This is a genomic window from Burkholderia sp. Bp9004, from assembly GCF_003858025.1.
GTDB lineage: Bacteria > Pseudomonadota > Gammaproteobacteria > Burkholderiales > Burkholderiaceae > Burkholderia > Burkholderia diffusa.
The window spans coordinates 1-57,332 of the sequence record NZ_QTQD01000030.1; the positions used below are offsets into that span (position 1 = coordinate 1).

Here is a 57,332-nt window from a genome sequence, read left to right on the forward strand (position 1 = left end):
TCGAGCACGCACACGCCGATCTCGGTGCCTTTCTCGGCGGCCAGCTGCTTGAGCCGGATCGCCGCCGACAGCCCGGCGGGGCCGCCGCCGACGATCACGACGTCGTATTCCATCGATTCGCGCGGGCCGTATTGCTCGATGAGGCTTGCGGGGGTCATTGGCGTTCCTCTAACCGTTAGAATGCTTTTATTCGGGAGCGTATTGTCTGCGAAACGAAACGCTTGCCGCAACAGCATGCGCGTAGATTAGCACGATCGTTCTATTTTTTGTGCTAGGGTTATGCTGCGTGGGACAGGGCGCCCGCGGCGGCGAAACGACATCGAAAGGGGATGTGCAATGGGTCGATCGATCAATCTGGAAGGCAAGGTCGCACTGGTCACGGGCGCATCGAGCGGCCTCGGGCAACGCTTTGCACAGGTGCTGTCGCAGGCCGGCGCGAAGGTCGTGCTCGCGAGCCGCCGCGTCGAGCGCCTGAAGGAGCTGCGCGCGGAAATCGAGGCGGCGGGCGGTGCCGCGCACGTCGTGTCGCTCGACGTCACCGACGTGCAGAGCATCAAGGCGGCCATCGCGCACGCGGAAACGGAAGCCGGCACGATCGACATCCTCGTGAACAATTCGGGCGTCTCGACGATGCAGAAGCTCGTCGACGTGACGCCCGCCGATTTCGAGTTCGTGTTCGACACCAACACGCGCGGCGCGTTTTTCGTCGCGCAGGAAGTCGCGAAGCGGATGATCATGCGCGCGAACGGCAACGGCAAGCCGCCCTACCGGATCATCAACATCGCTTCGGTGGCCGGGCTGCGCGTGTTTCCGCAGATCGGGCTGTATGCGATGAGCAAGGCGGCGGTCGTGCAGATGACGCGTGCGATGGCGCTCGAATGGGGTCGCCACGGAATCAACGTCAACGCGATCTGTCCGGGTTACATCGATACCGAAATCAATCATTACCTGTGGGAAACCGAGCAGGGCCAGAAGCTGCAGTCGATGCTGCCGCGCCGGCGCGTCGGCAAGCCGCAGGATCTCGACGGGCTGTTGTTGCTGCTCGCGGCCGACGAGTCGCAGTTCATCAACGGCTCGATTATCTCCGCCGATGATGGCTTCGGCCTCGCCTGAGTGGATGACATTCAGCAACAAAGAAGACTGCAATGAGCGAATATTCCCCCGTATTTGAAATGTCGATGCCGATCCGCTGGGGCGACATGGATGCATTCGGCCATGTGAACAACACGGTCTATTTCCGCTACATGGAGCAGGCCCGGATCTCGTGGTTCGAGGAACTCGGCATCGCGGGCGGCAACGGCGAGGGGCAGGGGCCCGTGATCGTCACGGCGTCGATGGAGTTCCTGAAGCAACTGCACTATCCGGGTGACGTGATCGCGAGGATGTCGGCCGCGAAGCCCGGCCGCAGCAGCTTCGACACCGGTTTCGAGCTGACGCGCGCGGACGATCCGGAGCATGTCTATGCGCGCGGCAACGCGCGATGCGTGTGGGTCGACTACGCGCTCGGCAAGTCGGTGCCGCTGCCGCAACTGTTGCGCGATACGATCGAGCGCGCGCTCGCGGCGAAGGTCGGCTGAGCGCGGCGGCACCGAAGCCGGCACTCGGGCGCCGGTGTGTCGCCATTTCCCGTTGATTTCCCGAATCGGCCGCTTCATGCGGCCGATTGCCATTCCCGGGTGCGTTTTACTGGCCGAGCAGGCGCTGCAGCAGTTCCGGCGTATTGTTCGTGCCGTACTTGCGCATCAATCGCGCCCGATAGATGTCGACCGTGCGCGAACTGATGTCGAGCACGCGCCCGATCTGCTTGCTGGTCTTGCCGGTCGCGAGCTGCGCGGCGATCTCGCGCTCGCGCGGCGTCAGCTCGACAGCGACGCGGCGCGTCGCGCTCAGGTCCTCGAACGTCCAGACGCCGGCCGCGAGCGGTGCGGTGCGGTCGAGTGCGCGTCCCGTCACATGGCACCAGAACAGTTCGCCGTCGGCTCGTTTCATGATTCTGTCATCGGCGTAGGTGCCGTTCGCGATCATCACGCGCGAGATGCGCTCGCCGATGCGCTGGAATTCGTCCGGCGACGGATAGAGCACCTCGTACGACTTCCCGATCAGATCGGCCCGCGCACAGCGGAAGATCGACGCGAGCGCGTCGTTGCAGTCCTCGATCACGCGGTCGCGCGACATCACGAGGCCGAGCGGCGCGAGGTGAAAGGCAGTCTGGTAATCGAGAGCGGGCATGGCGCAGGCAAGCGGAGGCAAACGCTTATGTATTTTTGCGTATTGTGCCGCATCCGCGCCGCATCGTACCCTTTCAGGCATCTCGCGGCGCCTTGTCGCGATATAAAAACAGCGCGCTTCGACGCAGGTATCGCCGTGCATGCATAGAATGATGCGGCGGGCTTGCGGCCCAGTGGGCGCGTGAACCGGTTTTGCTGGTTTCCATAGAGGAAGGGACATACAGATGAACAAAGTCTATCCAAGCGCGGCGGCCGCGCTGGAAGGGATCGTCCGCGACGGACAGACCTTCGCGGTGGGCGGCTTCGGCCTGTGCGGGATTCCGGAGGCGTTGATCGCGGCGCTGCGCGATTCCGCCGTCAAGGGCATCACCTGCATCAGCAACAACGCGGGTGTCGACGGGTTCGGTCTCGGCCTGCTGCTGGAAACGCGCCAGATCAAGAAGATGATCTCGTCGTACGTCGGCGAGAACAAGGAGTTCGAGCGGCAGTACCTGGCCGGCGAACTCGAGCTTGAATTCACGCCGCAGGGCACGCTCGCCGAGAAGCTGCGCGCGGGCGGTGCCGGCATCCCGGCGTTTTTCACGAACACCGGCTACGGCACCGTGATCGCGGAAGGCAAGGAAACACGCCAGTTCGGCGATCGCCACTACGTGCTCGAGCCGTCGCTGACGGCCGACGTCGCGCTTGTGAAGGCGTGGAAGGCCGACAAGTCCGGCAACCTGATCTATCGCCGCACCGCGCGCAACTTCAACCCGATGTGCGCGATGGCGGGCAAGATCACCGTGGCGGAAGTCGAGGAGATCGTCGAGAACGGCACGCTGGATCCGGACCAGGTCCATACGCCGGGGATCTTCGTGCAGCGCATCGTGCTGAACGCGACGCCCGAAAAACGCATCGAACAACGCGTCGTACGCGCAAAAGGAGACTGACATGGCCTGGAATCGTGACCAGATGGCCGCGCGCGCGGCGAAGGAACTGCAGGACGGCTTCTATGTGAACCTCGGCATCGGGCTGCCGACGCTCGTCGCGAACCACGTGCCGCCGGGCGTCGAGGTGTGGCTGCAGTCGGAAAACGGCCTGCTCGGCATCGGCCCGTCGCCGACCGAGGACGAAGTCGACGCCGACCTGATCAACGCCGGCAAGCAGACCGTCACGACGCTGCCGGGTTCGTCCATCTTCTCGTCGGCCGATTCGTTCGCGATGATCCGCGGCGGCCACATCAACCTCGCGATCCTCGGCGCGATGCAGGTCAGCAAGACGGGCGACCTCGCGAACTGGATGATCCCGGGCAAGATGATCAAGGGGATGGGCGGCGCGATGGACCTCGTCGCGGGTGTGAAGCGCGTCGTCGTGCTGATGGAGCACGTCGCGAAGGGCGATCAGCACAAGATCCTCGACGAATGCAACCTGCCGCTGACGGGTGTTGGCGTGGTCGACCTGATCATCACCGATCTCGGCGTGATCGAAGTGACGCCGAATGGCCTGAAAGTGCTCGAGCTCGCCGACGGCGTGAGCGCGGAAGAGATCCAGGCGAAGACGGGCGCGCCGCTCGATGTGAGCGCGGTCGTGTAAGCGCCGGCTTTCCGGCACGATGCTCGACGCCCCGCGTTCCCCTATGGAACGCGGGGCGTTTTGTCATCGCCGCATACGTTACGCGATCGCACCGCCGCCGTCGATCAGCACCGTCGAGCCAGTCGCATAAGGCGTTGCCGCCAGATATACGATCGCATTCGCGACATCCTCCGGCTGGCCCACGCGGCGTGCCGGAAGGCGCTGCGCGGCGCCCGCGTACATCGCGTCGCGCGCATCGGGTGCGAGCTTGTCCCACAGCGGCGTCGCGATCAGGCCGGGTGACACGGCATTCACTCTCACGGGTGCCAGCTCGAGTGCAAGGCCGCGGGCGAGCGCCTCGAGCGCCGCGTTGATCGCGCCCTGCAGTACCGACGATGCGCTCGGCCGTACGCTGAGGTACCCCGACACGAACGTCAGCGAACCGCCGGGCGCGATATCGATCGAGCGTGCGACGCGGTATGCGCCCCAGAATTTGCTGTCCATCGCGGCTTGCGCGTCGGCAAGTGGCAGCGCGCGGACCGGGCCCGTCGCCGTCTTCGCGGCCGAAATCACGACGTGGTCGAACTGCCCGATGCGCGCGCAGAACGCATCGACGGCCGTTGTATCGGTGATGTCGAGTGCTTCGGTGCGCACGGGCGCGCCCAGCGTGGCATCTGCATTGACCCTGGCCGGATCGCGCGATGCAATCGTGACGACAGCGCCACGTTGTGCGAATGCTTTCGCGGCGGCGGCACCGATGCCGGAGCTGCCGCCGACGACGAGTACCTTCTTTCCGTGGAGTGAATCGTTCATGGTGGTCCTTCCGAGGTGAAGAGGTGGGCGCAATCCGGTCAGATCGTTTCGGCTTCGCGCACCGTCGACGGGCTGTGCAGGGCAAAGCGGGCAATGTCATCCTTGCGCATGAAGGCTACGCCCGGATGCGATCGAGCGTAGTGCAGGAATGCGTCCCATGCGCGGACCATCTGCGGCGTGCCGCTAATCCGGTCGTGCGCGCTGATCGACATCAATCGCCGCCGCTGTCCGGCTTCCGCGTACAACTGGTCGAAATCGAGTTTGATCTGCTCGAGGAACATCGTCGGGGAATAGTTGCGGCCTTCGATCAGCAGGATGTCGTTGTTGCGCAACGTGTACGGAACGACCGCGAAATCGCGGCCGTCGACGGTTTCGATGAACGGCTCGTCGCGGCTGACGTCGTCGATGTGATACAGGTAGCCGAGTTCCTGCAGCAGCGGCAGCGTGTTCGGCCCGCGCCGCAGCCAGTTGCAGTTGTAGCCGATCGGGCGCTGTCCCGTCACTGCTTCAACCATGTCGCGAGCTTCAGTGAGGAAGCGGCGCTCGTCGTCGCGGCTCATTGCGAATTGCGATCGCCAGGTCGGGCCGTGCGCGGCCGCTTCGTGGCCGCGCGTCACGATCTCGCGTGCCAGTTCGGGATGCCGGCGTGCGGCCTCTCCGATCATGTGCGACGTGACTTTCACGCCATGCCGGTCCCACAGGTCGAGAAGGCGCGGAATTCCTTCACGGTAGCCATATGCGAACCACGTGGCCGAGGCCAGATCGATCGGCACCGACGATGGAAATTCGACGGACGGGAACGGGCTGTCCGCGCCCTTGGGCGGTTGTCCGCCGGCCTCGAACTGCATCGAGATCGAGATGACGAGGCGCGTGTCGCCCTGCCAGAACCTGCCGGTACCTGTCGATGCGGGGCCCGGTGTCGGGGCGGCCGTTGCCGACCCGGAGGCGCCCGCGGCCATCGCGATGCCGGCTGCCAGCCCGGCACCCGCTTGTGCAAGAAACGTGCGGCGAGCCGGATGCGTCGTCGAACCGTGATTGCTGTCAGTCATCGTTTCCTCCGTCAGCCGACGAGCCCGAGCTGACGCATCAGTGTCAGGTTGTCCTCGATGTGCCAGTTTTCCGCTATCCGGCCATGGTCGATCCGGTAGATGTCGGTCGCGATGAAGTCGATCGACTGTCCGCTTCCGGTCGTGCCATTGAACGTGCCGGTGAAATGTCCGCGAAAGTGCAGGTGCACGACGACACGGTCGCCCGCCACGATCATCTGTTCGATGTCGCAACGCAGATCCGGGATGGCTGCGCGCATCGTGCTGGACGCCGCGAGCGGTCCCGCTGCACCTTGCGCACGGCCGGCCGGCAATGTCCGGTCGACGAAATCGGCCGCGAGCGCGGTGCGGGCGAGGGTCGCATCACCGGTATTCCAGAACGTGCCGTAGCGACGCGCGGCGAGGATTTGCGCACGTGCCTGCGTAGCCGGCACGTCGGTCGCGACGGTCAGGCTGTGCGGATCGAGAAGGTCGGCGGCGCGGGACGCTGCAGGCAACAGTGCAACGACACAGGCCGCTGCAGCGATGACGCGGGTAATCGGGCGTGCGATCGGAGGAAAGTGAATCGACATGGTTTCGGGTGTCCTGTGGATGGCGTCGTGGGGCGACGCAATACAGGTATGGTAGGTTTCCATTTCGAGCTTAAATACGGGGAAAAGGCGAATGGATTATTCGAAAAAAGGAAATATCGAGGCTGGACAGGTGCCGCGATGCTGATCGACGATCTCCCGGCGCTCGATACCTTCGCGAGAATCGTGTCGGCCGGCAGCCTGTCCGCGGCGGCGCGCGAGCTTGACTTGTCGCTGTCCGTCGTCAGCAAGCGGCTCGCGCATCTCGAGTCGCAGCTCGGCGTGCGTCTGCTGCACCGGACGACGCGGCAGCAGACGCTGACCGACGACGGTGCGCAGTTCCATGCGCAGGTGCTGCGCATCCTGGCCGAGGTCGATCGCGCCGAAACGCTGATGAGCGATCGTCGCGGCACGGTCAGCGGCGTGCTGCGCCTGACGGCGCCCGGCGAACTCGGCCGGCTGCGGATTGCGCCGCTCGTCGCGGCGTTTCAACGGCAACATCCGGAGTTGACCGTGCAACTGATGCTGACCGACACGATCGTCGATCTGCTCGCGCAGGACATCGACGTTGCCGTGCGGATCGGCAGCCTTGCCGATTCGACGATGATCGCGCGCGAACTGGCGCCGAATCATCGCGTGCTATGCGCGTCGTCGAGCTATCTCGCCGTGCACGGGATGCCGGCTCATCCGGCCGAACTTCGCGCACATCGATGCATCGTGATGGGTGACCAGCCTCGTACGGAGTGGCGGTTCGACGGTGCAAACGGTGCAGTGGCGGTCGAAGTGACGGCCGCACTGCTGACGAACGACGGGGGTGCGGCTCGCACGTTGGCATTGGAGGGCGCCGGAATTGCGCTGAAGTCGATCTGGGACGTCGGTGCCGATCTGGAGGCCGGCCGGCTCGTCCGTGTGCTGCCGACGTTCGCGGCGCCTGCCGCACCGCTCCATGCCGTATACCCCGGCGGCCGTCACGTGCCGCTGCGCGTGCGGACCTTCGTCGATTTCCTGCGCGACCAGTTGCGCGAGACGTGGCGCCGCAGTGCGTGAGCGGTTGCGAACGATGCGTCGGATGACTGCGGCCGCGTGACGGCCCGTCGTTGCGAAGCGGTTTACAATCGTTCGCATCGGGCGGCGCGAGTGTAGCCCGCCGCACCGCCCCCGTTCGACAGGATGCCAACGATGCCATCAACTTCCGCGAATCCCCCGGTTCCCCGTCAGCGACGTGTGCAGTGTGCGAGCGCCGCCGGCCTTCACCAGGTCGCCTATACCGAATGGGGCGACCCCGCCAATCCGCGTGTGCTGGTCTGCGTGCACGGGCTGACCCGCTCGGGGCGCGACTTCGACCGGCTTGCCGCCGCGTTGTCCGATACGTATCGCGTCGTCTGCCCCGACGTGGTCGGGCGCGGGCGTTCCGACTGGCTTGCCGATCCGCGGCTTTACGCGATCCCGCAATATGTGGCCGACATGGTCACGCTGATCGCGCGGCTCGACGTCGAGTCGGTCGACTGGTTCGGCACGTCGATGGGCGGGCTGATCGGCATGGCGCTCGCGGGGCTGCCCGGTTCGCCGCTGCGCCGGATGATCGTCAACGACGTCGGCCCGCGCATCGAGCCCGATTCGCTGACGCGCATCGGCGAATACCTCGGCGTGCAGCCGTGCTTCGCGACCGAACAGGAGGGCATCGACTATCTGACGTCGCTGTCGCTGCCGTTCGGTGCGTTGACCGACGACGAATGGCGCGAGATCAATGGGCCGTTGCTGCGCGAGCTGCCCGACGGGGGCTGGACGATGCGCTACGATCCGCGCATCGCCGAACCGTTCAAGGCGACGACGCCCGAGCTGGCCGCGCTCGGCGAGGCCGCGCTGTGGCGCGCGATCGAGACCACCGATGCGTCGCTGCTCGTCGTGCGCGGCGAGCGTTCCGACCTGCTGTCGCGCGACACGGTGGCGGAGATGGTGCGTCGCGGCCGGCATGTGACGCAGGCCGAGATCCGCGGCGCGGGCCATGCACCGGCGTTCATCGGCGTCGACCAGATTGCGCTCGCCCGCCGGTTTTTCGTCGAAGGCGGCGCATAAACGCGTCATAATATGCGGTTCGGCGGCACGCGGGCCGCGTCGTCGCCGATTCTCACCCACTCACACGACCGGAACATTCCATGGCAGTCATTCGTCACCACGTCGGAGCGCGTCTCTCCGAAACCGCGATCCACAACGGTACCGTGTATCTGGCCGGCCAGATCGCCGAAGACACCACCCAGGACATCAAGGGCCAGACGCGCGAAGTGCTCGGCCACATCGACCGGCTGCTCGCCGAAGCGAACAGCGACAAGGCTCATCTGCTGTCGGTGCAGATCTACATTTCGGATCTCGCGAACTTCGAAGGCATGAACGCGGAGTGGGACGCGTGGGTCGCGCAGGGCAATACGCCGCCGCGCGCGACCGTCGAGGCGAAGCTCGCGGATCCGGCGCTGCTCGTCGAGATCGTCGTCGTCGCCGCGCAACGGAGCTGATCGAAGCGAAGCATTCCGATGACCGCGATACGCCAGGCCGTGCGATGACCGAGTCCGTTTCCGCTTCTTCCGTCACAGCGCCGTCGTTCGACGACGTGCTCGCGTTCGTGCGCGAGCGTGCCGGTAACGCGCGCCTGTCTTCGGGCGAACTGCTCGCCGATCACTCGGCGGGCACGGCGTCGATCATGCGCACGCTGAACGTCGACCCGCACGCAATGCAGGCGGCCGCGCTGTTCGTGCTCACACCGCACCTGAATGATCCCGAGCGGGAGCTGACCGAACGGTTCGGCGAAGAGGTCGCCCGGCTCGTATCCGACGTGCGCAAGCTGCTGCGGCTCGGCACCGTCAGCCTGCGCGCCGCGCAGAGCGTGATGCCCGATGCCGGGCGCGACGCCGCGCAAGAGCGGCGCACGCAGATCGAGGCGTTGCGCAAGATGCTGCTCGCGTTTGCGCAGGACATCCGCGTGGTGCTGATCCGGCTGGCGTCGCGGTTGCAGTCGCTGCGTTACTACGCGGCGGCGAAGATCGATCCGCCTCCCGACGTCGCGCGCGAGACGCTCGATATCTATGCGCCGCTCGCGAACCGTCTCGGTATCTGGCAACTGAAGTGGGAACTCGAGGACCTCGCGTTCCGCTTCGAGGATCCGGTCACCTACAAGCGCATCGCCAAGCTGCTCGACGAAAAGCGTATCGAACGCGAGGCGTACGTCGCGCAGGCGATCGAGCGGCTTCAGCACGAACTGGCGGAAGCGCACATCCCGGCCGATGTGAGCGGGCGGCCGAAGCACATCTACAGCATCTGGCGCAAGATGCGCGGTAAGGAGCTCGACTTCTCCGAGCTGTACGACGTGCGCGCGTTCCGCGTGATCGTGCCGGACATCAAGGATTGCTACGCGGTGCTCGGCATCGTGCATCACCTGTGGCAGCCGGTGCCGAAGGAATTCGACGATTACATCTCGCGTCCGAAGCCGAACGGCTACAAGTCGCTGCATACGGTCGTGATCGGCGACGACGGCCGCGCGTTCGAAGTGCAGATCCGCACGCAGGAAATGCACCGTTTCGCCGAGTACGGCGTCGCCGCGCACTGGCGCTACAAGGAAGCGGGAGCACGCGGCTACGGCGGCCAGTTTTCGGCGAGCGACAAGTACGACGAGAAGATCGCGTGGCTGCGCCAGCTGCTCGCGTGGAAGGACGACGTCGAGGATGGTACCGAAGTGTCGGGTGACCAGGCGTGGGCGCAGTTGCGTGAGACGTCGCTCGACGACGACCACATCTACGTGCTGACGCCGCAGGCGCGCGTGATCGCGCTGCCGCAGGGCGCGACGCCGGTCGACTTCGCGTACCACCTGCACAGCGAACTCGGCCACCGTTGCCGCGGCGCACGCGTCGACGGCGTGATGGTCCCGCTGAATACGTCGCTCGCGAACGGGCAGACGGTCGAGATCGTCGCGGTGAAGGAGGGCGGGCCGTCACGCGACTGGCTGAACCTGCAGCTCGGCTACCTGAAGAGTCCGCGTGCGCGGCAGAAGGTGCGCGCGTGGTTCAACTCGATCGAGCAGGAAGAGAACATCGCGCATGGTCGCGCGCTCGTCGAAAAGACGCTGCAGCGCGAGGGCAAGACGTCGGTCAATCTCGACAACCTCGCCGCGAAGCTCGGCTTCAAGTCGCCCGAGGAACTGTTCTCGGTCGTCGGCAAGGAAGAATTCAGCCTGCGCAACGTCGAGCATGCGCTGTCGGATGCGCCGCCGCCCGAGCATGCGCCCGAGGCGCCCGCCGATTTCGAGAAGCGCAGCAGCGGGGCGAGTGTCGCGCACGGCGCGTCGACCGGCGTGCTGGTGGTTGGCGTCGATGCGCTGCTGACCCAGCTTGCGCGCTGCTGCCGTCCGGCGCCGCCCGACCCGATCAGCGGTTTCGTGACGCGCGGCAAGGGGATGTCGATTCACCGCAGTGACTGCCCGACGTTCCGGCGGATGGCCGAACGGGCGCCGGAGCGCGTGCTGCAGACAACCTGGTCGGCCGACGTGCTGGGCGGCCGTGGCGTGTCCGTCTATCCGGTCGACCTGATGATCGAGGCGAGCGACCGGCAAGGCTTGCTGCGCGATATCTCCGAAGTATTCGCGCGCGAGAAGATGAACGTGGTGGGCGTGAAGACGCAGAGCCGCCGGAATGCGGCATTCATGCAGTTCACGGTCGAGGTGTCGAATTCCGCGCAGGTGCAGCGTGCGTGCACGCTGCTCGGCGAAGTGCCGGGCGTGGTGCGGGCGGGGCGCAAGGCGTGACGCCCCCGTAAGTGGGGTTGAAGCGCGATCATTTTGCTGCGACCGCATAAAAGCGCTTGCCAAGTGAACGATAGCCCCATATAATCTTAGCTTCTTTAGGCTCGTAGCTCAGCTGGTTAGAGCACCACCTTGACATGGTGGGGGTCGTTGGTTCGAGTCCAATCGAGCCTACCAACGAATTGAGAATGCCCGGTTTTCGGGTGTTCGATGCAGTAAATAACTCAACGCGAACAAGGCGAATACGGTTATGACACCGCGAACGTTGACCGAAACCTTTTCGGAGCGACGCTAGTCGAGGAACGTTTTCGCCCTTTCAGTTTGAGTGAAGTATCGAATGCGGCCCCTCGAAAGCGGGGCCGCATTTTTTTTGTCGCGAAATTTTCGCGCGTGACTTTGATATCGCGTGCTTGGTTTGCCGCCCACTGTCGGCATCACGGAGATTGCTATGGTTTCGATACGCTTGCCTGACGGCTCAGTTCGACAATACGAGCATCCGGTGACAGTTGCCGAGGTTGCGGCCTCGATCGGTCCCGGCCTTGCGAAGGCTGCGCTTGGTGGCAAGCTCGACGGCGAGCTGGTCGATACGTCCACGGTCATCGATCGCGATGCATCGCTCGCAATCGTCACGGACAAGGATGCCGACGGTCTCGACATCATCCGTCACTCGACCGCGCATTTGCTTGCCTACGCGGTGAAGGACCTGTATCCGGATGCGCAGGTGACGATCGGCCCGGTGATCGACAACGGCTTCTACTACGACTTTTCGTATAACCGCCCGTTTACGCCCGAAGATCTGGAAAAGATCGAAAAGCGCATGCAGGAGCTCGCGAAGAAGGATGAGCCGGTGACGCGCCGCGTCGTGTCGCGCGACGAGGCGGCCGGTTATTTCCGCAGCCTCGGCGAGAAGTACAAGGCCGAGATCATCGAATCGATTCCGCAAAGCGACGAAATCAAGCTGTACTCGCACGGCGGCTTCACGGACCTCTGCCGCGGTCCGCACGTGCCGTCGACCGGCAAGCTGAAGGTCTTCAAGCTGATGAAGGTCGCGGGCGCGTACTGGCGCGGCGACTCGAAGAACGAGCAGCTGCAGCGCATCTACGGCACGGCCTGGACGAAGAAGGAAGACCAGGATCAATACCTGCACATGCTCGAGGAAGCGGAAAAGCGCGACCACCGCAAGCTCGGCAAGCAGCTCGACCTGTTCCACATGCAGGAAGAGTCGCCGGGCATGGTGTTCTGGCATCCGAAGGGCTGGGCGCTGTGGCAGCAGGTCGAGCAGTACATGCGCCGCCGCGTGAACGAAGCCGGCTACCTCGAGATCAAGACGCCGATGATCATGGACCGCTCGCTGTGGGAAGCGTCGGGCCACTGGCAGAACTACCGCGAGAACATGTTCACGACGGAGTCGGAGAAGCGCGACTACGCGATCAAGCCGATGAACTGCCCGGGTCACGTCCAGGTGTTCAAGCACGGCCTGCGCTCGTACCGCGATCTGCCGCTGCGTTACGCGGAATTCGGTTCGTGCCATCGCAACGAGGCATCGGGCGCGCTGCATGGCCTGATGCGCGTGCGCGGCTTCGTGCAGGACGATGCGCACATCTTCTGTACGGAAGATCAGTTCATCTCGGAATCGATCGCGTTCAACACGCTGGCAATGAGCGTGTACAAGGACTTCGGTTTCGATCACATCGACATCAAGCTGTCGCTGCGCCCGGACCAGCGTGCGGGCACGGACGAGACGTGGGATCGCGCCGAGCAGGGCTTGCGCGACGCGCTGACGGCCTGCGGCCTTACGTGGGAAGAACTGCCGGGTGAAGGCGCGTTCTACGGCCCGAAGATCGAGTACCACATCAAGGATGCGCTCGGCCGCTCGTGGCAGTGCGGCACGCTGCAGCTCGACATGGTGCTGCCGGAGCGCCTCGGCGCCGAGTATGTCGCGGATGACAGCAGCCGCCGCCGTCCGGTGATGTTGCACCGTGCGATCGTCGGTTCGATGGAGCGTTTCCTCGGCATTTTGATCGAGCACCACGCTGGTGCGATGCCGGCCTGGCTCGCGCCGTTCCAGGCAGTTGTGCTCAATATTGCCGAAAGTCAGGCAGAATATGCGCAGTCTCTGGCCCAATCGTTGCAAAAACAAGGGGTTAGAGTGACGGCCGATTTGCGCAATGAGAAGATTAGCTATAAAATACGCGAGCACACGCTGGAAAAGGTGCCTTATCTCCTCATCGTGGGGGATAAGGAGCGTGATGCGCAAACGGTAGCCGTGCGTGCCCGTGGCGGCGTCGATCTTGGCGTAATGCCGGTCGAAGCCTTCGTTGAGCGTCTGCAGGAAGACCTGCGCTCGTTCAAGTAACCGCCCTGGCAGCGCGGCTCGTTTTTTTAATTTTTAGAGGAAACGTAACATCGCTACTGATAAGTCGTCGCATCGCATCAACGGTGAAATCACTGCGCCGGAAGTGCGTCTGGTCGGGATCGAGAACGAACCGCTCGGTATCGTAAAACTCGCTGATGCTTTCCGTAAATCGGAAGAACTGGATGTTGACCTGGTGGAAATCGCGCCGCAAGCGGTTCCCCCGGTTTGCCGTCTGATGGATTACGGCAAGTTCAAGTACCAGGAATCGAAGAAGCAGCACGAAGCGAAGCTGAAGCAGAAGGTCATCCAGGTCAAGGAAGTCAAGTTCCGCCCGGGTACCGATGACGGGGATTACAACGTCAAGCTCCGCAATCTCGTGCGCTTCCTCGAAGAAGGCGACAAGACGAAGATCACGTTGCGTTTCCGCGGCCGCGAAATGGCTCACCAGGAAATCGGTATGCGGATGCTTGAGCGTCTGCGCACGGATCTCGAGGAAGTCGGCCAGGTCGAGCAGATGCCGAAGATGGAAGGGCGCCAGATGATCATGGTGCTTTCGCCGAAGAAAAAGAAGTAACGGGCCCGCGCGCATGCCGCGCAGGTTCGAAAGTGGTTCGGTGCGTCGCCCGGTCAGGGCGGCGCGCCAACAATGACGGCAACTGTGCAAGCGGTTTGCCGTACACAAGTGGACTGGGTTTCGAAGGGCGGGTCAAGGGCGCAAGCCAACCGCACACCCATCGCCATCAAATAAACTGGAGTTGTTCGTCATGCCTAAGATGAAGACCAAGAAGAGTGCTGCAAAGCGCTTCGTGGTGCGTCCGGGCGGTACCGTCAAGCGCGGTCAAGCCTTCAAGCGTCACATCCTGACCAAGAAAACCACGAAGAACAAGCGTCACCTGCGCGGCGCAACGGCAGTTCATGATTCCGATCTGAACTCCGTCCGCGCAATGCTGCCGTTCGCGTAACCCCTCAACTGATACTCCAAGGAGAGAAACATGCCTCGAGTCAAACGTGGGGTAACCGCACGGGCCCGCCACAAGAAGATCATCAACCTGGCCAAGGGTTATCGCGGCCGTCGCAATAACGTCTACCGCATCGCCAAGCAGGCGGTGATGCGCGCTGGTCAGTACGCGTACCGCGATCGCCGCAACAAGAAGCGTGTGTTCCGCGCACTGTGGATCACGCGTATCAACGCGGCAGTTCGCCAGCACGACATGACCTACAGCGTGTTCATCAACGGCCTGAAGAAGGCGTCGATCGAACTCGACCGTAAGGTCCTGGCCGACATGGCGGTGTTCGACAAGGCTGCTTTTGCTGCGATCGTCAAGCAGGTGAAAGCCGCCGTTGCAGCCTAATTGCGAAATTAGCACTGCGTGGTTAGTTGCAGCGATGTTCCGGTAGTCTCGGCCGCTGCAGCGAAAACGGGGCTCTTCCGAGCCCCTTTTTTGTTTGGATGGGCGATTTCGCTCGCCAAGACCGAATGACGTTGGAAATGATGGGATCTATGGATCTGGACCAGATTGTCGCCGACGCGCAGCAGTCCTTCGAACAGGCTGCCGACATCACCACGCTCGAAAACGAGAAAGCACGATTTCTCGGCAAGTCGGGTGCGCTGACCGAGTTGCTCAAGGGCCTCGGCAAGCTCGATCCCGAATCACGCAAGACCGAAGGCGCACGCATCAACGTCGCGAAGCAGCAGGTGGAAGCCGCGCTGACCGCACGTCGTCAGGCGCTCGCCGATGCGCTGCTGAACCAGCGCCTCGCCGCCGAGGCGATCGACGTCACGCTGCCGGGCCGCGGCGCCGGTGCAGGTAGTCTGCACCCCGTGATGCGCACGTGGGAGCGCGTCGAACAGATTTTCCGCTCGATCGGCTTCGACGTGGCCGACGGTCCCGAAATCGAGACCGACTGGTACAACTTCACGTCGCTGAACAGCCCGGAGAACCATCCGGCGCGTTCGATGCAGGACACCTTCTACGTCGAAGGCAAGGACGCCGACGGCCGCCAGCTGCTGCTGCGCACGCACACGAGCCCGATGCAGGTGCGTTACGCGCGCATGAACCGCCCGCCGATCAAGGTGATCGCACCGGGCCGCACGTATCGCGTCGACAGCGATGCGACCCACTCGCCTATGTTCAATCAGGTCGAGGGGCTGTGGATCGACGAAAACATCAGCTTCGCCGACCTCAAGGGCGTCTATACCGACTTCCTGAAGAAATTCTTCGAGCGCGACGACATCCTCGTGCGCTTCCGTCCGTCGTATTTCCCGTTCACGGAACCGTCGGCCGAGATCGACATGATGTTCGAGCACGGCAAGAACGCCGGCAAATGGCTCGAGATCTCGGGCTCGGGGCAGGTGCATCCGACCGTGATCCGCAACATGGGCCTCGATCCCGAGCGCTACATCGGCTTTGCGTTCGGCAGCGGCCTCGAGCGCCTGACGATGCTGCGCTACGGCGTGCAGGATCTCCGGCTGTTCTTCGAGAACGACCTGCGTTTCCTGCGCCAGTTCGCATAACGCACGCGCCGCGCCGACATGTGCCCGCGCGTGCCCCGCCGGACGTTTCCGACGGGGGCCGGGCGCCGATCTAACCTGTTTCGAACGTAGACATCCATGCAATTCCCTGAATCCTGGTTGAGAACCTTTGTCGACCCGCAGCTGACGACCGACGAACTGTCGCACGCGCTGACGATGGCGGGGCTCGAAGTCGAATCGCTGAGCAAGGCTGCGCCGCCGACGTCGAAGATCGTCGTCGGCCGCGTGCTCGAAGTCGTCAAGCATCCGGATGCGGACAAGCTCAATGTCTGCCAGGTCGACGCCGGCACCGGCGCGACGCTGAATATCGTGTGCGGCGCACCGAACGTGGCGCCCGGCATCAAGGTGCCGGTCGCGCTGGTCGGCGCGGAACTGCCGCCGGCGGAAGAGGGCGGCAAGCCGTTCGCGATCAAGCTGTCGAAGCTGCGCGGCGTGGAGAGCCAGGGGATGCTGTGCTCGGCGCGTGAGCTGAAGTTGTCCGAGGACCACAGCGGCCTGCTGATCCTGCCGGAAGACACGCCGGTCGGTCAGGACATTCGCGACACGCTCAATCTCGACGACACGATCTTCGAAATCAAGCTGACGCCGAACAAGGCCGACTGCCTGTCGGTGTTCGGCATCGCGCGCGAGACGGCCGCGATCACCGGCGCGCCGCTGACGCCGGTCGACATCCGTCCGGTGCGCGTCGAGCTCGATGAAACGCTGCCCGTGCGCATCACCGCCTCCGATCTGTGCGGCCGATTCTCGGGTCGCGTGATCCGCGGCGTGAACGCGCATGCGAAGACGCCGCAATGGATGGTCGAGCGCCTCGAGCGTTCGGGCCAGCGCAGCGTGTCGGCGCTTGTCGACATCTCGAACTATGTGATGTTCGAGCTCGGCCGTCCGTCGCACGTGTTCGACCTGGACAAGATCCACGGCGGCATCGAGGTTCGCTGGGGCAAGCGCGGCGAGTCGCTGAAGCTGCTGAACGGCAACACGGTCGAACTCGACGAAACGGTCGGTGTGATTGCGGACGACCGTCAGGTCGAAAGCCTCGCGGGCATCATGGGCGGCGACAGCACTGCCGTCACGCTCGACACGACCAACATCTACCTGGAGGCCGCGTTCTGGTGGCCGGACAGCATCCGTGGCCGCGCGCGCAAGTACAACTTCTCGACCGATGCGGCCCATCGCTTCGAGCGCGGCGTCGACTACGCGACGACCGTCGAGCACGTCGAGCGCATCACGCAGCTGATTCTCGAGATCTGCGGCGGCAAGGCCGGCCCGGTCGACGACCAGGCAGTGAACCTGCCGCAGCGCGCGCCGGTGAAGATGCGTGTGTCGCGCGCGAACCGCATCATCGGCGTGAAGATCGACGCCGACGAGATCGCGAACATCTTTACGCGCCTGTGCCTGCCGTTCGAGCGTGACGACGACGCATTCCTGGTCACGCCGCCGTCGCACCGCTTCGACATCGAGATCGAGGAAGACCTGATCGAGGAAGTGGCGCGCATCTACGGCTTCGAGAAGATCCCGGCCCGTCCGCCGGTCGCGACGAGCGAGATGCGCGCGACCAACGAGACGCGACGTTCGATCCACGATATCCGTCACGCGCTCGCGGCGCGCGACTATGCCGAAACGGTCAACTTCAGCTTCGTCGATGCGGAGTGGGAGCACGACTTCGCCGGCAACGACACCCCGATCCGCCTGCTGAACCCGATCGCGAGCCAGCTGTCGGTGATGCGTACGACGCTCTTCGGCAGCCTGATCTCGGTGTTGCGCCACAACCTGAACCGTCGCGCGGATCGCGTTCGCGTGTTCGAGACGGGCCGCGTGTTTCTCGCCGATCCGTCGGTGAAGGCCGGCGAACTGACCGTCGAAGGCTACACGCAGCCGAAGCGCGTCGGCGCGCTCGCGTACGGCCCGGCGGTCGACGAACAGTGGGGTGTCGCGACCCGCGCAGCCGATTTCTTCGACGTGAAGGGCGATCTCGAGGCGCTGCTCGCGCCGGCCACCGCGCGCTTCGTGAAGGCCGAGCATCCGGCCCTCCATCCGGGCCGCAGCGCGCGCATCGAGGTCGATGGCCGCGCGGTCGGCTGGATCGGCGAGCTCCATCCGCGCCTGATGCAGAAGTACGAGCTGCCGCACGCGCCGGTGATGTTCGAAATCGACGCGGATGCGCTGATCGCACGTGCGCTGCCGGCACCGACCGACGTGTCGAAATTCCCGCCGGTGCGGCGCGATATCGCGGTCGTGGTCGATCAGGCGGTCGAGGTTCAGGCGCTTTTCGACGAAATGAAGAAGGCGTTGGCCGAAGACGCCTGCCGATTCGTTCAGAAGGTTGTACTCTTCGACGAATTTCGTGCAAAATCAAATACTTCCGGTGGCCTCGCCGCGCACGAGAAGAGCCTTGCCTTCCGCGTGACGCTGCAGGACGCGGCTGGCACGCTACAGGACGAGGTCGTCGATCAGGCGATCCAGACGCTGGTCGAGCGGATGGCTCGTGCTGGTGCCCGCCTGCGCGGCTAGGGAGACGGGCCGCCCCCTCGCGGGCGGCTCTTCCCCATCGTAAGTTTTGGTTTAACGCGCTGTATGGCAGATATGAACGACATGACCTCGAGTGAATTCGAAGCCCTCCTGACGGCGCAACGCAGTGCCATGAACCGCGACGCTTCGGCGCCGGCGTCCACCGAGACGCCGACGCTGACGAAAGCGGAACTGGCAGAGCTGCTGTTCGACAGCGTCGGGCTGAACAAGCGTGAAGCGAAGGACATGGTCGAGGCGTTTTTCGAAGTGATCCGCGACGCGCTCGAAAACGGCGAAAGCGTCAAGCTGTCGGGGTTCGGCAACTTCCAGCTGCGCGACAAGCCGCAGCGTCCGGGCCGCAATCCGAAGACGGGCGAGGCGATTCCGATCGCGGCCCGCCGGGTGGTAACCTTCCACGCGAGCCAGAAGCTGAAGGCGCTGGTCGAAAACGGCGCGGAGTAACACCCGCGCGCTGACGTCTCCGCGCGGCCGCCGCGCACCCTTTACCGACGGTTAACCGACGATGACCACTACGGTTGAGAAAGTCGTCTTGCCTCCGATTCCCGCGAAGCGCTACTTCACGATCGGTGAAGTCAGCGAATTGTGCGGGGTCAAGCCGCATGTGCTGCGTTACTGGGAACAGGAATTCACTCAGCTTAGGCCGGTGAAGCGGCGCGGCAATCGTCGGTATTACCAGCATCATGAAGTGCTGCTGATCCGGCGGATTCGCGAGTTGCTGTACGAACAGGGGTTCACGATCAACGGGGCACGCAACCGGCTCGATTCACCGAGCGGCGAGCGCGCTGCCGGCGCACCGGTCGAGCCCGACGTGCTGGCCGCCGATGCGCGTGCATCGGGCAAGCCGGGGGCGACGGTCGACGTGATCGCGCTGCGGCAGGCGCTCCTCGACGTGATCGACGGACTGAAGCACGACTGAGCACAACGCTCGGATCAATATGAAGCCCGGTGTGCGGAGCGCCACCGGGCTTTTTTCATGCACGCGGGCCCGCCCGGATCAGCGCGACGCGAGCGGATTTGGCTTGCCCATGTCGACGACCAGCGTGCCGTCCGGCAGCATCCGCACTGAGCCTTGCGCGACCTGGCTGCGGTAGCCGTAAAGGTCGAAGCGCATCGGGCCTGCCTCGGCCGAGTTCCGGATCAGCGCGCGCACGTTCAGTTCCAGCACGTTGAACATCTTCATGTCTCCGCCTTCCATCCACATGTAGCTCGGTGCGTCGATCTGCGGTCGCTTCGGCGCGGGCGTGTCGGCAACCCGCCGGAACGTCAGGCGCAATCCGTCGCGTTCGACGGTGGCCTGGCCGAGCTTGCCGTTCAGCACGGGAGGCGGAAAGACGGTGTACTGGTCGAGCACGAGCGTGTCGCCGCGCAGTTCCGCGCCGCGGCGCTGCAGCGGCGTCAGGGACGCGAGCTCGATGCCGAGCGAGCGCAGCAGCTTCGCCTGCGGGATGCCGAGCACCGACACCTGCGACGGCCGGAACGCGAGGTGCCGGTCGTCGAGCACCGAAAGCGAGCCCTTCATGTCGGTCGGAAGCCACACGCCGGGCACGTGATTCCAGAGCTTGATGCCGCCCTGGACGCGCAGGTCCTGGCCATCCGCGCTCAACTGCAGGTCGTTCAGCGAGCGCGGCGAGTAGTCGAGCAGGTAGTTGTTGAAGAGCGCCGACATCGCCTTCCACGATTCGACGACCGTCCCGCCGAGAATGCGGATGTCGTACTGGTTCGGATCGTCGAGGTCGACCGGTTCGCCTGGCCGTTTCGCGATGAGCTGGACGTCGAGATCCTCGACGTGGAAGCCGATGTCGCCGGACAGGTTGAAGTCGACATTGTGCAGATGGATCGTCGGATTGCGGTTCGACACGTGCCGTTCGTTGAACGGGATGGCCGACGAGCGCCGCATCGCAACTTTCTGCATGCCGGGCTGCGTCGTGCCGGCCGCGAGTGCAAACGCTTCCCAGTGCTGGCGCGAGTCGTGCAGCGCAGTCTGCTGCGCGGCGAGGAAGCTGTCGTTCAGGCGGGCGGCCGTGCTGCCGAGCGCAGCGCCGCTCGCGGGGCCCGCGTACGACGGCATCCGGATCGCCATCGCGCCGCTTTCGTCGAAATTGAAATAGCCGGCCGATACCTGATCGCGATAGTGATACAGGTCGAACACGAAATTCTGGTCACGCTTCGTCGGATCGACGGGGCTGATCAGGATGTCCGCGTTCATCGGCATCGAGCGCATGAACTTCACGTCGCCGCCGCGGATGTACATCGCCTGTTGCGGCGCGTTCGCGGGCAGCGCGAAGCCGGCGTGCGAGCCGTCGTCGAGCTTCAGGTCGAGGCCGGCCGGCGTCACGCGCAGCGCGGTGATCCTGATCTTCAGCCGCGGCGGCGGCATCAGCTTGTCGACCGACATCACGAGGTCGTCGCCGGCGAGCCGTGCGATCGGGGTCTCGATCTTCAGCAGATCGGCCATCTTCACGTTGGCCGCACGCATCACCGGCTGCGCGTTGATGCCCGACACGCGCACGCCGGTCGGGTGGAATACGAGCTGGCTGCCGTCGCGAATCGTGAGCGTGCCGGTCAGCGAAAACGGCACCCAGCCATCGCGCTGCATCTCGCCCTGCAGATGGATCACGCCATCGCCTGCCGATACGGCGAGGTTGCGCAGCGGCGCGTTGCGGTAACCGAAGATGTACGTGTTGAAGAGGGCGGTCAGCTTCGCGTTGTCGAGCGTGACCGTGCCTTCATGCACGTCGATCTCGAAACTCGTCGGATCGTCGAACACGATCGGTGCGCCGGCCTGCGTCGGCACGAGTGTCGCGGACAGTTGATGGATGAAGAAGCCAAGGTTGTTGACGATACGGAAATCGACATCGCGCAGGAATGTCATCGCACCGCTCTGGCCCGAGTCGCGCAGCGTGAACGGGCGCGGCTGCGTGAGGCTGAGCGACGCGAGCGACGGCACCGTGCGGGCGATCTGCTGTTCGCGGGCGAGGCGTTCGGCCTTGGTGCGCTCGATCTTCGTCGACGAGACCGACGCGGTCCCGTCGCGCTGCGCGCCCGGTTCCGCGCAGCCGGCGCAGAGCAGCGCGAGCGCAAGCGCGCCGCAGCCGAGCGCACGAGAGGTACCAAGTGAAACCGACGCGGCCGCGCGTCGCGGGCCGCTCATCCAGTCGAAAAATGCCAAAGGCGTGCGATGGCCGCGCCGGACCGCATTCCGCATCGTCTGTCTCCATGTCTTGTCGTGCTCGGCGAGGGCGCGCGGCCGATGCGCGGCGCGGACGTCGATGCCGTGCAGTGTGGCATAGCGTGCTAGAGCGGCGTAACCAAACAGCGGGCGTCCGGGCAGGACCGGCCGGCGCGCGACGGGACAATGGATTCGCGGCGGCGGGGCGGAAAAATCAAACGGTCGTTTGGTTTTGCGGTCGAAGCGGGCGGCGCGCGTTGCGCCGGATCGGCAAACCCGGCGTCGGCGTTGGCTGACGCGGGGTTACATGCCGGATGAAGGCGGTGTCCGATCCGGGGCGCAGACGGCGGGCGGGGGCGACGGACGCACCAGCGCTATCGCCGCCTGCGGACCGATCAGACCAGCATGCTCTGCCGGATTGCATTCTGCGTCGTCTGGTCCAGCTGCAGACCGTTATCGATGTACGACGCCATCGAGCCGTATGACGCGACGACCTGATCGAATGCCGCCTGGATATAGGCGGCTTGCGCACCCTGCAGCGCGGCCATCATGTCGGCAGCATCCTGCCCGCCGCTCTTGCGCGCCTGTGCGACATAGGCGGCGATTTCCGACGCGCTGTAGATGTTGGTCAGCAGATAGTCGGCGAGGATCGTCTGCCGTGGGACACCGAGAATCGTGTGCAGAATGGCCGTCACCCAGCCGGTGCGATCCTTGCCGGCCGTGCAGTGGAAGACCAGGTTGCCGCCGGACGCGGCAAAGCCGGCGAATAGCGTGTGGAAACTCGTCCGTGCCGTTTCCGACGTCACGAACGCCCGATACATGCTTTGCATGAAGGCCGTGGCAGTCGCGCCATCGGTCGGAAGCGGACCAATACTGGCGGCGCCGAGCACGTTGAGGTTCTGCCAGGTGGCGCCGGCCAATGGCACATCCGGCTGCGCGTGAATCTCCGCGGTCGTGCGCAGGTCGCACACGTGCCTGATGCCGAGCGTATCGACCGTTGCGAGGTCAGCCGCGGACAGCGCGAGCGCGGACGACCGGTAGATCACGCCTTTCTTCATCGCTGACCCACTCGCGGTGGCATAACCCGTTCCGTCCGGTCCCCCGGTGTCGCGAAAGTTCGCTGCCGAAGCGAGCCTGGGCGTCGTGACGGGGGCGAGCGCTATCGAGTCGCCGCCGCACGCGGACAGAAGATACGCGTCTCCCAGCATGATGCCGATCGTGCCGGCACTCAGCCGGAGAAAGTGTCGACGGGAAATGTCGTTTTTCTGAGTCATTCACTGGACTTTGTCTGAGACGGTGACGGGGCGTCGCGACCGCCGTTACGATCGAAACCGCCGCCGGCGTGCCGCGCAGCGCGGCAAAGCGGAGATGTGCCATATCGATCGGCATGCAGTCGGACGATGTGCCGTGCGCGTTGATCTCGCGCCGGGCAAGCGCACGGTAGCGATCCGCGACGAATCGGCCATCGTCCTTTTCGATTAAGGCGCGACACAGGTTGCCCCTGCGAATCGCGCAACTTGCCGCACGTGCGACGGCGGCGGCGCGGTAAGATCGGCATCAGTGGCTGGATGGATCACAAAGCATGGTGGCCGACACGGGGGAGGCGTCATGGATCTGAAGGAGCTCGACGTACTGGGAGCGGATGTAGGCGATCACTGGTACTACGCGTCGAAGGCGAGCGCGATCCGTCGGTTTCTGGGCACGTCGGACGCGAACCGCATACTCGACGTCGGTGCCGGCTCGGGCTTCTTTTCGAAGCATTTGCTCGAGCGCACGCAGGCGACGGAAGCATGGTGTGTCGATACGAGCTATGCCGACGATACCGACGGGGAGGCGGCCGGCAAGCCCGTCCATTTTCGCCGTGCCGTCGATCGATTCGATGCCGATCTCGTGCTGCTGATGGATGTCCTTGAGCACGTCGACGACGATGTCGGGTTGCTTGCCCGCTACGTGGCGGGGGCGCCGAAGGGCAGCCGGTTCCTGATCACGGTTCCCGCGTTTCAGTTCCTGTGGAGCGCGCATGACGATTTTCTCGAGCACAAGCGCAGGTATACGCTCGCCGGTCTCGAAGACGTCGCGCGTCGTGCGGGGCTGGAGGTCGAGCGCGGCGCGTATTATTTCGGCCTCACGTTCCCGCTCGCGGCGGCATTGCGACTGAGCGAGCGGGCGCGTCGACAACCGCGCGAACCGGCGTCGCAGTTGCGCCGGCACCATCCGGTCGTCAACGGTTTGCTCAAGCTGATCTGCCGAGCCGAGCTACCGATGTTCCGGTTCAACCGGGTGGCGGGCCTCACGGTCATCTGTGTCGCGCGTCGACGGTAAGCATGCGGCGGATCGCATGGCCGGAGCGTGACGAGCGGGATGCACGTTGCCGCCCGTATCGAAGCCGTCTTGTCCCGTTTGATCATGTCGCAAAAAATTTCACGGGAACATGCACAAAATGCATGCGACCCGTTCTAAACCGGCCAACTGTCTGTTATAATTTTTTTCTTTCGGGGCGTAGCGCAGCCTGGTAGCGTACCTGCATGGGGTGCAGGTGGTCGGAGGTTCAAATCCTCTCGCCCCGACCAGACAAAGAACCCGCGTCAGTTCAGGCTGACGCGGGTTTTTTCTTGCCGGTCGCTTTTTTGCACATCCCGGCGCGGCCCCGGTAAAATGCAAGGTTGATCCACGGAAAGCGCCGTGATTTAGCGGAAGAGGATTCCCCGAACATGACTGATCTTCGTCTTACCATGCGGTTTGCTGCAGTGCTCGCCACCGGCGCGCTCGTTGCCGGTTGCGGTACGTCGTCGCCCACGAAAGTGGACTACAAGAGCGATTCGAAATCGAAGGAAGCGTCGCTCGCAGTGCCGCCCAACATGCTCGACGAGACGGCCGATCAGCGTTCGCTGCCGCCACAGGGCGGCGCGACTTCCCTGTCCGCGCTTCAGCAGGTGCAGCACGCGGCGCCCGCGACGGACACCGTCGCGCCCGCCGTGACCGGCATGCATATTCAGCGCGATGGCACCGAGAGCTGGCTCGTGATCGACAGCAAGAAGCCCGCCGACATCTGGCCGCAAGTTCGCCGTTTCTGGCAGGAGCAGGGCTTCCTGCTCGTCGTCGACCAGCGCGACAAGGGCGTGATGGAAACCGACTGGAACGAAACCCATCCGCAGATCAACGACGGCCTGATCCGCAGCGTGATCTCGAAGGCGATGGGCAATTCGTACGTGACCGCCGAGCGCAACAAGTACCGCACGCGCCTCGATTCGGCGCCGAACGGCGGCACCTACGTGTTCATCAGCCAGAAGGGCATGCGCGAGGCGATCACCGGCGCGAACAACGATTCGAGCAAGTGGGAAGCGAAACCGAACGATCCGGCGCTCGAGACCGAATACCTGAAGCGGCTGATGGCGGTGCTCGCACAGAACGATCAGCGCGCGAAGAATGGCGAGCCGCCGATCGCGAACATCAACGACAACACGGTGCCGAAGGACAAGAAGGCGGATACTGACGCATCGAAGGCCGCCGCCGCTGCGATCGCTGCGCAGAACGTCGCGCGTACGTCGTCGCAAGCGAACGACGTCGATTCGGCCGCGGTGCCGTCCGAAGTCACGCTCGGCGAGCCGTACGACCGGTCGTGGCTGCATGTCGGCCTCGCACTCGATCGCGCGAACTTCACGGTTGACGATCGCGATCGCACGAAGGGTCTGTTTTTCGTGCGTTATGTCGATCCGAAGGATCTCAGCTCGGCCGAGCAGGGCTTCTGGAGCCAGCTGTTCCACGGCAAGAAGGAAAAGCAGGCGAAGCAGTATCGCGTCAACGTGAAGGCGCTGACACCCGACCAGACGCGTGTGGCAGTCGTCGATGACTCGGGCGCGATCGATACGTCGGGTCCGGCCCGGCAGATCATGGGGCTGCTCGTGAATCAGTTGCGCTGATCGCGGTACGCTCCCGCTCTTCGAAAAAGCCCGCCTTCCGGCGGGCTTTTTTATGGTCGCGCGCGCCTGCCGATTCTGGCGTGTGTGGGACGTTCGTGTCCCTCTATCGTGACGTTACGTAACATTCGCGCGTTACGGCGGCAGAACGGGTGTTACATCGTCGTGACCGAGAAAAATATCCTTATAGATCAATGCCATGCTTTCGAAAGTGCACCTGGCACGCAAACTGCTTTATAAGTGGGAATCGTTAGGACAGGGAGGATGGCGTCAGAGACCGGGCGGGTGTCGCGAGCGCCCGAACAACGGTTTCGACGTCTTCAGATGCCAGCGCTGCGAGCGCTGGCGTAACCGATGACGACCCGCGCCGCGCGCGGGTCTCGATGGCCCCGTCGCCTATCCTCGTAGGGCGACGGTTTCGCCCGCGCTTCTTCTGAAGCGCGGGCAATTTTTTTGGTGCGGCCGAAATGCGAGGCATGGCGATCCGGCGGGTGCTGGATTCGCTGATTCGCAATCTTTTCTGAATTGTGTGGGGGGGGGCGTTGGCGCGTGTTCGTCGAGCGCCGCGACGGCCAGGTCGCTTTGGCCGTGCATGCGCGTTCCGCGCACATTCCGGCTTGTCGCGAAGCAGCCTGGGACTGGATTGATCGGCCCGGGATCCGTGTGCTGTCGAAGCTCGCGTGAGCAGGGTGGTGCGGCCGGACGTGTTGCCGGCCGCCGCGACGCGTCAGTGCGACGTGTCGGGTACGTCGAGAATCAGGATGATCGTCCAGTCGGCGTCGCCGTCGTGGTGATACTGGCGTTCGGCGACGATGAACGGTTGCTGCTTGCCTTGCGGGCCGAGGAACAGCACGTCGCCCTCCATTGGCAGGCACTCGATCGGCGGCAGCGCGAGAAAGGCGTCTTCCGAGCCACGCGGCATCAGTTGCTTGATCTTGCGAGTGGCTGCTTCGGTCCACTCGATGTCGAGTTGAATGTTGCTCATGCTGTCCTCCGCACCGGGGTGCGCACGGGTGGAAAATTTCGGTGCGCGACTTTAGCACAGCGCGCAGGCGCCGCAACCAAAAAAGCCGAACCCGGTTGCCCGGATTCGGCCTTTCGCTTGTGCGGTGCCGCCGAACTTACTGGCTGGCAGCGTCTGCCGGAGCGGCCTTGGCGGCCTTCTTGCCAGCCTTCTTCGCTGCCTTGTGGTGAGCAGCCTTCTTGCCGTGGTGCTCTTCCTGAGCCGCCGGCTGTGCAGCCTCGGCTGCTTGCTGCTGTTGCAGTGCCTGTGCGCGCTGCTCGATCTCGGCGATCTTGGCCGGGTCGGTGATGGTCTGGATTTGCGTGCTCTCTTGCGCATACGCTGCGCCAGTCAGCGCCGACATCGCGACCAGAATAGCCAGGGACGTCTTCTTCATTGCTTTACCTCCGCTAAGTGGTGATGAACCCGAATGTTGCCGTTTTGTCTGGCGACTGCAATCGAGTGCGTGTCGAGTGTAACAAAAGTGACGGATCAATGTGCACCGGATCGCCGTGCAGCGCAAGGCCCCGTTGAAGTCGCGCAACACTTCGTGCATTCCGTCATGCGCATGCCATCCAGGCGGAGGCGCCGTCGTTTTTGCACGCGTCGCCATCAAAACCAGCCGAGCCACCGGTAGACGTGGAACTGCGCGATACCGATCAACTCGTGCAATACCAGATCCGCGTCTTCCAGGTTCTGCCAGCGGGGCAGCCAGCCCGTTTGCGCGCGCCGGTGGGTGGAATAAACGGGCTGCGGATCGATGCCGAAGCGGCGGAAATCGAGCAATGCGCGGCGCATCTGGTAGGACGACGCGACGAGAATGCGCGAGTCGTCATGTTGTGAGCGTAGTATAGAAGCGGTGAATTTCGCATTTTCATAGGTGGTGCGGCTGTTCGGCTCGAGAACGAGGTCGTCTGGAGCGACGCCTTCCGCGATCAGCCGGCGCCCGTAGACGGCCGCCTCGGTTTCGCCGTGATGTTGCGGGTCGCCGCCCGACATCACCACGGTGCAGCGGGTGGCCTGCTCGCGGCACGTGCGGTAGAGCGCCGCGGTCGTGCGGATGCGTGCTTCCCCGTCGGGCGGCGGCCGCAAGCCGGTGTCGCTGCGCCGTGTGCCGATGCCGATGATGATCAGTGTGGTGCGGCCGTGCATGTCGGGGTGCTCGACCGGCGTCACGCCTGCCTCGGTCCATGCGATGAGCGGCGCGGTGAGCCAGCCTGTCGCGAGCAGCCAGAGCAGCGCGACGCTCGCGATCGCGATGAGTCTTCGCCGCTTGCGGAAGAGCATGAAACCGATGAAGAGAAGTACAAATGAATCGAACAGAATCAATTTGATTGGGGTATGGTGTCTTTTTATGGACGGCTGACGATCCGGCCCTGACGCGACGCCGAACGTCGGCCCCCAGAATCGGTGGCGGTATCGGCGGGTGGAGCTCCCGCCCGGCGCGCCGCTTCGCATTGTCGCTGCACTTTAAGAAAGAATCGAGATGGCCACGTATTCCAACGAAGCGGTGCTCGACGCATTGAGACGAGTGCAGTACCGCCAGGTACCGTGGGCGCGCCGCCCGGGCGTGTTCGAGTATCTCCGGTCACTGGGGCTGATGGACACGGTCAGGCAGAAGACGGTTGCCCCCGCGCCGGGTTTCCATGCACCGGTCGACATCGCGGTGCTGACCGATAGTGGTCGGGCCGAATGCGCGCGACTCGAGCGCGACGAAAAATTACTTTCCTGGACCGATCGCCGTATGGACGACTACGCGTTAAGCGAAGCGAGCGCCGTGGCGATTCTCGAAAGCCGCCTGTAGCGGCGCACTCCTGACCTCGCGCCGTCGCCGGCGACACTCAAAAAAAAGCCCGTATCGCGAGGATACGGGCGTACCGGATACTTTTGCTGTTGCCACGCTGTGCTCATGGCAACGGATGTGACTTGTCGTATGTCGAGCAGTTCCCGAATTCGGGAATTTTCTTTGACGAAATCCTGTGGACTACGGATGACGCGGCATGTCCGTCGGTTGCGAGCCGATGCGCGCACGTGCGTTGCTGGCGATGTCGCCGCGCAAATCGCCGCGCGGCACGGTCGGTCGATTGAGCGGCGTGGCGGGCGGTTGCTGGCGAAGGGTGTTTCGGTGATCCTGCTGGCGGTGAGGTGGCTTCGCGCGATCGTCGGCGTGAGCGGGGGCGGTCGACGCCAGCGAAATGACAATGCCGCATGCGACGAGCAGTGACATTGGTTTCATGGCGGGGCTCCCTTCAAGCCATCGGCGCGGCTTGTTGATATGTCGCTAAGGTAAGCGAGGGAGTGCAGGCTAGCTGTAAATAATAGTAAATAGATGTATCGCGGCACGACAGCGGTAATCGACGACGCGGGCGCCGCGAAAAGCGCGTGGCGCCGAAAGAAGCCGGGCGGCCGAAGCCGCCCGATCGAGCATGCGTTACGCCATCTTCACGGGGGCGCGCCAGGATTCCGGATTGGTCCAGAAGGCGCCGCGCAATCGGTCGCGGCTCGGCGGTGCAGGCGGCTTCGCCGCGCTTGCCCCGATGCGCCCGCGCAGCGAGATCTGACGGCCGCTCGTGCCGAGGCGCTTGACGATTTCGGCGAGCGTACCGTCTGCCTGCCATTCGTCGAAGCGACGGCGGCAGGTCGGCGGCGACGGATAGCGACCCGGCAGCTTCGACCAGCCTTCACCCGTCGACAGTACCCACAGCACGGCGTTTACCACCGAGCGGGCCTCCACGCGGGGGCGGCCGCGCCGTTCACTGCGTGCGGGTTCCGAGCAAAACAGACCTTCGACCAGCGCCCACTCGTTATCTCTCAAATCGTCGAACAGCATCATGTCCTCACCTCAGCGAAGCTAACTCCGGTGCGCTGCCCTGCGCCGCGCACTCTTCAAGCACTCGAGCGTCGAGTGCCGGGTGGGGGCGTCCGGTTGACCGGCAGCGGCGTTTCTGCCTTCCGTCCGACTAAACCTGCGCCCTGTGCGTCAGGTAAAGCACGATGTGTGCCATGCCGGAGGCGATTCCCTCGAGAGCCGCTTGGCAGCGGGCTAACGGCTAAGTCAGCTAGGGGCGTATAAGACGCCAAAATAACCCGCCAGCAAATCAGGACAATCACCAATCTTGTGCAACTCGCCCGTGCCACGTGCGTTTCCGTGGATATTGCACCGCAGCGAAACATGTGTGGCCGGTGCCGGATTCGCACATCGGAGCCGATTTCGCGCATTAAAATCGTGCATCGATATCGACGATTGATGAGGTGAGGAGATGAACGTTACGCTGCGCCAGCTTCGCGTATTCATCGAGGTTGCGCGGCTGCGGAGCTTCAGTCGCGCGGGCGACGAGATCGGACTCACGCAGTCTGCGGTCAGTCGTTGCGTGCGCGAACTCGAGGCCGAGCTCGGGCTGAAGCTGATCGACCGGACGACCCGCGACGTGCAGTTGACCGACGTCGGGGTGAACCTGATCGCGAGCGTGTCCCGCCTGATCGACGATCTGGACGACACGCTGCGCGAGATTCGCGAGATCGGCGAGCAGCGGCGGGGACGCGTGATCGTCGCCGCGAGTCCGACGATTGCGTGCCGGCTGATGCCGCGCGTCGTCGCGGCCTGCGAGCGCCAGTTTCCGTTCGTCACGCTCGGCCTGCGCGACGACGTGCAGAGCGACGTGCTGCGAAAGGTGAAGTCGAGCGAGGTCGATTTCGGCGTCGTCATCGGGCCGCTCGCCGTTGCGGACCTCGTCTGCGAACCGCTGATGACCGACTCGTTCTGCCTGGTCGCGCGCGCCGATCATCCGCTCGCGGCGCGGGCCGAGGTGCCCTGGACGGCGCTCGACGGCGAGCGCCTCGTCCTGCTTGACCATGCGTCCGGAAGCCGGCCATTGATCGACGCCGCGCTGGCTGCCCATCGGGTGAACGCGACGGTCATGCAGGAGCTCGGGCATTCGGCGACGGTATTCGCGCTCGTCGAGGCTGGCGTCGGCGTGAGCGTGCAGCCGTGGCTGTCGCTGCCGCTGCCGGCGGGATCGTCGCTGGTTGCGCGGCCGCTGACGCCGCGTACCGAGCGCACCGTCGAGCTGGTGCGCCGCCGCGACCGGTCGCTGTCGCCGGCCGCGCAGGCGATCTGGGAACTCGCGCGCCAGATGCCGGCGCGGGCGGAAGACCTCGACTGAGGGTGCTGAACCGGCGCGCACACCGGTACACTGCGTGGATCGTGTTCCTCGGTGGCGGTTCTCGATGACGCATTCCGCAGATGTCGGCCCGGCGACGGGTGAGCCGACGGCACGCAGCGCGGTCCAGGCGCTGCGTCCGTCGCTGATCAGGGAAGTCGCGAACGCCGGCTTCGGCGTACCCGACGTGCTGCCGTTCTGGTTCGGCGAATCCGATCGCGTGACGCCGGCATTCATTCGCGACGCGGCTGCCGCGGCACTGCGCGACGGCGCAACCTTCTACACGCACAATCTCGGCACGATACCGTTGCGCAACGCGATTGCGGCCTATGTGAGCGCGCGTCACGGCGCGACCGAGGCCGATGCGATCGCCGTGACGAGTTCGGGCGTGAGCGCGCTGATGCTGGTCGCGCAGCTGCTGGTCGGCCCGGGCGATCGCGTCGTCGCGGTCACGCCGCTCTGGCCGAACCTCGTTGAAATCCCGAAGATACTCGGTGCACAAGTCGAGTGCATACCGCTCCGCCATGGTGATGCGGGCTGGGGGCTCGACATCGACCGGCTGCTCGCGGCGCTGACGCCAGGCACACGAATGCTGTTCGTGAACTCGCCGAACAATCCGACCGGCTGGGCGATGTCCTGCGACGACCAGCGCGCCGTGCTCGCGCATTGCCGGCGTCACGGCATCTGGGTCGTCTCCGACGAAGTGTACGAACGGCTCGCGTTCGTCGCAGACGGCGCGCCGTCGTTTCTCGACATCGCGTCGCGCGACGAGCGGGTCATCGTCGTGAATTCGTTCTCCAAGGCCTGGGCGATGACGGGCTGGCGGCTCGGATGGCTGGTCGCGCCGGCGTCGATCATGGGCGATCTGTCGAAGCTGGTCGAATACAACACGTCGTGCGCGCCGGGTTTCATCCAGGCCGCGGGGGAAGTCGCGCTGCGCGACGGCGAGCCGTTCGTGCAGTCGTTCGTTGCGGCGCTGCGTGCCGCACGTGACCACCTGGTTGCCGCGCTGCGCGCGTTGCCGGGCGTCGATGTGCCGCCTCCGCCGGGCGCGATGTACCTGTTCCTGCGTTTGCCGGGCGCGGACGACAGTCTCGCGTTTTGCAAGTCGCTGGTGCGCGAGGTCGGGCTTGGGCTGGCGCCGGGGCGCGCGTTCGGTCCGGAGGGGGAAGGGTTCGTGCGCTGGTGCTACGCGTGCGATCCGGTGCGGCTCGACGCGGGCGTCGAGCGCCTGCGGGCGTTCGTCGCGCGCGGCGCGGGCCTGCGTTGAGGCGGGACCGAGCTGCGGCGGCGGGTCGTTCGGCTCATCTTTACGCACCGGGCAATTTTGCGTAAGATGGCGCTCAGTCACGCGGTTCCGTCGTTGAGCCGTGCTGTTCCGTCCGGTTTGGGCCTGGCTTGAAGTTGGTTCGCCGCCCCCGGTTCGTGCTCCCATCAATATGACCGATCAGAATCGGGCGAGCGCGTCTTCCGTTCCTTTCGTCTGTTTGTTGATCCGGTTCGTTTGACCACAGGGTCTGGCCTAGCTGCATGAATACCCAAGAGGCGAAGATCGTCCTCGAGACTGCCTTGATCTGCGCGCAAGAACCGCTGAAACTCGGCGATTTGCGCAAGCTCTTTGCCGACGTCGTGTCGGCTGACACGGTCCGCACGTTGCTCGAAGATCTGAAACAGGATTGGTCCGGCCGCGGTGTCGAATTGGTGGCGCTGGCAACCGGATGGCGCTTTCAGAGCAAGCCGGCGATGCGCCAGTATCTGGACCGGCTGCATCCCGAGAAGCCGCCGAAATATTCGCGTGCGGTGCTCGAAACGCTCGCGATCATCGCGTATCGGCAACCCGTCACGCGCGGCGACATCGAAGAGATTCGCGGCGTCACGGTCAATACGCAGGTGGTCAAGCAGCTCGAGGATCGCGGCTGGATCGAGGTGATCGGGCATCGCGACGTGCCGGGACGTCCGGCGCTGTACGCGACGACCAAGCAGTTCCTCGACGATCTCGGACTGAAGGCGCTCGACGACCTGCCGGCGCTCGAGGAGCCGGCCGCGAACATCGAGGCTGCGTTGCTCGCGCAGCAGGCGATGGACTTCGACGGCGATGCGCCGGTAGCGGACGGGGTGCCGGAAGCCGGCGAAGCGGCGGCCGACGTGTCGCACATGCGGCCGGATGAATTGCCGGACGCCGCCGCGGCGGAAGGTACGTCGACGCAGGAAATGCCGAACCGCGATACGCTGGGAACTGATCGCGTTCAGATGGAACAGGGCGGCGCCGACGCAGCGCCGGCCGGCGGGCAGCCCGAGCCGCTGCGCGCGGAAGGGAACGAGGAAGATCGCAAGGCGACCGCCGACGCGGTTGCCGGAGACGGAGCGGAAGCGGCCGGCGACATGCCGGGCGAGGCTGGCCAGGCCGATGCCTCACGCGCCCGTCCCGCTGAGGGCGAGCTGCTGGACGATACGTCCGACAGCCTCGCCGACGCCGTACGCAGTGCGAGCGCGCCCATCGGCGCCGACGCACTGCCGGACGACGAAGCAGAACCCGAACAGCGCCGCGCCTGATTGCGGCCGACTTCTTGCCGCGCCCGAGCCGGGCGCGAGACCTGACATTTTGAGGTTGTTTTGACTGATATCCACGATATTGAATCGTCCGCGCCTGCCGTGCAGGCCGCGCGTGCTGACGATGCGCCGGAGCAGGATGCTCCGGCCACGGGTGGTGACGAGCGTCCCCGCCGCGGGCTGCGGCGCGGCCCGCGCAGCCTGATCGCGCGCCGCCGCGCGGCGGCCAAGTCGAAGGGCGATGGCGAGTCGCAGGGCGGCGAAGGCGCGGACGCGCAACCGGCCGCGGCCGCGGAAGCTCAGCCCGCACGCGCGCCGCGCAAGGAAGGCGCGGCCAAGGGCGGCCGCAAGCCGGCCGGTAAGCGTGAAGGTGCGGCCAAGGGTGCCCAGGGCGGGCAAGGCGGCCAGGGGCGGCGCGGCGGTTCGGCGAAGGCCGAGGGTGGCGCTGCGAAGGCCGAGGGTGGCGCTGCGAAGGCCGAGGGCGGCGCAGCGAAGGCCGACGGCGACGCAGCGTCGCAGGACGACCTGTTTGCCTATGTGACGTCGCCGGCGTTCGATGCCGACAATTCGGCGGGCGGCAGCGGCGTACGTGCGCCGATGCTGCGTCGCGGCCGCAACCAGCCGACGAACAAGCGCGTGCTGTCGCCGGACGACGATGCGCCGAAGCTCCACAAGGTGCTCGCAGAAGCCGGCATGGGCTCGCGCCGCGAAATGGAAGAGCTGATCGTCGCCGGCCGCGTGTCGGTGAACGGTGAACCCGCGCACATCGGCCAGCGCATCATGCCGACCGACCAGGTCCGTATCAACGGCAAGCCGGTCAAGCGCAAGCTGCCGAACAAGCCGCCGCGCGTGCTGCTGTATCACAAGCCGACGGGCGAGATCGTCAGCCACGCGGACCCGGAAGGTCGTCCGTCGGTGTTCGATCGCCTGCCCCCGATGAAGACGGCGAAATGGCTCGCGGTGGGTCGTCTCGACTTCAACACCGAAGGTCTGCTGATGCTGACGACGTCGGGCGATCTCGCAAACCGTTTCATGCATCCGCGCTACAGCGTCGAGCGCGAGTATGCGGTGCGCGTCGTCGGCGAACTGTCCGAAGGGATGCGGCAGAAGCTGCTGCACGGCGTCGAACTCGATGACGGCCCGGCGAACTTCCTGCGCATCCGCGACGGCGGCGGCGAAGGCACGAACCATTGGTATCACGTCGCGCTGGCAGAAGGCCGCAACCGCGAAGTGCGCCGGATGTTCGAGGCGGCCGGCCTGATGGTGAGTCGCCTGATCCGTACCCGTCACGGTCCGATTCCGCTTCCGCGCGGCCTGAAGCGCGGTCGTTGGGAAGAGCTCGACGAAGCGCAGGTGCGCAAGCTGATGGCGACCGTCGGCCTCAAGGCGCCGTCCGAGGAAAAGGGCAAGCGTGGTGGTGGCGGGCAGGCCGAGCGCCGCCAACCGGATCCGATGCAGACATCGATGGGCTTCATCAGCCGCGAGCCGGTGCTGACCACGCATGGTCAGCTCGATCAGCCGCGTCGCGGTGGCGGTCGACGTGGCGCCCCGGGCTTGCCCGGCCTGAGCGGCTACGGCAGCCTGCCGGTTTCGCCGTCGGGCTATGGCAACCGCTCGGGTGGCGGTCGCGATGTCGATGGCAACCGCGCGTCGTATGGCGCCGGCCCCAAGCGTGAAGGCGCGGCCGGCAAGCGCAGCGGCGGCAAGGGCGGCAATCGCAATCCCAACGGCAATCGCGCCGAAGGCGCCGGCAACGGCGGTGGTGGCGCGCGCGGCGGCCAGCGTCCGCAGCGCAGTCGCTCGCGCAGTCGCTGAGCGTTTCCGGGCGGTCGGCGGCGTGAAGCCGCCGGTGTGCCGGCAATATCGGTGCGAGTCCGGTCGGGTCGGCACTTTGCCTTGCGTGGTTTGCTTTTGACTGTATATATATCGCGCTGCCGGATTGTGCCGCCTGGTCGGACAGTCCGGTTTCGCATTTTTGGTCGGTAAAGGCGGTCTGGACGCTGCTTTTACCGGCTGGCTTGGCGTTTGCGCCAAAAATCGCTATAATCGCGGAGTCGCTGGGCGTACGGATTCAATGTGCGGCTCAGGTGCGACCACCAGTAAGAAGATGGGCGTTCCGCCCATTTTTTTTTGCTGAAACGGTTAGGCATCTCGGGTAGCGCTTCCTGCGCCGGCTAAGGCGCGCGCCCGCGGGTGAATCGCGAGCGGCGGGCGCGAACACCTGAGAGGACACTGTGCAACTGACGGAACTGATAGAAACCACGGTCACCGGGCTCGGCTACGAGCTGGTGGATCTCGAGCGCACCGGGCGCGGCATGCTTTGCATCTATATCGATCAGCCTGCCGGCATCTCGCTCGAAGATTGCGAAAAGGTCACACGTCAGCTCCAGCACGTCTTGACGGTCGAAAACATCGATTACGAACGGCTCGAAGTCTCGTCCCCGGGGCTCGACCGCCCGTTGAAGAAGCTGGCCGACTTCGAGCGCTTCGCTGGCAGCGAAGTTTCCGTGACCTTGAAAAAGCCGCTGGACGGGCGCAAGACGTACCGGGGCATTCTGCACGCGCCGAATGGCGAAACGATCGGTTTGGAATTTGAGAGGAAGAAGGGCGAGGCAGCCATGCTGGATTTCACGCTGGCCGATATCGACAAAGCCCGCCTGATTCCGCAAGTTGACTTTAGGAGCCGCAAATAATGAGTCGCGAAGTTTTGATGCTGGTGGATGCGCTGGCGCGCGAGAAAAACGTCGACAAGGATGTGGTGCTGGGCGCCCTCGAGGCTGCGCTCGCGTCCGCGTCCAAGAAGCTGTTCGACGAAGGCGCCGAAATCCGCGTCCATATCGATCGCGAAAGCGGCGAGCACGAAACCTTCCGTCGCTGGCTCGTCGTGCCCGACGAGGCAGGCTTGCAGGAGCCGGATCGCGAGATCCTGCTGTTCGAAGCGCGTGAGCAGAAGCCCGACGTCGAAGTCGGCGAATTCATCGAGGAGCCGGTGCCGTCGATCGAGTTCGGCCGTATCGGCGCGCAGGCCGCCAAGCAGGTGATCCTGCAGAAGGTGCGCGACGCCGAGCGCGAGCAGATCCTGAACGACTACCTCGAGCGCGGCGAAAAGATCATGACGGGCACGGTGAAGCGCCTCGACAAGGGCAACTTCATCGTCGAATCGGGCCGTGTCGAAGCGCTGCTGCGCCGCGACCAGCTGATCCCGAAGGAAAACCTGCGCGTGGGTGACCGCGTGCGTGCATACATCGCGAAGGTCGACCGCACCGCGCGCGGCCCGCAGATCGAACTCTCGCGCACGGCGCCCGAGTTCCTGATGAAGCTGTTCGAGATGGAAGTGCCGGAAATCGAGCAGGGCCTGCTCGAGATCAAGGCAGCCGCTCGCGATCCGGGCGTGCGCGCGAAGATCGGCGTGATCGCCTACGACAAGCGGATCGACCCGATCGGCACCTGCGTCGGCATCCGCGGTTCGCGCGTGCAGGCCGTGCGCAACGAGCTCGGTGGCGAAAACATCGACATCGTGCTATGGTCCGAGGATCCCGCCCAGTTCGTGATCGGCGCGCTCGCGCCGGCAGCCGTCCAGTCGATCGTCGTCGATGAAGAAAAGCACTCGATGGACGTCGTCGTCGACGAGAACGAGCTGGCTGTCGCGATCGGCCGCAGCGGTCAGAACGTTCGCCTTGCCGGCGAGCTGACCGGCTGGCAGATCAATATCATGACGCCGGACGAATCCGCCCTGAAGCAGGGTGAAGAGCGCGATCGACTGCGTTCGCTGTTCATGGCGCGTCTCGACGTCGACGAAGAAGTTGCCGACATCCTGATCGACGAAGGCTTCACGAGCCTCGAAGAGATCGCTTACGTGCCGCTCAACGAAATGCTCGAAATCGAGGCGTTCGACGAGGACACCGTGCACGAGTTGCGCAACCGCGCACGCGACGCACTGTTGACGATGGCGATCGCGAACGAAGAAAAGGTCGAAAACGCAGCGCTGGATTTGAAGGGCCTCGACGGCGTGACGCCGGAGTTGCTCGCGAAGCTGGCCGAACACGGCATGCAGACGCGGGACGATCTCGCCGAGCTGGCTGTGGATGAACTGGTCGACATGACCGGGATGGAAGAGGATGCCGCTAAGGCGTTGATCATGAAAGCACGTGAACACTGGTTCCAGTGAGAAATGACCATGGCGCACTGATTTGATGGCGGCCGTATGGCCTGACCCGATGCTAACCGCAAGGAATCGGTCCTTGCACTAAGAGGAATGAATGGCGAGTAACAACGTAGCCCAATTTGCCGCGGAACTGAAAATGCCTGCTGGTGTGCTGCTCGAACAGCTGCAGGCAGCGGGCGTCCAGAAAGCGAGTGAAGACGATGCGCTGTCCGAGGCGGACAAGGCGCGTCTGCTCGATCATTTGCGCAAGTCGCACGGCGCAACCGACGGCGACAAGCGCAAGATCACGCTGACCCGCAAGCATACGTCGGAGATCAAGCAGTCTGACGCGACGGGCAAGGCTCGCACCATTCAGGTCGAGGTCCGCAAGAAGCGTACGTTCGTCAAGCGCGACGACGTGGCCGAGGGTGCGGAGCAGGGTCAGGCGCAGGTCGCCGAAGCGGATGACGATGCGGATCTGAAGCGTCGCGAGGAAGAAGCGCGCCGCGAGGCCGAGCTGCTCGAAAAGCAGGCGCAGGAACTGCGCGAGCGCCAGGAACGCCTCGAGCGCGAGGAAGCCGAGCGCCGTGCCCGCGAGGAAGCGGCCGAAGCCGAGCGCCGCCGTGCCGAGGAAGAAGCAGCGGCGAAGCGCGCCGCGGCCGAAGCCGCAGCGGCACAGCAGGCTGCGGCCCAGCAGGCCGCTGAAGCCAAGCAGGAAGCAACCGGTGCGCAGTCCGCGCAGGACGAAGCACGCGCGGCCGCCGAACGTGCGGCCCAGCGTGAAGCGGCGAAGAAGGCCGAGGACGCTGCCCGCGAGGCGGCCGACAAGGCGCGGGCCGAGCAGGAAGAGATTCGCAAGCGTCGCGAGGCGGCCGAGGCCGAAGCGCGCGCGATCCGCGAAATGATGAACACGCCGCGCAAGGCCGTGGTCAAGGCAGTCGAGCCGCCGAAGCCGGTGGAACCGCCGAAGCCGGCCGAAGCGAAGGGCACGCTGCACAAGCCGGCCAAGCCGGCAGGCGCAGGCGCGCAGGCACGTCCGGCCGTGAAGAAGCCGGCCGGCGCAGCGCCGGCGACGACGCAGGCACCGGCAGGCGCGGGCGACCGCAACAAGAAGCCGGGCGGCGGCAAGGGCGGCTGGCAGGACGACGCGGCCAAGCGCCGCGGCATCAAGACGCGCGGCGATTCGAGCGGTGGCGTCGACCGCGGTTGGCGCGGCGGCCCGAAGGGTCGCGGCCGTCACCAGGACAGCGCATCGACGTTCCAGGCACCGACCGAGCCGATCGTGCGTGAAGTGCACGTGCCGGAAACCATCTCGGTTGCCGATCTTGCACACAAGATGTCGATCAAGGCCTCCGAAGTCATCAAGGTGATGATGAAGATGGGCCAGATGGTCACGATCAACCAGGTGCTGGACCAGGAAACGGCGATGATCGTCGTCGAGGAACTGGGTCACCGCGCGGTCGCCGCGAAGCTGGACGATCCGGAAGCACTGCTGGTCGAAGGCGAGACCGGTACCGATGCGGAGCAACTGCCGCGTCCGCCGGTCGTCACCGTGATGGGTCACGTCGACCACGGCAAGACCTCGCTGCTCGACCACATCCGCCGCGCGAAGGTTGCAGCGGGCGAAGCGGGCGGCATTACGCAGCACATCGGCGCATATCACGTCGAAACGCCGCGCGGTGTCATCACGTTCCTCGATACGCCGGGTCACGAGGCGTTCACGGCAATGCGTGCACGCGGCGCGAAGGCGACCGACATCGTCGTGCTGGTGGTGGCTGCCGACGACGGCGTGATGCCGCAGACGAAGGAAGCCATCGCTCACGCGAAGGCGGGTGGCGTGCCGATCGTCGTGGCGATCAACAAGATCGACAAGCCGGAAGCGAACCCGGACCGCGTCAAGCAGGAACTGGTCGCGGAAGGCGTCGTGCCGGAAGAATACGGTGGCGATTCGCCGTTCGTGCCGGTGTCGGCGAAGACGGGTGCCGGTATCGACGACCTGCTCGAGAACGTGCTGCTGCAGGCCGAAGTGCTGGAACTGAAGGCACCGATCGAGGCGCCGGCCAAGGGCATCGTGATCGAAGCGAAGCTGGATAAGGGCAAGGGCCCGGTCGCGACGATCCTGGTGCAGTCCGGTACGCTGAACCGCGGCGACATCGTGCTGGCAGGCACGGCTTATGGCCGCGTGCGTGCGATGCTCGACGAGAACGGCAAGCCGACGAAGGAAGCCGGCCCGTCGATCCCGGTCGAAATCCAGGGTCTGTCGGAAGTGCCGGGTGCAGGCGAGGAAGTGATCGTGCTGCCGGACGAGCGCAAGGCGCGCGAAATCGCGCTGTTCCGCCAGGGCAAGTTCCGCGACGTCAAGCTGGCGAAGCAGCAGGCCGCGAAGCTGGAAAGCATGCTCGAGCAGATGGGCGAAGGCGAAGTGCAGAACCTGCCGCTCATCATCAAGGCGGACGTGCAGGGCTCGCAGGAAGCACTCGTGCAGTCGCTGCTCAAGCTGTCGACCGACGAAGTGCGCGTGCAGATCGTGCACAGCGCGGTGGGCGGCATCAGCGAAAACGACGTCAACCTCGCGACGGCATCGAAGGCGGTCATCATCGGCTTCAACACGCGTGCGGATGCACAGGCGCGCAAGCTGGCCGAAGCGAACGGTATCGACATTCGCTACTACAACATCATCTACGACGCAGTGGATGAGGTGAAGGCCGCGATGTCGGGCATGCTGGCGCCGGAGAAGCGCGAAGTCGTGACGGGCATGGTCGAGGTGCGCCAGGTGTTCAAGGTGCCGAAGGTCGGTACGGTTGCCGGCTGTATGGTCACCGACGGTATCGTCAAGCGTTCGTCGTCGGTTCGCGTGCTGCGCAACAACGTCGTGATCTTCACGGGCGAACTCGAATCGCTGAAGCGCTTCAAGGACGACGTGAAGGAAGTCAAGCAAGGCTTCGAGTGCGGTATGTCGGTGAAGAACTTCAACGACGTCATCGAAGGCGACCAGTTCGAAGTCTTCGAAGTGACCGAAGTCGCACGTACGCTGTAATCATCGCGTATCGGCTCGTGGGCGGGGCAGGCTTGAGCCTGTCCCGCCCATTTTCATGGTGGCGTGCCAACAGCGCGCCGCTTTATCCTGATAAACGGATCACGGATCGATCATGTCCAGGAAACGTACTTCCCCCAATCGCAACGTTCAGATTGCAGACCAGATTCAACGCGATCTGTCCGAACTCATCATGCGCGAGGTCAAGGACCCGCGCATCGGCATCGTGACCATCCAGAGTGTGGAGCTCACGCCGGACTACGCGCACGCGAAGGTCTATTTCACGGCGCTCACCGGTGATCCGGAGAAGACGCAGGAAGCGCTGAACCACGCATCGGGTCACCTGCACAACCTGCTGTTCAAGCGCCTGCACATCCATACGGTGCCGACGCTGCATTTCCATTACGACCAGACGATCGAAAAGGCGGTGGAAATGTCGCGCCTGATCAAGGAAGCCAACTCGACGCGCGCGAAGGACGACGACGAAGCCGACGCGCCTGCGAAGGGCGAGTGAGCGCGCGTGCCCCAATGACGACTGCAGCTCCTCAGCGTCCACGCGTGCCGCGGCGCGCGCTGGACGGCGTCCTTCTGCTCGACAAGCCGGTCGGCCTGTCGAGTAACGACGCCCTGATTCGCGCGAAGCGCCTGCTTCTCGCGAAGAAAGCAGGCCATACCGGCACGCTCGATCCGCTGGCCTCGGGTCTGTTGCCGCTGTGCTTCGGCGAGGCGACGAAGTTCTCGCAGGACTTGCTGGAAGCGGACAAGACCTACGAAGCGACGATGCGCCTCGGCGTGCGCACGACCACCGGCGATGCTGAAGGCGACGTGCTCGACACGCGCGCCGTCGAATGCGACCGGACTGCGGTGGAGGCGGCACTCGCTCGCTTTACCGGCGAGATCGTGCAGGTGCCGCCGATGTATTCGGCGCTCAAGCGCGACGGCAAGCCGCTGTACGAATATGCGCGCGCGGGCCAGACCGTCGAACGGGAAGGCCGCAACGTGACGATCCATGCGCTCGACCTGCTGGCCTGCGAACTGCCGGACGTGACGTTTCGCGTGACTTGCAGCAAGGGTACGTATGTGCGCACGCTGGCGGAGGATATCGGCGAGGCGCTCGGTTGCGGCGCGCATCTGACAATGCTGCGTCGCACGGGCGTCGGCGCTCTGACGCTCGAGCACGCGGTGACGCTGGACGCGCTGTCCGACGCCACCGAAGCAGCGCGCGACGCGTGGCTTCAGCCGGTCGACGCGCTGCTGTCGACGTTTCCGCTGGTGCGTCTCGACGAAGCCTGCGCGAAGCGGTTCCTGCATGGCCAGCGTCTGCCGCTGTCGGCGCTCGATCCGATCGACGCGGCGGAAGGCGAGCGGGTGCGCGTGTACGACGCGGTGCGGCTGCTCGGCGTCGCCCGCAGGGCCAACGGCGTGCTGGCGCCTGAACGTCTCGTCGTGACGGCTCAATGATGCACGGCGCGCTGGCGCCCATCGAAACGAAAAAAAGCCCGGTCTCGACCGGGCTTTTTGCTGCGTGAGCGTATGGGGGCGCGGGCCGACTCAGTGTGCAGCCGACGCGGCCGCACCCGCATCGCCGCCGCCCGCGCGTTCGGGCTTCGTGATCCAGATCAGTCCGATCAGCAGCACGAAGATCACCGCCGAGATGTAGAAGAGATCGTTCACGCCGAGCTGCGCGGCCTGCTGCGTGGCCATGTTGTTGATGAGGCCATGCGCCTGGTCCGGCGTCAGCCCGAGGTTGCCCATCTGCGTGACGGCCTGGTTGAACGTCGGGTTGTACACGTTGGTCTGCTCGACCAGTTGCGCGTGATGGAAGTTGTTGCGGTGATCCCACGCGGTCTGGAAGATCGACGTGCCGATACCGCCGCACATGATCCGCACGAAGTTCGACAGGCCCGATGCCGCGGGAATGCGGTGGCCGGGCAGGCCGGACAGCGTGATCGACACGAGCGGAATGAAGAAGCCCGCCATCGCGATGCCTTGCACGAGCGTCGGCAACGTCAGCGACCACTCGTCGACGCCGGTCGTGTAACGCGAGCGCATCCAGAAACACAGCGCGAACGTGAGAAACGCGGCGGTCGCGATGTAGCGTGGGTCCGTGCGCGGCAGGAACTTGCCGGTCAGTGGCGACAGCAGAATCGCGAACAGTCCGACCGGCGCCATGACCAGGCCTGCGTCGGTTGCCGTGTAGCCGATCTGGGTTTGCAGCCAGAGCGGCAGCAGCACGAGGTTGCCGAAGTAGAGGCCGTAGCCGACCGCGAGCGCGATCGTGCCGCCCGTGAAGTTGCGCATCCGGAACAGCGACAGGTCCACGACCGGGTGTTCGGCAGTCAGCTCCCAGATCACGAAGAACGCGAACGAGATGAGTGCGATCAGCGCGAGCGCGATGATCGTCGTCGACGCGAACCAGTCGAGATCCTTGCCCTTGTCGAGCATGATCTGCAGCGAGCCGACCCACAGCACGAGCAGCGCGAGACCGACCCCGTCGATCGGCGCGCGGCGCACCGTCGATTCGCGTGTCCGATAGATCGACCACGTGGCGAGCGCGGCGGCGATGCCGACCGGGATGTTCACGTAGAAGATCCACGGCCACGAATAGTTGTCCGAGATCCAGCCGCCGAGAATCGGCCCGGCGACCGGCGCGATCAGCGTCGTCATCGACCATAACGCGAGCGCCATTGGCGCTTTCGCGCGTGGGTAGCTCGACAGCAGCAGCGATTGCGACAGCGGAATCATCGGCCCGGCGACCGCGCCCTGCAGCACGCGCGACGCGAGCAGGAACGGCAGGCTGGGTGCGAGGCCGCACATCCACGACGAGATGACGAACAGGATGATCGACGCGAGGAACAGGCGAACCTGTCCGAACCGGTCGGTCAGCCAGCCCGTGAGCGGCACGGAGATCGCGTTCGCGACCGCGAACGACGTGATGACCCACGTGCCCTGGTCGGACGACACGCCGAGGTCGCCCGAGATGGTCGGGATCGCGACGTTCGCGATGGACGTGTCGAGCACGTTCATGAACACCGCGAGCGATACCGCGATCGTCCCGAGCACGAGTTGCCCGCCTTGCAGCGGCGGGTGGGAGACAGGAGCCTGTGCCATGTCGGTAGTTTTCCGGAGTCGGAACCGTTACATCATTTTGGCTGCGTTGGTCGATTTCGCCGCGGCCGGGGCCGGCGCGTTGCCGCCGGCGTTCTCGGCGATGATGCGCGCGATCTCGGCGTCGGCTTCGTCGCCATACTTCGCGAACACGTTCGTCTCGTAGACGGTGTTCTGCGCGTTCGCAAGCTGGTCGCCGCGCTCGTCCTTGATGTCGACGTCGACCTGCATAGACAGGCCGATGCGCAGCGGGTGCTTCTCGAGGTCCTTCGGATCGATTTCGATGCGCACCGGCAGGCGCTGCACGACCTTGATCCAGTTGCCCGTCGCGTTCTGCGCCGGCAGCAGCGAGAACGCCGAGCCCGTGCCGGCCGAGAAGCCGACGACCTTGCCGTGGTAGACCGCCGACGAGCCGTAGATATCGGCCGTCAGTTCGACCGGCTGGCCGACGCGCATGTGCTTGAGCTGGACTTCCTTGAAGTTGGCGTCGACCCACACCGCGTTCAGCGGCACGACCGACATCAGCGGGTTGCCGGGCGACACGCGCTGGCCGACCTGCACCGAGCGCTTCGCGACATAGCCGGTGACCGGCGCGGGCAGCACGTTACGCGCGTTCGCGAGGTACGCGTCGCGAACCTTCGCTGCCGCGGCCATCACGTTCGGGTGCGACGCGATCGTCGTGTTCGCGGTCAGTGCGCGGTTCGATGCGAGCTGCTGTTGCGCGGCGTCGACCGACGCCTGCGCGGCGCGCACCGCGTCGCGTGCATGGGAGATCTCTTCCTGCGACACGGCGCCCGTCTGCGCGACGGCCATCCGGCGGCGCAGGTCGTCCTGCGCCTTCGACAGGTCGGACTGGCGCAGCGCGACTTGCGCGCGGTACTGGTCGTCGTTGACGAACAGGCCGCGCACCTGGCGCACCGTCTGCGCGAGGTTCGCCTCGGCCTGCTGCAGCGCGACCTGCGAATCGGCCGGATCGAGGACGACGAGCGGATCGCCGGCCTTGACCGTCTGCGTATCGTCCGCCTTCACGGCGATCACGGTGCCGGTGACCTGCGGCGTGATCTGCACGACGTTGCCGTTCACGTATGCGTCGTCGGTCTCTTCGTGGAAGCGCGCGACGAGGAAGTAGTACAGGCCATACGCGATGGCCGCGATCACGATGACCGCGATCAGCAGCGTCATCATCCGCTTGCGCTTCCCGTTGTTCTGCGGCTGGGCGCTGGCGGCATTTTGTTGAGGGTCGCTCATGGCGATTTTCTCCGTCCGTTATTTCGAGTGTCTGCGTAGTGGTGGCGCCGGATCAGTTGGCGGCCTGTTTCGTGTGCTGGTCGGCGTCGGGCGCGGCTAGCCGCGTGCCGGTCGCGTCGAACCCGCCGCCGAGCGCCTTGATCAGCGCGAGCTGCATGTCGCGCCGGCGCATCTTCAGGTTGGTCACGGTCTGTTCCGACGCGAGGCGGTTGCTGTCTGCGGTCAGCACCTGCAACTGCGGCGACAGGCCGGCCTTGTAGCGGATCACGGCGAGGTCGTACGCGCGCGTCGACGCGTCGAGCGCACGCTGCGCGTCGTCCATCTGGCGATCGACCGCGCGGATCGACGCGACCTGGGTGGCGACGTCGTTCAGCGCGTTGATCAGCGTCTGGTTGTAGTTGGCGACCGACAGGTCAAAGTCCGCATAGCGGCCCTTGAGCTGTGCGCGCAATGCGCCGGCATCGAAGATCGGCAGATGGATGGCCGGGCCGAACTGCGCCTGGCGGCTCGCGAAGTTCAGGAATTTGCCCCAGCCGAACGCATCGAAGCCGAAGCCTGCCGCGAGGTTCACGTCCGGGAAGAACTCGGCCTTTGCCTCCTTCACGTCGTGCATCGCCGCCTCGACCTGCCAGCGCGCGGCGACGAGGTCAGGGCGGCGCGACACGAGGTCGGCCGGCAGGTTGCCGGGCAGTGCGATTTCGCCTGTCGGGTTCATCACCGGCGCGGCGATCTGCAGCCCGCGGTCCGGCCCCTTGCCGAGCAGCGCGGCGAGTTGGTAGCGCACGGTCGTGATCTGGCCGTCGAGGTCGGACAGCGACGCCTGGGTCGTCGCGATGTTGCCGCGCGCGGTCTGGCGCTCCACGTTGGTGTCGAGGCCGGCCGACACGCGGCCGTCGGTGATCTTGCCGACCGTCTGGCGGTTGGTGATCTCGCGCTGCGCGATGTCGCGCAGCGCGTACAGTTGCGCAAGCGAGTTGTAGGTGCGGGCGACCGACGATGCGAGCGTGATGCGCGCCTGCTGCATGTCGGCTTCGGCGGCTTTTTCCTGCGACACCGCCGTATGCAGGCGCTCGCGGTTCTTGCCCCACAGGTCGAGATCCCACGACGCGCTCGCGAGCGCGTTGTTCTCGCTGTACCACTGGCCGCCGTACGGGGGCGGAAACAGCGCGTTCGACGAATACAGTTCGCGCGTCCACGAGTAGCTGGCTTCGGCCTTCGGCATCAGGTTCGAGCGCGACGATTCGATGTACGACGACGCCTTCGCGATGCGCGCCTGTGCCTGCGCGATCGACGGGCTGCCCTGAAGCGCCTCGTCGATCAGCTTCGGCAGCTGCGGATCGCCGAACTGGTTTGCCCAGTCGAGCGCCGGCCACTGGCCGCCCTGGGCGGGCAGGCTCTGGGCGGTTTCGAATTGCGACGCGGGAGCGATCTGCTTGTCGCTCTTGATGCCGATGTAGTTTGCGCAGCCCGCCAGCGCCAGCGCGGCGACGGCAGCGGCGACGGCGGCGCGGCACGACCCGGCGCGCAGGGACAACGGGGAGGATTTCATCGCGCTGTTTTCTGACTCGGAATGAATGATGGACACTGCAAGGATTTCCTTACATTAATCTGTCAAAAATAATTGTTATGGCAACTATTACGTGATGGTGCCGCCGGCCGTCTCGCAATAGTTGCTGAGAATGCGGCGCAGCATGCTTTTCAGGAAACCGACTTCTTCCGGCGTAAAGCCGTCGAGCAGCTCGTCGAGCACGCTGCGAAACACCGGCGGCAGCCGCTCGGCCAGCGCGCGGCCTTCGTCGGTCAGCTCGAGGCGCACGACCCGCCGATCCTCGATGCTGCGCACACGGGACAGCAGGCCGCGCTTCTCGACGCGATCGAGCAGGCGCGTGACCGCGCTCGCGTCGATCCCGTATTCCCGAGCGAGCTCGGCGGCCGTCGAGCATTTGCCGACCGCGATCATGAACAGCATGCTCGCCTGCGTGCCCGTGATGCCGAGCTCTTCCTGCGTGCGCTGCGTGACGAGGTTGGTCATCACTGATTTCACGCGCGACATCAGATAGCCGACGCTGTCGTTCATCTGATACGAAGACAGCGGCGAAACAGGCGATTGGGAAGGAGAATCCGACATAAAACCCTGAAGCTGCAATAGTTGACTAGGCAGCAGTATAGGCACAATTGCTTGCCGAGGCAAATGTTAATCGAACGGGCGAGGGCGCGCTCCGTGGCCCGAAATTCCCTTGTCCGCGCCAGGGTTTTCGGCGTGCCGCCGGGCCCGTTGGTCGCGAGCGGGGCAGCGGCAGGGTGGGGTCGTTTGTTGCGCTGCAACGAACAGCGCGGCTCTCGTCACTCTCACGTGCTATAATTTGTGGTTTCCAAGCTGCAACGCGCGCGCACGTGTCCCGGTGACTGACGAGCGTGCGCGTTTGCGCGTTCAACGATTTCCAGGTTTCTATGACCCGCGCCCTTCGCAACATCGCCATCATCGCTCACGTCGACCACGGCAAGACCACGCTCGTCGACCAACTGCTCCGCCAGTCCGGCACCTTCCGCGAGAACCAGCAGATTGCCGAGCGAGTGATGGACTCGAACGACATCGAAAAAGAGCGCGGGATCACGATTCTCGCGAAGAACTGCGCGGTCGAATACGAAGGCACGCACATCAACATCGTCGATACGCCGGGGCACGCGGACTTCGGTGGCGAGGTGGAGCGCGTGCTGTCGATGGTCGACTCGGTGCTGCTGCTCGTCGACGCCGTCGAGGGCCCGATGCCGCAAACGCGCTTCGTCACGAAGAAGGCGCTCGCGCTCGGCCTGAAGCCGATCGTCGTCATCAACAAGATCGACCGTCCGGGCGCGCGGATCGACTGGGTCATCAACCAGACCTTCGACCTGTTCGACAAGCTCGGCGCGACCGAAGAGCAGCTCGACTTCCCGATCGTCTACGCATCGGGCCTCAACGGCTACGCGTCGCTCGATCCGGCGACCCGCGAAGGCGACATGCGCCCGCTGTTCGAGGCGATTCTCGCGCACGTGCCGGTTCGCCCGGCCGATCCGGAAGCGCCGCTGCAGCTCCAGATCACGTCGCTCGACTATTCGACGTACGTCGGCCGGATCGGCGTCGGCCGCATCACGCGCGGCCGCATCAAGCCGGGTCAACCGGTCGTGATGCGCTTCGGTCCGGAAGGCGACGTGCTGAACCGCAAGATCAACCAGGTGCTGTCGTTCAAGGGCCTCGAGCGCGTGCAGGTCGAGTCGGCGGAAGCTGGCGACATCGTGCTGATCAACGGTATCGAAGACGTCGGCATCGGCGCGACGATCTGCGCGGTCGATACGCCGGAAGCGCTGCCGATGATCACCGTTGACGAGCCGACGCTGACGATGAACTTCCTCGTCAACTCGTCGCCGCTGGCTGGCCGCGAAGGCAAGTTCGTGACGAGCCGCCAGATCCGCGATCGTCTGATGAAGGAACTGAATCACAACGTCGCGCTGCGCGTGAAGGACACGGGCGACGAAACGGTGTTCGAAGTGTCGGGCCGCGGCGAACTGCACCTGACGATTCTCGTCGAGAACATGCGCCGTGAAGGCTATGAGCTGGCCGTGTCGCGTCCGCGCGTCGTGATGCAGGAAATCGACGGCGTGCGGCACGAGCCGTACGAGCTGCTGACCGTCGACGTCGAGGACGAGCATCAGGGCGGCGTGATGGAAGAGCTGGGTCGCCGCAAGGGCGAAATGCTCGACATGGCATCGGACGGCCGCGGCCGCACGCGCCTGGAGTACAAGATCTCGGCGCGTGGCCTGATCGGCTTCCAGAGCGAATTCCTGACGCTTACGCGCGGCACGGGTCTGATGAGTCACATCTTCGACTCGTACGCACCGGTCAAGGACGGTTCGGTCTTCGAGCGCCGCAATGGCGTGCTGATCTCGCAGGACGACGGCGCTGCCGTGGCGTACGCACTGTGGAAGCTGCAGGATCGCGGCCGCATGTTCGTGAAGCCGGGCGACGCGCTGTATGAGGGCATGATCATCGGCATCCACAGCCGCGACAACGACCTCGTCGTCAACCCGATCAAGGGCAAGCAGCTGACCAACGTGCGTGCGTCGGGTACCGACGAAGCCGTGCGTCTCGTGCCGCCGGTCCAGATGTCGCTCGAATACGCGGTCGAATTCATCGACGACGACGAGCTCGTGGAAGTGACGCCGCAGTCGATCCGTCTGCGCAAGCGCTTCCTGAAGGAGCACGAGCGTCGCCGCGCGAGCCGCGAAGGCGCGGTCGACTAAGCATCGGCTGTTCCCGTGCATGACGAAAAAGGCTGCCCTTGGGCGGCCTTTTTTGCATCTGCGCAGTGTGCAATCGGGCGGGTTGCAAAACACTGTTCCCGCGCGTCGTGGCAATCCGGCGAAACGCCGCCACGCGGTGCTTTCAGGCACATTTCGTCGTGAACTCCGGTATCGGTTCTGTGATATGCTGCGCGCACGCAAGTTTTAGGTCCTTCCAAGCAAGACTTGATTCGCAATCCGCTAAACGGTCAGGCCGTGTCGCGGAAGGTTGAGTAACCCGCTATTTCTCGAGAAGCTCGAAGAAAGGTGAGCGTAAAATGTCAGATGTAATGAAGCAGTTTCAGCTGAACTCCTATCTGTTCGGCGGCAATGCTTCGTACGTTGAAGAACTGTACGATGCATACCTCAACAATCCGGCATCGGTGCCGGAGAATTGGCGAGAGTATTTCGACGCGCTGCAGAACGTGCCTGCAACCGACGGCTCGAATGCCAATGACGTTGCTCATTTCCCGATCGTCGAATCGTTTGCCGAGCGTGCGAAGGCCAATGCCTTCATCCCGCGCGAGAGCACGAGCAATCTGGCGACCGCACGCAAGCAGGTCCACGTCCAGTCCCTCATCAGCGCATATCGCTTCCTCGGCTCGCAATGGGCCAATCTGGATCCGCTGAAGCGTCGCGAACGTCCCGCCATCCCCGAACTCGAACCCGCGTTCTACGACTTCTCCGAAGGCGACCTCGACCAGACGTACAGCGCAAGCAACCTGTATTTCGGTTTCGACCAGGCTTCGCTGCGCGACATCGTCAAGGGCCTGCGTGACACGTACTGCGGCACGATCGGCGCCGAATACATGTACATCAGCGATCCGGAGCAGAAGCGCTGGTGGCAGGAGCGTCTGGAATCGACCCGCGCGACGCCGTCCTTCTCGATCGACAAGAAGAAGCACATCCTGAATCGCCTGACGGCAGCGGAAGGCCTCGAGCGCTATCTGCACACCAAGTACGTCGGCCAGAAGCGCTTCTCGCTCGAAGGCGGCGAAAGCTTCATCGCGGCGATGGACGAAGTCGTCCAGCACGCAGGCAAGACCGGCGTGCAGGAAATCATCATCGGCATGGCGCACCGCGGCCGTCTGAACGTGCTGGTCAACACGCTGGGCAAGATGCCGGCCGACCTGTTCGCCGAATTCGAAGGCAAGCACGTCGACGACCTGCCGGCAGGTGACGTGAAGTACCACAAGGGCTTCTCGTCGGACGTGTCGACCGAAGGCGGCCCGGTCCACCTGTCGCTCGCGTTCAACCCGTCGCACCTCGAAATCGTGAACCCGGTGGTCGAAGGTTCGGCGAAGGCGCGGATGGATCGTCGCGGCGACGAAGACGGCCTGCAGGTGCTGCCGGTTCAGATCCACGGTGACGCGGCCTTCGCTGGCCAGGGCGTCGTGATGGAAACGCTGAACCTCGCGCAGACGCGCGGTTACGGCACGCACGGCACGCTGCACATCGTCATCAACAACCAGATCGGCTTCACGACGTCCGACCCGCGCGACGCGCGCTCGACGCTGTACTGTACCGACGTGGTCAAGATGATCGAAGCGCCGGTGCTGCACGTGAACGGCGACGATCCGGAAGCCGTCGTGCTCGCGATCCAGATCGCAATCGACTACCGGATGCAGTTCCACAAGGATGTCGTGATCGACATCGTCTGCTTCCGCAAGCTGGGTCACAACGAGCAGGACACGCCGGCGGTCACGCAGCCGCTGATGTACAAGAAGATCGCGCAGCACCCGGGCACCCGTGCGCTGTACGCCGAGAAGCTCGTGCAGCAGGGCGTGATCACCGCGGAAGACGCCGACAACTACGTGAAGGCGTACCGCAAGGCGATGGACGACGGCCACCACACCGTCGATCCGGTTCTGTCGAACTACAAGAGCAAGTACGCGGTCGACTGGGTTCCGTTCCTGAACCGCAAGTGGACGGATGCAGCCGATACGGCCGTGCCGCTCGCCGAACTGAAGCGCCTCGGCGAACGCATCACGACGGTCCCGGAAAACTTCAAGGTCCACCCGCTCGTCGAGCGCGTGATCAACGACCGCCGCAACATGGCGCGCGGCGACCAGCCGCTCGACTGGGGCATGGGCGAACACCTCGCATTCGCGTCGCTCGTCGCATCGGGCTACTCGGTGCGCCTGACGGGCCAGGACTCGGGCCGCGGCACGTTCACGCACCGTCACGCGGTGCTGCACGACCAGAACCGCGAGCGCTGGAACGACGGCACGTACGTGCCGCTGCAGAACATCGCTGAAGGCCAGGCGAAGTTCACGGTGATCGACTCGGTGCTGTCGGAAGAAGCGGTGCTGGGCTTCGAATACGGTTACTCGACCGCCGAGCCGAACACGCTCGTGCTGTGGGAAGCCCAGTTCGGCGACTTCGTCAACGGCGCGCAGGTCGTGATCGACCAGTTCATCTCGTCGGGCGAAGTGAAGTGGGGCCGCGTGTCGGGTCTCACGATGCTGCTGCCGCACGGCTACGAAGGCCAGGGTCCGGAACACTCGTCGACGCGTATCGAGCGTTTCCTGCAGCTGTGTGCTGATCACAACATGCAGGTCGTTCAACCGACGACGCCGGCGCAGATTTTCCACCTGCTGCGTCGCCAGATGATCCGTCTGTTCCGCAAGCCGCTGATCGTCGCAACGCCGAAGTCGCTGCTGCGCCACAAGGAAGCGGTGTCGGACCTGTCGGAACTCGCGAAGGGTTCGTTCCAGCCGGTGATCGGCGAAACCGACGGCGGCATCGACGCGAAGAAGGTCAAGCGCGTGCTGGCATGCTCGGGCCGCGTGTATTACGACCTCGTCGCACACCGCCGCGAAGCGAAGGCGAACGACGTCGCGATCATCCGTATCGAGCAGCTGTATCCGTTCGCGCACAAGCAGTTCGAAGCCGAAATGAAGAAGTACGAGAACGCGACTGAAGTGGTCTGGGTGCAGGACGAGCCGCAGAACCAGGGCCCCTGGTTCTACGTCGAGCACCACCTGAAGGAAGGCATGAAGGAAGGGCAGAAGCTGGCATACAGCGGCCGTCCGGCTTCGGCCTCGCCGGCGGTTGGCTACTACGCGAAGCACTACGAGCAGCAGAAGGCCCTCATCGAAGGTGCGTTCGGCCGCCTGAAGAGCGCATCGATCGCGAAATAACCGACGTCAAGCGAAACGGGAAGGCGCGCTGCGCTTTCCCGTGTCTTTTGGCCCGCCGGGCGCGTCGCGCGCCGCACCGGCCGAAGGAATCGCACGAACCTCGTCATTACCCAGATTAAGCATCCAGGAAAATCACATGGCTATCGTAGAAGTCAAAGTCCCCCAGCTTTCGGAGTCGGTTTCGGAAGCCACCATGCTGCAGTGGAAGAAGAAGCCGGGCGAAGCAGTCGCGCAGGACGAAATCCTGATCGAACTCGAGACCGACAAGGTCGTGCTTGAAGTGCCGGCGCCGGCCGCGGGCGTGCTCGCGCAAGTGCTGCAGAACGACGGTGACACGGTCGTCGCCGACCAGATCATCGCGACGATCGACACCGAAGCGAAGGCAGGTGCTGCCGAAGCAGCGGCAGGCGCCGCCGAAGTCAAGCCGGCAGCAGCACCCGCTGCAGCCGCACCGGCAGCGCAGCCGGCTGCAGCAGTTGCATCGAGCTCGGCCGCTGCATCGCCGGCCGCAGCAAAGCTGCTGGCCGAGAAGGGCCTGTCGACGGGCGACGTCGCGGGTTCGGGCCGCGACGGCCGCGTCACGAAGGGCGACGCGCTGGCCGCAGGCAGCGCACCGAAGGCTGCTCCGGCCGCCGCACCGGCGAAGACCGCCGCAGCAAAGCCGTCGCTGCCGGAAGTGAAGGTGCCGGCGTCGGCCGCGACGTGGCTGAACGACCGTCCGGAACAGCGCGTGCCGATGTCGCGCCTGCGTGCGCGTATCGCCGAGCGTCTGCTCGAGTCGCAGCAGACCAACGCAATCCTGACGACGTTCAACGAAGTCAACATGGCTCCGGTCATGGAGCTGCGCAACAAGTACAAGGACAAGTTCGAGAAGGAACATGGCGTGAAGCTCGGCTTCATGTCGTTCTTCGTGAAGGCGGCCGTGCATGCGCTGAAGAAGTTCCCGCTCGTGAACGCGTCGATCGACGGTAACGATATCGTCTACCACGGCTACTTCGATATCGGTATCGCCGTCGGCTCGCCGCGCGGCCTCGTGGTGCCGATCCTGCGCAATGCCGATCAACTGAGCCTCGCGGACATCGAGAAGAAGATTGCCGAATTCGGCCAGAAGGCGAAGGACGGCAAGCTGTCCATCGAGGAAATGACGGGCGGTACGTTCTCGATCTCGAACGGCGGCGTGTTCGGCTCGATGCTGTCGACGCCGATCATCAACCCGCCGCAGTCGGCCATCCTCGGCGTGCACGCGACGAAGGAGCGCCCGGTCGTCGAAAACGGCCAGATCGTGATCCGTCCGATCAACTACCTGGCACTGTCGTACGACCACCGCATCATCGACGGCCGCGAAGCCGTCCTGTCGCTCGTCGCGATGAAGGATGCGCTGGAAGATCCGGCACGCCTGCTGCTCGACCTGTAAGCCGAGTCTCACTGCATTGACCCGCTCCGCACGCTCGCGTACACGCGCGACCGTGCGGGCGTACAAGTAGAAAGGATTGTCATGTCCAAGGAATTTGACGTCGTCGTGATCGGCGCCGGCCCCGGCGGCTACATCGCCGCGATTCGCGCCGCGCAGCTCGGCAAGACCGTTGCCTGTATCGAGAAGTGGAAGAACCCGGCCGGCGCGCTGAAGCTCGGCGGCACCTGCCTGAACGTCGGCTGCATTCCGTCGAAGGCGCTGCTCGCTTCGTCGGAAGAGTTCGAGAACACGTCGCATCACCTGGCCGACCACGGCATCACGGTCGATGGGGTGAAGATCGACGTCGCGAAGATGCTCGGCCGCAAGGATGCGATCGTCGAGAAGATGACGAGCGGGATCGAGTTCCTGTTCAAGAAGAACAAGATCACCTGGCTGAAGGGCCATGGCAAGTTCACCGGCAAGACCGACGCCGGCGTGCAGATCGAAGTGAGCGGCGAGGGTGAAGCCGAAGTCGTCACCGCGAAGAACGTGATCATCGCGACGGGCTCGAAGGCGCGTCACCTGCCGAACATTCCGGTCGACAACAAGATCGTGTCGGACAACGAAGGTGCGCTGACGTTCGACTCGGTGCCGAAGAAGCTCGCCGTGATCGGCGCAGGTGTGATCGGCCTCGAACTCGGCTCGGTGTGGCGTCGCCTGGGCGCCGAAGTGACGGTGCTCGAAGCGCTGCCGGCGTTCCTCGGCGCAGCCGACGAAGCGCTCGCGAAGGAAGCGGCCAAGCTGTTCAAGAAGCAAGGCCTCGACATCCATCTCGGCGTGAAGATCGGTGACGTGAAGACGACGGCGAACGGCGTGTCGATCGCCTACACCGACAAGGACGGCAACGCGCAGACGCTCGACGCCGACCGCCTGATCGTGTCGGTCGGCCGCGTGCCGAACACCGACAACCTCGGCCTCGAGGCGATCGGCCTGAAGGCGAACGAGCGCGGTTTCATCGACGTGGACGACCACTGCCGTACCGCGGTGCCGAACGTCTATGCGATCGGCGACGTGGTGCGTGGCCCGATGCTCGCACACAAGGCGGAAGACGAAGGCGTGCTGGTCGCGGAAGTGATCGACGGCCAGAAGCCGCACATCGACTACAACTGCATTCCGTGGGTGATCTACACGTACCCGGAAATCGCATGGGTCGGCAAGACGGAACAGCAACTGAAGGCGGAAGGCCGCGAGATCAAGTCGGGCAAGTTCCCGTTCTCGATCAACGGTCGCGCGCTCGGCATGAACGCGCCGGACGGTTTCGTGAAGATGATCGCGGATGCGAAGACCGACGAACTGCTCGGCGTGCACGTGATCGGCGCGAACGCGTCGGACCTGATCGCGGAAGCCGTGGTGGCGATGGAGTTCAAGGCGGCGTCGGAAGACATCGCCCGCATCTGCCATCCGCACCCGTCGATGTCGGAAGTGATGCGCGAAGCGGCGCTCGCCGTCGACAAGCGCTCGCTGAACAGCTGAGCACGGTGTAGCGCCTGCCGGCCACCGGCCGGCGCAGCCGTCTCATGACGAAGGCGGGCGGGGTTTCCCGCTCGCCTTCGTTCTTTCCGGTTTGCCCGATGAACGTCACCGAATACTACACGCGCGAATTGACCACGCGCGGCTATCAGTCCGATCCCGCCCAGCGCGCGGCCGTCGATCGCCTGCAGCGCTGTTTCGACGAGTGGGTCGAATACAAGTCGCGCCGCTCGAACGCGTTCAAGAAGCTCATCATTCATCCGGACCTGCCGCGCGGCGTCTACATGTGGGGCGGCGTCGGCCGCGGCAAGAGCTTCCTGATGGACAGCTTCTACGCGGTGGTGCCCGTGCAGCGCAAGACGCGCCTGCACTTCCACGAATTCATGCGTGAGGTACACCGCGAACTCGAGGAACTGAAAGGACAGGCCGATCCGCTCGACGAGCTCGCGCGACGCATCGCCAAGCGCTACCGACTGATCTGCTTCGACGAATTCCATGTGTCGGACATCGCGGACGCGATGATCCTGTACCGGCTGCTCGATCGCCTGTTCAACAACGGCGTGCAGTTCGTGATGACGTCCAACTACGATCCCGACGATCTGTATCCCGACGGCCTGCATCGCGACCGCATGCTGCCGGCGATCGCGCTGATCAAGCAAAAGCTCGACGTGCTGAACGTCGATGCGGGCGTCGACTATCGCCAGCGCACGCTCGCGCAGGTGCAGATGTACCACACGCCGCTCGGCGCGGACGCCGATCGCGAACTGCGTCATGCATTCGGGAAGCTCGCCGCGGTGCCGGACGAAAGCCCGATCCTGCATATCGAGAAGCGCGAGCTGAAGGCGCTGCGCAAGGCCGACGGGGTCGTCTGGTTCGATTTCGCGACGCTGTGCGGCGGCCCGCGTTCGCAGAACGATTATCTCGAGCTTGCCAGCCGCTTCCATGCGATCGTGCTGTCGGAAGTGCCGCAGATGTCGCCGCGAATGGCGTCCGAGGCGCGGCGCTTCACCTGGCTCATCGACGTGCTGTACGACCACAAGGTCAAGCTGCTGATGTCCGCCGCGGTGCCGGCGGAGCAGTTGTACGTCGAAGGACCGATGGCGAACGAATTCGCGCGCACGGTATCGCGGATCGTCGAGATGCAGTCGAAGGAGTACCTCGAAACGCCGCGCCGTATCGTCGATACTTCGCTGACCTGATCGCGGTTTTCGACAAGCGACGGAGTTCAAACGTCAATTCCGGTCAAATTCCCGCAATCTCGGGGTATTTTCGGACTTGTCTTATGTTCAGGGTTGAGGGCAGTCGATATCGTGTGTCATGGTTCCTAAGGCTGGAGATGTCCATGACACCGTATCGCGATCTGACCGACCATGAGTGGCGCTGCGTCGTGCCGCTTCTGCCCGAAATGCAGCCGCGCACCGAGTTGCGCGGCCGTCCGTTGGCCAACACGCGCGCCGTCCTGAACGGCGTACTCTGGGTGATTTACAGCGGCGCGACCTGGTCCGCGATGCCGCGTCGCTACCCTTCGTACCAGACATGCCATCGCCGCTTCAAGGTCTGGCACGAGACCGGCACGTTGATGCAGGTGATGCGCGAGCTGTACGGCGACGCCGGCGTGAATCTGTGCAAGGAACTGTCCACGCGCATGCGCAAGCACGCGCAGTCGAAGGCGGCGGAGGTGCGCAGTGCTGCGGCGCCTGCGTATCGTGCCCCCGGTAGCTATGCACCGGACGCGCTGAAGCATGCAGCGTGATGTCGATCGATTTCATTCACGCTCATATCAAAACAAAATCGGCCTGCGACGTCGTCGTCAGGCCGATTTTTCATTGCGTTGCGCGTATCGACGCGCTTCGCGTTATTGCGCGCGAACCCAGGTCTGCGATCGGCCGAGCAGCGACACGCCGATGTAGCCGCGTACGACGAGCTTCTGGCCGCCGTCTTCCAGCGACATCTTGCACTTGTAGACCTTGCCGTTTTCCGGGTCGAGGATATTGCCGCCGTCCCAGTGGTCGCCGTCCTTCTTCATCGCCTTGATGATCGTCATGCCCTTGATGAGCTGATCCTTGCGCTCGTCCGTGCATGCGGTGCAGCGGCGATCGGGCGTGTCGTTGGCGCCGAGGCCCTTGACGACCTTGCCCGACAGCGAGCCTTCGCCGTCATCGGCGATCTGCACGAGCGCCTTCGGCTGATGCGTGTTGTCGTCGATCG

50 protein-coding genes, 2 tRNA genes and 1 pseudogene (1 of these 53 running past the window's edge) are annotated in these 57,332 nt (G+C 64.6%); 36 read left to right on the top strand and 17 right to left on the bottom strand.

Features of this window, described 5'->3' with window-relative positions; translation table 11 throughout:
• A partial coding sequence (locus DIE08_RS27005; protein WP_124904562.1) for an FAD-dependent oxidoreductase occupies positions 1-158 on the bottom strand: 158 nt, incomplete at its 3' end.
• A 178-nt stretch (positions 159-336) separates the two neighbouring features.
• On the opposite strand from DIE08_RS27005, the gene DIE08_RS27010 reads away from it, so the two are divergent.
• Positions 337-1,113, top strand: a complete 777-nt coding sequence (locus DIE08_RS27010; RefSeq protein ID WP_059608590.1) for an SDR family oxidoreductase — start codon at positions 337-339, stop codon at positions 1,111-1,113.
• Between the two features lie 32 nt (positions 1,114-1,145).
• Positions 1,146-1,577: a thioesterase family protein gene (locus tag DIE08_RS27015; protein ID WP_059608589.1), complete on the top strand. Its 432-nt coding sequence runs from the start codon at positions 1,146-1,148 to the stop codon at positions 1,575-1,577.
• 106 nt (positions 1,578-1,683) lie between these two features.
• Here DIE08_RS27015 and DIE08_RS27020 read toward each other — a convergent pair whose 3' ends face one another.
• A complete protein-coding gene (locus DIE08_RS27020; protein ID WP_059447349.1) occupies positions 1,684-2,229 on the bottom strand; it encodes a LuxR C-terminal-related transcriptional regulator in 546 nt (181 codons plus the stop codon).
• Between the two features lie 223 nt (positions 2,230-2,452).
• Between DIE08_RS27020 and DIE08_RS27030 the strand changes: the two genes are divergently transcribed.
• Both DIE08_RS27030 and DIE08_RS27035 read left to right on the top strand, forming a co-directional pair.
• A complete protein-coding gene (locus DIE08_RS27030; protein WP_012363722.1) occupies positions 2,453-3,157 on the top strand; it encodes a CoA transferase subunit A in 705 nt (234 codons plus the stop codon).
• A 1-nt stretch (position 3,158) separates the two neighbouring features.
• Entirely contained in the window at positions 3,159-3,800 is a 642-nt protein-coding gene (locus DIE08_RS27035) for a CoA transferase subunit B (protein ID WP_124904566.1), read from the top strand.
• 78 nt (positions 3,801-3,878) lie between these two features.
• On the opposite strand, the gene DIE08_RS27040 is transcribed toward DIE08_RS27035, so the two are convergent.
• Genes DIE08_RS27040 through DIE08_RS27050 form a run of 3 tightly spaced genes read right to left on the bottom strand, consistent with a single transcriptional unit; the run spans position 3,879 to position 6,210 of the window.
• Positions 3,879-4,592, bottom strand: coding sequence for an SDR family oxidoreductase (locus DIE08_RS27040; protein WP_124904568.1), 714 nt, complete (start codon positions 4,590-4,592; stop codon positions 3,879-3,881).
• Positions 4,593-4,630: 38 nt separating this feature from the next.
• Positions 4,631-5,641 (bottom strand): polysaccharide deacetylase family protein, encoded by a 1,011-nt coding sequence (locus tag DIE08_RS27045; RefSeq protein ID WP_124904570.1) that lies wholly within the window; start codon positions 5,639-5,641, stop codon positions 4,631-4,633.
• Between the two features lie 11 nt (positions 5,642-5,652).
• Positions 5,653-6,210: an ester cyclase gene (locus DIE08_RS27050; RefSeq protein ID WP_124904572.1), complete on the bottom strand. Its 558-nt coding sequence runs from the start codon at positions 6,208-6,210 to the stop codon at positions 5,653-5,655.
• A 138-nt stretch (positions 6,211-6,348) separates the two neighbouring features.
• On the opposite strand from DIE08_RS27050, the gene DIE08_RS27055 reads away from it, so the two are divergent.
• From DIE08_RS27055 to DIE08_RS27120, 13 genes are all read left to right on the top strand, one after another.
• Entirely contained in the window at positions 6,349-7,254 is a 906-nt protein-coding gene (locus DIE08_RS27055; RefSeq protein ID WP_124625977.1) for a LysR family transcriptional regulator, read from the top strand.
• A 132-nt stretch (positions 7,255-7,386) separates the two neighbouring features.
• Positions 7,387-8,283 (top strand): alpha/beta fold hydrolase, encoded by an 897-nt coding sequence (locus tag DIE08_RS27060; protein WP_124904574.1) that lies wholly within the window; start codon positions 7,387-7,389, stop codon positions 8,281-8,283.
• Between the two features lie 80 nt (positions 8,284-8,363).
• Positions 8,364-8,717: a RidA family protein gene (locus DIE08_RS27065; RefSeq protein WP_014897238.1), complete on the top strand. Its 354-nt coding sequence runs from the start codon at positions 8,364-8,366 to the stop codon at positions 8,715-8,717.
• 44 nt (positions 8,718-8,761) lie between these two features.
• Positions 8,762-10,996 carry a bifunctional (p)ppGpp synthetase/guanosine-3',5'-bis(diphosphate) 3'-pyrophosphohydrolase gene (locus tag DIE08_RS27070; protein ID WP_124904576.1) on the top strand — a complete coding sequence of 745 codons (2,235 nt, stop codon included), beginning with the start codon at positions 8,762-8,764 and terminating at the stop codon, positions 10,994-10,996.
• Between the two features lie 97 nt (positions 10,997-11,093).
• Positions 11,094-11,170, top strand: a tRNA-Val gene (locus DIE08_RS27075).
• A 271-nt stretch (positions 11,171-11,441) separates the two neighbouring features.
• The gene (thrS, locus tag DIE08_RS27085) at positions 11,442-13,349 is read left to right on the top strand and encodes a threonine--tRNA ligase (protein WP_124904578.1); all 1,908 of its coding nucleotides are present in this window, start codon (positions 11,442-11,444) and stop codon (positions 13,347-13,349) included.
• A 49-nt stretch (positions 13,350-13,398) separates the two neighbouring features.
• The gene (infC, locus tag DIE08_RS27090) at positions 13,399-13,923 is read left to right on the top strand and encodes a translation initiation factor IF-3 (protein WP_071734130.1); all 525 of its coding nucleotides are present in this window, start codon (positions 13,399-13,401) and stop codon (positions 13,921-13,923) included.
• 190 nt (positions 13,924-14,113) lie between these two features.
• Positions 14,114-14,311, top strand: coding sequence for a 50S ribosomal protein L35 (gene rpmI / locus DIE08_RS27095; RefSeq protein ID WP_004191477.1), 198 nt, complete (start codon positions 14,114-14,116; stop codon positions 14,309-14,311).
• Between the two features lie 30 nt (positions 14,312-14,341).
• On the top strand, positions 14,342-14,701 hold the full coding sequence (gene rplT / locus DIE08_RS27100) for a 50S ribosomal protein L20 (RefSeq protein WP_004192938.1): 360 nt from the start codon (positions 14,342-14,344) through the stop codon (positions 14,699-14,701).
• Positions 14,702-14,850: 149 nt separating this feature from the next.
• The gene (pheS, locus tag DIE08_RS27105) at positions 14,851-15,864 is read left to right on the top strand and encodes a phenylalanine--tRNA ligase subunit alpha (RefSeq protein ID WP_059608580.1); all 1,014 of its coding nucleotides are present in this window, start codon (positions 14,851-14,853) and stop codon (positions 15,862-15,864) included.
• Positions 15,865-15,960: 96 nt separating this feature from the next.
• Complete coding sequence (gene pheT, locus DIE08_RS27110) at positions 15,961-18,390, top strand: phenylalanine--tRNA ligase subunit beta (RefSeq protein ID WP_124904580.1); 2,430 nt, start codon at positions 15,961-15,963, stop codon at positions 18,388-18,390.
• Positions 18,391-18,462: 72 nt separating this feature from the next.
• Positions 18,463-18,849 carry an integration host factor subunit alpha gene (locus DIE08_RS27115; RefSeq protein WP_006486093.1) on the top strand — a complete coding sequence of 129 codons (387 nt, stop codon included), beginning with the start codon at positions 18,463-18,465 and terminating at the stop codon, positions 18,847-18,849.
• A gap of 61 nt (positions 18,850-18,910) precedes the next feature.
• Positions 18,911-19,324, top strand: coding sequence for a MerR family transcriptional regulator (locus DIE08_RS27120; protein WP_124625649.1), 414 nt, complete (start codon positions 18,911-18,913; stop codon positions 19,322-19,324).
• A gap of 78 nt (positions 19,325-19,402) precedes the next feature.
• Here the strand turns inward: DIE08_RS27120 and DIE08_RS27125 are convergent, their stop codons facing one another.
• Positions 19,403-21,613 (bottom strand): hypothetical protein, encoded by a 2,211-nt coding sequence (locus DIE08_RS27125; protein ID WP_059608576.1) that lies wholly within the window; start codon positions 21,611-21,613, stop codon positions 19,403-19,405.
• A gap of 359 nt (positions 21,614-21,972) precedes the next feature.
• A complete protein-coding gene (locus DIE08_RS27130; protein WP_260436569.1) occupies positions 21,973-22,785 on the bottom strand; it encodes a tyrosine-protein phosphatase in 813 nt (270 codons plus the stop codon).
• Positions 22,786-23,185: 400 nt separating this feature from the next.
• Here DIE08_RS27130 and DIE08_RS27135 point away from each other — a divergent pair, with 400 nt between their 5' ends.
• The 3 genes from DIE08_RS27135 (at position 23,186) to bamC (ending at position 25,497) form a co-directional block, all read left to right on the top strand.
• On the top strand, positions 23,186-23,899 hold the full coding sequence (locus tag DIE08_RS27135) for a bifunctional 2-polyprenyl-6-hydroxyphenol methylase/3-demethylubiquinol 3-O-methyltransferase UbiG (RefSeq protein ID WP_059608573.1): 714 nt from the start codon (positions 23,186-23,188) through the stop codon (positions 23,897-23,899).
• A gap of 171 nt (positions 23,900-24,070) precedes the next feature.
• Positions 24,071-24,147, top strand: a tRNA-Pro gene (locus DIE08_RS27140).
• A gap of 141 nt (positions 24,148-24,288) precedes the next feature.
• Positions 24,289-25,497, top strand: a complete 1,209-nt coding sequence (gene bamC / locus DIE08_RS27145) for an outer membrane protein assembly factor BamC (RefSeq protein ID WP_124625656.1) — start codon at positions 24,289-24,291, stop codon at positions 25,495-25,497.
• Between the two features lie 724 nt (positions 25,498-26,221).
• Here bamC and DIE08_RS27155 read toward each other — a convergent pair.
• The 3 genes from DIE08_RS27155 to DIE08_RS27165 all read right to left on the bottom strand — a co-directional run bounded on the left by DIE08_RS27155 (position 26,222) and on the right by DIE08_RS27165 (position 27,826).
• The gene (locus DIE08_RS27155) at positions 26,222-26,479 is read right to left on the bottom strand and encodes a hypothetical protein (protein WP_059608571.1); all 258 of its coding nucleotides are present in this window, start codon (positions 26,477-26,479) and stop codon (positions 26,222-26,224) included.
• A 136-nt stretch (positions 26,480-26,615) separates the two neighbouring features.
• Positions 26,616-26,894, bottom strand: coding sequence for a hypothetical protein (locus DIE08_RS27160; protein WP_059608570.1), 279 nt, complete (start codon positions 26,892-26,894; stop codon positions 26,616-26,618).
• A 215-nt stretch (positions 26,895-27,109) separates the two neighbouring features.
• Positions 27,110-27,826: a YdcF family protein gene (locus DIE08_RS27165; RefSeq protein ID WP_124904634.1), complete on the bottom strand. Its 717-nt coding sequence runs from the start codon at positions 27,824-27,826 to the stop codon at positions 27,110-27,112.
• A 157-nt stretch (positions 27,827-27,983) separates the two neighbouring features.
• Here DIE08_RS27165 and DIE08_RS27170 point away from each other — a divergent pair, with 157 nt between their 5' ends.
• Entirely contained in the window at positions 27,984-28,301 is a 318-nt protein-coding gene (locus DIE08_RS27170; RefSeq protein WP_059510817.1) for a hypothetical protein, read from the top strand.
• A gap of 180 nt (positions 28,302-28,481) precedes the next feature.
• Here the strand turns inward: DIE08_RS27170 and DIE08_RS27175 are convergent, their stop codons facing one another.
• Both DIE08_RS27175 and DIE08_RS27180 read right to left on the bottom strand, forming a co-directional pair.
• The gene (locus DIE08_RS27175; protein WP_124625657.1) at positions 28,482-28,733 is read right to left on the bottom strand and encodes a hypothetical protein; all 252 of its coding nucleotides are present in this window, start codon (positions 28,731-28,733) and stop codon (positions 28,482-28,484) included.
• A gap of 198 nt (positions 28,734-28,931) precedes the next feature.
• Positions 28,932-29,327: pseudogene (locus DIE08_RS27180) on the bottom strand (transposase); the annotation flags it as partial.
• A 430-nt stretch (positions 29,328-29,757) separates the two neighbouring features.
• Between DIE08_RS27180 and DIE08_RS27185 the strand changes: the two are divergent.
• From DIE08_RS27185 to truB, 9 genes are all read left to right on the top strand, one after another.
• Entirely contained in the window at positions 29,758-30,660 is a 903-nt protein-coding gene (locus DIE08_RS27185) for a LysR family transcriptional regulator (RefSeq protein WP_059608567.1), read from the top strand.
• Between the two features lie 64 nt (positions 30,661-30,724).
• Positions 30,725-31,927: a pyridoxal phosphate-dependent aminotransferase gene (locus tag DIE08_RS27190; protein ID WP_124904584.1), complete on the top strand. Its 1,203-nt coding sequence runs from the start codon at positions 30,725-30,727 to the stop codon at positions 31,925-31,927.
• A gap of 260 nt (positions 31,928-32,187) precedes the next feature.
• A complete protein-coding gene (gene scpB, locus DIE08_RS27195) occupies positions 32,188-33,210 on the top strand; it encodes an SMC-Scp complex subunit ScpB (protein WP_124625661.1) in 1,023 nt (340 codons plus the stop codon).
• Positions 33,211-33,270: 60 nt separating this feature from the next.
• Positions 33,271-35,022, top strand: a complete 1,752-nt coding sequence (gene rluB, locus DIE08_RS27200; RefSeq protein WP_124904586.1) for a 23S rRNA pseudouridine(2605) synthase RluB — start codon at positions 33,271-33,273, stop codon at positions 35,020-35,022.
• Between the two features lie 419 nt (positions 35,023-35,441).
• Complete coding sequence (gene rimP / locus DIE08_RS27205; RefSeq protein ID WP_014897219.1) at positions 35,442-35,900, top strand: ribosome maturation factor RimP; 459 nt, start codon at positions 35,442-35,444, stop codon at positions 35,898-35,900.
• A complete protein-coding gene (gene nusA / locus DIE08_RS27210; protein ID WP_124625665.1) occupies positions 35,900-37,375 on the top strand; it encodes a transcription termination factor NusA in 1,476 nt (491 codons plus the stop codon). Before rimP ends, nusA begins: the two co-directional genes overlap by 1 nt.
• A gap of 91 nt (positions 37,376-37,466) precedes the next feature.
• Positions 37,467-40,388 (top strand): translation initiation factor IF-2, encoded by a 2,922-nt coding sequence (gene infB / locus DIE08_RS27215; RefSeq protein WP_059608562.1) that lies wholly within the window; start codon positions 37,467-37,469, stop codon positions 40,386-40,388.
• A 190-nt stretch (positions 40,389-40,578) separates the two neighbouring features.
• Complete coding sequence (gene rbfA / locus DIE08_RS27220; protein WP_409360411.1) at positions 40,579-40,899, top strand: 30S ribosome-binding factor RbfA; 321 nt, start codon at positions 40,579-40,581, stop codon at positions 40,897-40,899.
• Between the two features lie 14 nt (positions 40,900-40,913).
• Positions 40,914-41,846 carry a tRNA pseudouridine(55) synthase TruB gene (gene truB, locus DIE08_RS27225; RefSeq protein ID WP_124904588.1) on the top strand — a complete coding sequence of 311 codons (933 nt, stop codon included), beginning with the start codon at positions 40,914-40,916 and terminating at the stop codon, positions 41,844-41,846.
• 90 nt (positions 41,847-41,936) lie between these two features.
• On the opposite strand, the gene DIE08_RS27230 is transcribed toward truB, so the two are convergent.
• The 4 genes from DIE08_RS27230 to DIE08_RS27245 form a co-directional block, all read right to left on the bottom strand.
• Positions 41,937-43,496, bottom strand: a complete 1,560-nt coding sequence (locus DIE08_RS27230; RefSeq protein ID WP_124904590.1) for a DHA2 family efflux MFS transporter permease subunit — start codon at positions 43,494-43,496, stop codon at positions 41,937-41,939.
• 27 nt (positions 43,497-43,523) lie between these two features.
• Positions 43,524-44,741, bottom strand: coding sequence for an efflux RND transporter periplasmic adaptor subunit (locus DIE08_RS27235; RefSeq protein WP_124625673.1), 1,218 nt, complete (start codon positions 44,739-44,741; stop codon positions 43,524-43,526).
• Positions 44,742-44,793: 52 nt separating this feature from the next.
• Positions 44,794-46,290 carry an efflux transporter outer membrane subunit gene (locus tag DIE08_RS27240; RefSeq protein ID WP_124904592.1) on the bottom strand — a complete coding sequence of 499 codons (1,497 nt, stop codon included), beginning with the start codon at positions 46,288-46,290 and terminating at the stop codon, positions 44,794-44,796.
• Positions 46,291-46,377: 87 nt separating this feature from the next.
• Positions 46,378-46,869 carry a MarR family winged helix-turn-helix transcriptional regulator gene (locus DIE08_RS27245; RefSeq protein ID WP_059608556.1) on the bottom strand — a complete coding sequence of 164 codons (492 nt, stop codon included), beginning with the start codon at positions 46,867-46,869 and terminating at the stop codon, positions 46,378-46,380.
• Positions 46,870-47,192: 323 nt separating this feature from the next.
• On the opposite strand from DIE08_RS27245, the gene typA reads away from it, so the two are divergent.
• From typA to DIE08_RS27280, 6 genes are all read left to right on the top strand, one after another.
• A complete protein-coding gene (gene typA, locus DIE08_RS27250) occupies positions 47,193-49,019 on the top strand; it encodes a translational GTPase TypA (RefSeq protein ID WP_059467636.1) in 1,827 nt (608 codons plus the stop codon).
• A 317-nt stretch (positions 49,020-49,336) separates the two neighbouring features.
• Positions 49,337-52,201 carry a 2-oxoglutarate dehydrogenase E1 component gene (locus DIE08_RS27260; protein ID WP_059608555.1) on the top strand — a complete coding sequence of 955 codons (2,865 nt, stop codon included), beginning with the start codon at positions 49,337-49,339 and terminating at the stop codon, positions 52,199-52,201.
• A 136-nt stretch (positions 52,202-52,337) separates the two neighbouring features.
• Positions 52,338-53,615, top strand: a complete 1,278-nt coding sequence (gene odhB, locus DIE08_RS27265) for a 2-oxoglutarate dehydrogenase complex dihydrolipoyllysine-residue succinyltransferase (RefSeq protein WP_124625680.1) — start codon at positions 52,338-52,340, stop codon at positions 53,613-53,615.
• Between the two features lie 81 nt (positions 53,616-53,696).
• Positions 53,697-55,127, top strand: a complete 1,431-nt coding sequence (gene lpdA / locus DIE08_RS27270) for a dihydrolipoyl dehydrogenase (RefSeq protein WP_124904594.1) — start codon at positions 53,697-53,699, stop codon at positions 55,125-55,127.
• A 98-nt stretch (positions 55,128-55,225) separates the two neighbouring features.
• A complete protein-coding gene (gene zapE, locus DIE08_RS27275; RefSeq protein WP_124625682.1) occupies positions 55,226-56,323 on the top strand; it encodes a cell division protein ZapE in 1,098 nt (365 codons plus the stop codon).
• 143 nt (positions 56,324-56,466) lie between these two features.
• Complete coding sequence (locus DIE08_RS27280; RefSeq protein WP_059608552.1) at positions 56,467-56,877, top strand: transposase; 411 nt, start codon at positions 56,467-56,469, stop codon at positions 56,875-56,877.
• A gap of 102 nt (positions 56,878-56,979) precedes the next feature.
• Here the strand turns inward: DIE08_RS27280 and DIE08_RS27285 are convergent, their stop codons facing one another.
• Positions 56,980-57,332, bottom strand: partial view of a DUF2147 domain-containing protein gene (locus DIE08_RS27285; protein ID WP_124625684.1) — the 3' portion only. It continues 109 nt past the right edge of the window; the window shows 353 of its 462 coding nt (coding positions 110-462); the start codon falls outside the window, past its right edge; its stop codon occupies positions 56,980-56,982.

Bases quoted from the DNA above. Each gene is read 5' to 3' on its own strand.
- DIE08_RS27010 (WP_059608590.1), top strand. From the start codon at position 337: ATGGGTCGATCGATCAATCTGGAAGGCAAGGTCGCACTGGTCACGGGC.
- DIE08_RS27015 (WP_059608589.1), top strand. From the start codon at position 1,146: ATGAGCGAATATTCCCCCGTATTTGAAATGTCGATGCCGATCCGCTGG.
- DIE08_RS27020 (WP_059447349.1), bottom strand. From the start codon at position 2,229: ATGCCCGCTCTCGATTACCAGACTGCCTTTCACCTCGCGCCGCTCGGC.
- DIE08_RS27030 (WP_012363722.1), top strand. From the start codon at position 2,453: ATGAACAAAGTCTATCCAAGCGCGGCGGCCGCGCTGGAAGGGATCGTC.
- DIE08_RS27035 (WP_124904566.1), top strand. From the start codon at position 3,159: ATGGCCTGGAATCGTGACCAGATGGCCGCGCGCGCGGCGAAGGAACTG.
- DIE08_RS27040 (WP_124904568.1), bottom strand. From the start codon at position 4,592: ATGAACGATTCACTCCACGGAAAGAAGGTACTCGTCGTCGGCGGCAGC.
- DIE08_RS27045 (WP_124904570.1), bottom strand. From the start codon at position 5,641: ATGACTGACAGCAATCACGGTTCGACGACGCATCCGGCTCGCCGCACG.
- DIE08_RS27050 (WP_124904572.1), bottom strand. From the start codon at position 6,210: ATGTCGATTCACTTTCCTCCGATCGCACGCCCGATTACCCGCGTCATC.
- DIE08_RS27055 (WP_124625977.1), top strand. From the start codon at position 6,349: ATGCTGATCGACGATCTCCCGGCGCTCGATACCTTCGCGAGAATCGTG.
- DIE08_RS27060 (WP_124904574.1), top strand. From the start codon at position 7,387: ATGCCATCAACTTCCGCGAATCCCCCGGTTCCCCGTCAGCGACGTGTG.
- DIE08_RS27065 (WP_014897238.1), top strand. From the start codon at position 8,364: ATGGCAGTCATTCGTCACCACGTCGGAGCGCGTCTCTCCGAAACCGCG.
- DIE08_RS27070 (WP_124904576.1), top strand. From the start codon at position 8,762: ATGACCGAGTCCGTTTCCGCTTCTTCCGTCACAGCGCCGTCGTTCGAC.
- thrS (WP_124904578.1), top strand. From the start codon at position 11,442: ATGGTTTCGATACGCTTGCCTGACGGCTCAGTTCGACAATACGAGCAT.
- rpmI (WP_004191477.1), top strand. From the start codon at position 14,114: ATGCCTAAGATGAAGACCAAGAAGAGTGCTGCAAAGCGCTTCGTGGTG.
- rplT (WP_004192938.1), top strand. From the start codon at position 14,342: ATGCCTCGAGTCAAACGTGGGGTAACCGCACGGGCCCGCCACAAGAAG.
- pheS (WP_059608580.1), top strand. From the start codon at position 14,851: ATGGATCTGGACCAGATTGTCGCCGACGCGCAGCAGTCCTTCGAACAG.
- pheT (WP_124904580.1), top strand. From the start codon at position 15,961: ATGCAATTCCCTGAATCCTGGTTGAGAACCTTTGTCGACCCGCAGCTG.
- DIE08_RS27115 (WP_006486093.1), top strand. From the start codon at position 18,463: ATGAACGACATGACCTCGAGTGAATTCGAAGCCCTCCTGACGGCGCAA.
- DIE08_RS27120 (WP_124625649.1), top strand. From the start codon at position 18,911: ATGACCACTACGGTTGAGAAAGTCGTCTTGCCTCCGATTCCCGCGAAG.
- DIE08_RS27125 (WP_059608576.1), bottom strand. From the start codon at position 21,613: ATGCGGAATGCGGTCCGGCGCGGCCATCGCACGCCTTTGGCATTTTTC.
- DIE08_RS27130 (WP_260436569.1), bottom strand. From the start codon at position 22,785: ATGCTGGGAGACGCGTATCTTCTGTCCGCGTGCGGCGGCGACTCGATA.
- DIE08_RS27135 (WP_059608573.1), top strand. From the start codon at position 23,186: ATGGATCTGAAGGAGCTCGACGTACTGGGAGCGGATGTAGGCGATCAC.
- bamC (WP_124625656.1), top strand. From the start codon at position 24,289: ATGACTGATCTTCGTCTTACCATGCGGTTTGCTGCAGTGCTCGCCACC.
- DIE08_RS27155 (WP_059608571.1), bottom strand. From the start codon at position 26,479: ATGAGCAACATTCAACTCGACATCGAGTGGACCGAAGCAGCCACTCGC.
- DIE08_RS27160 (WP_059608570.1), bottom strand. From the start codon at position 26,894: ATGAAGAAGACGTCCCTGGCTATTCTGGTCGCGATGTCGGCGCTGACT.
- DIE08_RS27170 (WP_059510817.1), top strand. From the start codon at position 27,984: ATGGCCACGTATTCCAACGAAGCGGTGCTCGACGCATTGAGACGAGTG.
- DIE08_RS27175 (WP_124625657.1), bottom strand. From the start codon at position 28,733: ATGAAACCAATGTCACTGCTCGTCGCATGCGGCATTGTCATTTCGCTG.
- DIE08_RS27185 (WP_059608567.1), top strand. From the start codon at position 29,758: ATGAACGTTACGCTGCGCCAGCTTCGCGTATTCATCGAGGTTGCGCGG.
- DIE08_RS27190 (WP_124904584.1), top strand. From the start codon at position 30,725: ATGACGCATTCCGCAGATGTCGGCCCGGCGACGGGTGAGCCGACGGCA.
- scpB (WP_124625661.1), top strand. From the start codon at position 32,188: ATGAATACCCAAGAGGCGAAGATCGTCCTCGAGACTGCCTTGATCTGC.
- nusA (WP_124625665.1), top strand. From the start codon at position 35,900: ATGAGTCGCGAAGTTTTGATGCTGGTGGATGCGCTGGCGCGCGAGAAA.
- infB (WP_059608562.1), top strand. From the start codon at position 37,467: ATGGCGAGTAACAACGTAGCCCAATTTGCCGCGGAACTGAAAATGCCT.
- rbfA (WP_409360411.1), top strand. From the start codon at position 40,579: ATGCGCGAGGTCAAGGACCCGCGCATCGGCATCGTGACCATCCAGAGT.
- truB (WP_124904588.1), top strand. From the start codon at position 40,914: ATGACGACTGCAGCTCCTCAGCGTCCACGCGTGCCGCGGCGCGCGCTG.
- DIE08_RS27230 (WP_124904590.1), bottom strand. From the start codon at position 43,496: ATGGCACAGGCTCCTGTCTCCCACCCGCCGCTGCAAGGCGGGCAACTC.
- DIE08_RS27235 (WP_124625673.1), bottom strand. From the start codon at position 44,741: ATGAGCGACCCTCAACAAAATGCCGCCAGCGCCCAGCCGCAGAACAAC.
- DIE08_RS27240 (WP_124904592.1), bottom strand. From the start codon at position 46,290: ATGAAATCCTCCCCGTTGTCCCTGCGCGCCGGGTCGTGCCGCGCCGCC.
- DIE08_RS27245 (WP_059608556.1), bottom strand. From the start codon at position 46,869: ATGTCGGATTCTCCTTCCCAATCGCCTGTTTCGCCGCTGTCTTCGTAT.
- typA (WP_059467636.1), top strand. From the start codon at position 47,193: ATGACCCGCGCCCTTCGCAACATCGCCATCATCGCTCACGTCGACCAC.
- DIE08_RS27260 (WP_059608555.1), top strand. From the start codon at position 49,337: ATGTCAGATGTAATGAAGCAGTTTCAGCTGAACTCCTATCTGTTCGGC.
- odhB (WP_124625680.1), top strand. From the start codon at position 52,338: ATGGCTATCGTAGAAGTCAAAGTCCCCCAGCTTTCGGAGTCGGTTTCG.
- lpdA (WP_124904594.1), top strand. From the start codon at position 53,697: ATGTCCAAGGAATTTGACGTCGTCGTGATCGGCGCCGGCCCCGGCGGC.
- zapE (WP_124625682.1), top strand. From the start codon at position 55,226: ATGAACGTCACCGAATACTACACGCGCGAATTGACCACGCGCGGCTAT.
- DIE08_RS27280 (WP_059608552.1), top strand. From the start codon at position 56,467: ATGACACCGTATCGCGATCTGACCGACCATGAGTGGCGCTGCGTCGTG.